General features: G+C 59.8%; 50 protein-coding genes (2 of these 50 cut by a window edge). 13 read left to right on the plus strand and 37 right to left on the minus strand.

Going from position 1 to position 57,671, the window contains the following annotated elements; translation table 11 throughout:
- The 3 genes in view from arnA to arnB are tightly spaced (each overlapping or abutting the next) and all read right to left on the minus strand, a layout consistent with a single transcriptional unit that may run on beyond the window.
- Positions 1-308: the beginning of a bifunctional UDP-4-amino-4-deoxy-L-arabinose formyltransferase/UDP-glucuronic acid oxidase ArnA gene (gene arnA / locus ACYZUD_RS06555; RefSeq protein WP_462023183.1), read on the minus strand. 1,684 nt of this gene lie to the left of the window's left edge; 308 of the gene's 1,992 nt are visible here — the first part of the coding sequence; the start codon lies at positions 306-308; its stop codon lies beyond the left edge, outside the window.
- Positions 305-1,324 (minus strand): undecaprenyl-phosphate 4-deoxy-4-formamido-L-arabinose transferase, encoded by a 1,020-nt coding sequence (gene arnC, locus ACYZUD_RS06560; protein ID WP_462023184.1) that lies wholly within the window; start codon positions 1,322-1,324, stop codon positions 305-307. The genes arnA and arnC overlap by 4 nt, the downstream gene beginning before the upstream one ends.
- Positions 1,321-2,469: a UDP-4-amino-4-deoxy-L-arabinose aminotransferase gene (gene arnB, locus ACYZUD_RS06565; protein WP_462023185.1), complete on the minus strand. Its 1,149-nt coding sequence runs from the start codon at positions 2,467-2,469 to the stop codon at positions 1,321-1,323. The genes arnC and arnB overlap by 4 nt, the downstream gene beginning before the upstream one ends.
- A gap of 355 nt (positions 2,470-2,824) precedes the next feature.
- On the opposite strand from arnB, the gene ACYZUD_RS06570 reads away from it, so the two are divergent.
- Complete coding sequence (locus tag ACYZUD_RS06570; RefSeq protein WP_462023186.1) at positions 2,825-3,763, plus strand: site-specific integrase; 939 nt, start codon at positions 2,825-2,827, stop codon at positions 3,761-3,763.
- A gap of 10 nt (positions 3,764-3,773) precedes the next feature.
- Here ACYZUD_RS06570 and ACYZUD_RS06575 read toward each other — a convergent pair whose 3' ends face one another.
- The 10 genes from ACYZUD_RS06575 to ACYZUD_RS06620 all read right to left on the minus strand — a co-directional run bounded on the left by ACYZUD_RS06575 (position 3,774) and on the right by ACYZUD_RS06620 (position 15,197).
- Positions 3,774-4,844, minus strand: coding sequence for an ABC transporter ATP-binding protein (locus tag ACYZUD_RS06575; protein ID WP_462023188.1), 1,071 nt, complete (start codon positions 4,842-4,844; stop codon positions 3,774-3,776).
- Entirely contained in the window at positions 4,841-6,439 is a 1,599-nt protein-coding gene (locus ACYZUD_RS06580) for an ABC transporter permease (protein WP_462023189.1), read from the minus strand. The genes ACYZUD_RS06575 and ACYZUD_RS06580 overlap by 4 nt, the downstream gene beginning before the upstream one ends.
- 3 nt (positions 6,440-6,442) lie before the next feature.
- The gene (locus tag ACYZUD_RS06585) at positions 6,443-7,456 is read right to left on the minus strand and encodes an iron ABC transporter substrate-binding protein (protein WP_462023190.1); all 1,014 of its coding nucleotides are present in this window, start codon (positions 7,454-7,456) and stop codon (positions 6,443-6,445) included.
- Positions 7,457-7,596: 140 nt separating this feature from the next.
- On the minus strand, positions 7,597-8,157 hold the full coding sequence (locus ACYZUD_RS06590; RefSeq protein WP_462023191.1) for a PqiC family protein: 561 nt from the start codon (positions 8,155-8,157) through the stop codon (positions 7,597-7,599).
- A gap of 17 nt (positions 8,158-8,174) precedes the next feature.
- Positions 8,175-9,830, minus strand: a complete 1,656-nt coding sequence (locus ACYZUD_RS06595) for a PqiB family protein (RefSeq protein ID WP_462023192.1) — start codon at positions 9,828-9,830, stop codon at positions 8,175-8,177.
- Positions 9,811-10,479 (minus strand): paraquat-inducible protein A, encoded by a 669-nt coding sequence (locus ACYZUD_RS06600; protein WP_462023193.1) that lies wholly within the window; start codon positions 10,477-10,479, stop codon positions 9,811-9,813. Before ACYZUD_RS06600 ends, ACYZUD_RS06595 begins: the two co-directional genes overlap by 20 nt.
- Positions 10,476-11,072: a paraquat-inducible protein A gene (locus ACYZUD_RS06605; protein WP_462023194.1), complete on the minus strand. Its 597-nt coding sequence runs from the start codon at positions 11,070-11,072 to the stop codon at positions 10,476-10,478. Before ACYZUD_RS06605 ends, ACYZUD_RS06600 begins: the two co-directional genes overlap by 4 nt.
- 229 nt (positions 11,073-11,301) lie before the next feature.
- Positions 11,302-12,603 carry an NAD(P)/FAD-dependent oxidoreductase gene (locus ACYZUD_RS06610; protein ID WP_462023195.1) on the minus strand — a complete coding sequence of 434 codons (1,302 nt, stop codon included), beginning with the start codon at positions 12,601-12,603 and terminating at the stop codon, positions 11,302-11,304.
- Entirely contained in the window at positions 12,600-13,688 is a 1,089-nt protein-coding gene (locus ACYZUD_RS06615; protein WP_462023196.1) for a polyamine ABC transporter substrate-binding protein, read from the minus strand. The genes ACYZUD_RS06610 and ACYZUD_RS06615 overlap by 4 nt, the downstream gene beginning before the upstream one ends.
- 150 nt (positions 13,689-13,838) lie before the next feature.
- Positions 13,839-15,197, minus strand: coding sequence for a glutamine synthetase family protein (locus ACYZUD_RS06620; RefSeq protein ID WP_462023197.1), 1,359 nt, complete (start codon positions 15,195-15,197; stop codon positions 13,839-13,841).
- A 162-nt stretch (positions 15,198-15,359) separates the two neighbouring features.
- On the opposite strand from ACYZUD_RS06620, the gene ACYZUD_RS06625 reads away from it, so the two are divergent.
- Positions 15,360-16,274, plus strand: coding sequence for a helix-turn-helix domain-containing protein (locus tag ACYZUD_RS06625; protein ID WP_462023198.1), 915 nt, complete (start codon positions 15,360-15,362; stop codon positions 16,272-16,274).
- 195 nt (positions 16,275-16,469) lie between these two features.
- Here the strand turns inward: ACYZUD_RS06625 and ACYZUD_RS06630 are convergent, their stop codons facing one another.
- Positions 16,470-18,857, minus strand: a complete 2,388-nt coding sequence (locus tag ACYZUD_RS06630; protein ID WP_462023199.1) for a DUF3772 domain-containing protein — start codon at positions 18,855-18,857, stop codon at positions 16,470-16,472.
- 169 nt (positions 18,858-19,026) lie between these two features.
- On the opposite strand from ACYZUD_RS06630, the gene ACYZUD_RS06635 reads away from it, so the two are divergent.
- A complete protein-coding gene (locus tag ACYZUD_RS06635) occupies positions 19,027-19,482 on the plus strand; it encodes a hypothetical protein (RefSeq protein ID WP_462023200.1) in 456 nt (151 codons plus the stop codon).
- On the opposite strand, the gene ACYZUD_RS06640 is transcribed toward ACYZUD_RS06635, so the two are convergent.
- The 3 genes from ACYZUD_RS06640 to ACYZUD_RS06650 are packed head-to-tail and all read right to left on the minus strand — an operon-like array spanning position 19,467 to position 23,125.
- On the minus strand, positions 19,467-20,495 hold the full coding sequence (locus ACYZUD_RS06640; RefSeq protein ID WP_462023201.1) for a DUF2955 domain-containing protein: 1,029 nt from the start codon (positions 20,493-20,495) through the stop codon (positions 19,467-19,469). The two genes, ACYZUD_RS06635 and ACYZUD_RS06640, sit on opposite strands and share 16 nt — an antisense overlap.
- Positions 20,485-21,609, minus strand: a complete 1,125-nt coding sequence (locus ACYZUD_RS06645) for an HlyD family secretion protein (protein WP_462023202.1) — start codon at positions 21,607-21,609, stop codon at positions 20,485-20,487. The genes ACYZUD_RS06640 and ACYZUD_RS06645 overlap by 11 nt, the downstream gene beginning before the upstream one ends.
- Positions 21,602-23,125: an efflux transporter outer membrane subunit gene (locus tag ACYZUD_RS06650; protein WP_462023203.1), complete on the minus strand. Its 1,524-nt coding sequence runs from the start codon at positions 23,123-23,125 to the stop codon at positions 21,602-21,604. The genes ACYZUD_RS06645 and ACYZUD_RS06650 overlap by 8 nt, the downstream gene beginning before the upstream one ends.
- A 122-nt stretch (positions 23,126-23,247) precedes the next feature.
- Between ACYZUD_RS06650 and ACYZUD_RS06655 the strand changes: the two genes are divergently transcribed.
- Both ACYZUD_RS06655 and ACYZUD_RS06660 read left to right on the plus strand, forming a co-directional pair.
- Positions 23,248-23,772, plus strand: a complete 525-nt coding sequence (locus tag ACYZUD_RS06655) for a transporter suffix domain-containing protein (RefSeq protein WP_462023204.1) — start codon at positions 23,248-23,250, stop codon at positions 23,770-23,772.
- A 149-nt stretch (positions 23,773-23,921) separates the two neighbouring features.
- Positions 23,922-24,434 (plus strand): cupin domain-containing protein, encoded by a 513-nt coding sequence (locus ACYZUD_RS06660; protein ID WP_462023205.1) that lies wholly within the window; start codon positions 23,922-23,924, stop codon positions 24,432-24,434.
- A gap of 203 nt (positions 24,435-24,637) precedes the next feature.
- Here the strand turns inward: ACYZUD_RS06660 and ACYZUD_RS06665 are convergent, their stop codons facing one another.
- Positions 24,638-25,315 carry a dTMP kinase gene (locus tag ACYZUD_RS06665; RefSeq protein WP_462023206.1) on the minus strand — a complete coding sequence of 226 codons (678 nt, stop codon included), beginning with the start codon at positions 25,313-25,315 and terminating at the stop codon, positions 24,638-24,640.
- Positions 25,316-25,696: 381 nt separating this feature from the next.
- Between ACYZUD_RS06665 and gfa the strand changes: the two genes are divergently transcribed.
- Positions 25,697-26,275 carry an S-(hydroxymethyl)glutathione synthase gene (gene gfa, locus ACYZUD_RS06670; protein WP_462023207.1) on the plus strand — a complete coding sequence of 193 codons (579 nt, stop codon included), beginning with the start codon at positions 25,697-25,699 and terminating at the stop codon, positions 26,273-26,275.
- 64 nt (positions 26,276-26,339) lie between these two features.
- Here gfa and ACYZUD_RS06675 read toward each other — a convergent pair whose 3' ends face one another.
- The 4 genes from ACYZUD_RS06675 to ACYZUD_RS06690 all read right to left on the minus strand — a co-directional run bounded on the left by ACYZUD_RS06675 (position 26,340) and on the right by ACYZUD_RS06690 (position 31,855).
- The gene (locus tag ACYZUD_RS06675) at positions 26,340-27,293 is read right to left on the minus strand and encodes a GGDEF domain-containing protein (RefSeq protein WP_462023208.1); all 954 of its coding nucleotides are present in this window, start codon (positions 27,291-27,293) and stop codon (positions 26,340-26,342) included.
- A gap of 3 nt (positions 27,294-27,296) precedes the next feature.
- Positions 27,297-28,289, minus strand: coding sequence for a response regulator (locus ACYZUD_RS06680; RefSeq protein ID WP_462023209.1), 993 nt, complete (start codon positions 28,287-28,289; stop codon positions 27,297-27,299).
- Between the two features lie 318 nt (positions 28,290-28,607).
- Complete coding sequence (locus tag ACYZUD_RS06685; protein WP_462023210.1) at positions 28,608-30,398, minus strand: diguanylate cyclase domain-containing protein; 1,791 nt, start codon at positions 30,396-30,398, stop codon at positions 28,608-28,610.
- Positions 30,399-30,676: 278 nt separating this feature from the next.
- Positions 30,677-31,855 (minus strand): XylR family transcriptional regulator, encoded by a 1,179-nt coding sequence (locus tag ACYZUD_RS06690; protein WP_462023211.1) that lies wholly within the window; start codon positions 31,853-31,855, stop codon positions 30,677-30,679.
- A gap of 170 nt (positions 31,856-32,025) precedes the next feature.
- Here ACYZUD_RS06690 and xylA point away from each other — a divergent pair, with 170 nt between their 5' ends.
- The 4 genes from xylA (at position 32,026) to ACYZUD_RS06710 (ending at position 37,313) form a co-directional block, all read left to right on the plus strand.
- A complete protein-coding gene (gene xylA, locus ACYZUD_RS06695) occupies positions 32,026-33,342 on the plus strand; it encodes a xylose isomerase (RefSeq protein WP_462023212.1) in 1,317 nt (438 codons plus the stop codon).
- Between the two features lie 149 nt (positions 33,343-33,491).
- Complete coding sequence (gene xylF, locus ACYZUD_RS06700; RefSeq protein WP_462023213.1) at positions 33,492-34,493, plus strand: D-xylose ABC transporter substrate-binding protein; 1,002 nt, start codon at positions 33,492-33,494, stop codon at positions 34,491-34,493.
- Positions 34,494-34,619: 126 nt separating this feature from the next.
- Positions 34,620-36,176, plus strand: a complete 1,557-nt coding sequence (xylG, locus tag ACYZUD_RS06705; protein WP_462023214.1) for a D-xylose ABC transporter ATP-binding protein — start codon at positions 34,620-34,622, stop codon at positions 36,174-36,176.
- Positions 36,177-37,313, plus strand: coding sequence for a sugar ABC transporter permease (locus tag ACYZUD_RS06710; RefSeq protein WP_462023215.1), 1,137 nt, complete (start codon positions 36,177-36,179; stop codon positions 37,311-37,313).
- Positions 37,314-37,343: 30 nt separating this feature from the next.
- Here ACYZUD_RS06710 and ACYZUD_RS06715 read toward each other — a convergent pair whose 3' ends face one another.
- The 9 genes from ACYZUD_RS06715 to urtA all read right to left on the minus strand — a co-directional run bounded on the left by ACYZUD_RS06715 (position 37,344) and on the right by urtA (position 46,211).
- Positions 37,344-38,396 carry an AAA family ATPase gene (locus ACYZUD_RS06715; protein ID WP_462023216.1) on the minus strand — a complete coding sequence of 351 codons (1,053 nt, stop codon included), beginning with the start codon at positions 38,394-38,396 and terminating at the stop codon, positions 37,344-37,346.
- Positions 38,397-38,399: 3 nt separating this feature from the next.
- Positions 38,400-39,443 (minus strand): aliphatic amidase, encoded by a 1,044-nt coding sequence (locus tag ACYZUD_RS06720; protein WP_462023217.1) that lies wholly within the window; start codon positions 39,441-39,443, stop codon positions 38,400-38,402.
- Positions 39,444-39,457: 14 nt separating this feature from the next.
- Positions 39,458-39,805, minus strand: a complete 348-nt coding sequence (locus ACYZUD_RS06725; protein ID WP_462023218.1) for an FmdB family zinc ribbon protein — start codon at positions 39,803-39,805, stop codon at positions 39,458-39,460.
- 36 nt (positions 39,806-39,841) lie between these two features.
- The gene (gene fmdA, locus ACYZUD_RS06730; protein WP_462023219.1) at positions 39,842-41,071 is read right to left on the minus strand and encodes a formamidase; all 1,230 of its coding nucleotides are present in this window, start codon (positions 41,069-41,071) and stop codon (positions 39,842-39,844) included.
- Between the two features lie 208 nt (positions 41,072-41,279).
- A complete protein-coding gene (urtE, locus tag ACYZUD_RS06735) occupies positions 41,280-41,969 on the minus strand; it encodes an urea ABC transporter ATP-binding subunit UrtE (protein ID WP_256228877.1) in 690 nt (229 codons plus the stop codon).
- A gap of 10 nt (positions 41,970-41,979) precedes the next feature.
- Complete coding sequence (gene urtD, locus ACYZUD_RS06740) at positions 41,980-42,738, minus strand: urea ABC transporter ATP-binding protein UrtD (protein ID WP_003203582.1); 759 nt, start codon at positions 42,736-42,738, stop codon at positions 41,980-41,982.
- On the minus strand, positions 42,735-43,922 hold the full coding sequence (gene urtC, locus ACYZUD_RS06745) for an urea ABC transporter permease subunit UrtC (RefSeq protein WP_462023220.1): 1,188 nt from the start codon (positions 43,920-43,922) through the stop codon (positions 42,735-42,737). Before urtC ends, urtD begins: the two co-directional genes overlap by 4 nt.
- 10 nt (positions 43,923-43,932) lie before the next feature.
- The gene (gene urtB / locus ACYZUD_RS06750) at positions 43,933-44,850 is read right to left on the minus strand and encodes an urea ABC transporter permease subunit UrtB (protein WP_057448796.1); all 918 of its coding nucleotides are present in this window, start codon (positions 44,848-44,850) and stop codon (positions 43,933-43,935) included.
- 116 nt (positions 44,851-44,966) lie between these two features.
- The gene (gene urtA, locus ACYZUD_RS06755) at positions 44,967-46,211 is read right to left on the minus strand and encodes an urea ABC transporter substrate-binding protein (protein WP_462023221.1); all 1,245 of its coding nucleotides are present in this window, start codon (positions 46,209-46,211) and stop codon (positions 44,967-44,969) included.
- Between the two features lie 324 nt (positions 46,212-46,535).
- Here urtA and ACYZUD_RS06760 point away from each other — a divergent pair, with 324 nt between their 5' ends.
- The 3 genes from ACYZUD_RS06760 (at position 46,536) to ACYZUD_RS06770 (ending at position 51,500) form a co-directional block, all read left to right on the plus strand.
- Positions 46,536-49,931 carry an ATP-binding protein gene (locus ACYZUD_RS06760; RefSeq protein ID WP_462025194.1) on the plus strand — a complete coding sequence of 1,132 codons (3,396 nt, stop codon included), beginning with the start codon at positions 46,536-46,538 and terminating at the stop codon, positions 49,929-49,931.
- Entirely contained in the window at positions 49,906-50,598 is a 693-nt protein-coding gene (locus ACYZUD_RS06765) for a response regulator (RefSeq protein WP_038858927.1), read from the plus strand. Before ACYZUD_RS06760 ends, ACYZUD_RS06765 begins: the two co-directional genes overlap by 26 nt.
- Before the next feature lie 251 nt (positions 50,599-50,849).
- Positions 50,850-51,500 carry an MliC family protein gene (locus tag ACYZUD_RS06770; protein WP_462023222.1) on the plus strand — a complete coding sequence of 217 codons (651 nt, stop codon included), beginning with the start codon at positions 50,850-50,852 and terminating at the stop codon, positions 51,498-51,500.
- 15 nt (positions 51,501-51,515) lie between these two features.
- Here ACYZUD_RS06770 and ACYZUD_RS06775 read toward each other — a convergent pair whose 3' ends face one another.
- The 6 genes from ACYZUD_RS06775 to ACYZUD_RS06800 form a co-directional block, all read right to left on the minus strand.
- Entirely contained in the window at positions 51,516-52,700 is a 1,185-nt protein-coding gene (locus tag ACYZUD_RS06775; RefSeq protein ID WP_462023223.1) for a patatin-like phospholipase family protein, read from the minus strand.
- Between the two features lie 69 nt (positions 52,701-52,769).
- Positions 52,770-53,234 carry a MaoC family dehydratase gene (locus ACYZUD_RS06780; protein WP_462023224.1) on the minus strand — a complete coding sequence of 155 codons (465 nt, stop codon included), beginning with the start codon at positions 53,232-53,234 and terminating at the stop codon, positions 52,770-52,772.
- A gap of 21 nt (positions 53,235-53,255) precedes the next feature.
- Positions 53,256-53,987 (minus strand): hypothetical protein, encoded by a 732-nt coding sequence (locus tag ACYZUD_RS06785; protein WP_462023225.1) that lies wholly within the window; start codon positions 53,985-53,987, stop codon positions 53,256-53,258.
- Entirely contained in the window at positions 53,984-55,078 is a 1,095-nt protein-coding gene (locus ACYZUD_RS06790) for an AI-2E family transporter (protein ID WP_462023226.1), read from the minus strand. Before ACYZUD_RS06790 ends, ACYZUD_RS06785 begins: the two co-directional genes overlap by 4 nt.
- Positions 55,079-55,156: 78 nt before the next feature.
- Positions 55,157-55,792 carry a response regulator transcription factor gene (locus tag ACYZUD_RS06795; protein ID WP_462023227.1) on the minus strand — a complete coding sequence of 212 codons (636 nt, stop codon included), beginning with the start codon at positions 55,790-55,792 and terminating at the stop codon, positions 55,157-55,159.
- 4 nt (positions 55,793-55,796) lie between these two features.
- A protein-coding gene (locus tag ACYZUD_RS06800) for a PAS domain-containing sensor histidine kinase (RefSeq protein ID WP_462023228.1) crosses the window boundary here: on the minus strand, positions 55,797-57,671 show its 3' portion. The gene runs 402 nt beyond the window's last position; 1,875 of the gene's 2,277 nt are visible here — the last part of the coding sequence; its start codon lies beyond the right edge, outside the window — the gene reads right to left on this strand; the stop codon is at positions 55,797-55,799.

Below are 57,671 nucleotides of genomic sequence, written 5' to 3' on the forward strand. Positions count from 1 at the left end.
AACGCGCCTTTACGGGCGGTAGCCAACAGCGGTTCGCTGAGCAGGTTGCGGTAGTAGAACGAGAACAGGTAATCCGGGTTGAGTTTGCTGATGCGCTCGACCCACAGCGGATGGTTGACGTCTTCCGGCGCATGCACCGGGACGCCCCTGCGAGCGCACAGTTGTGCGACGGAGGCGTAGAAGGCGTTTTCCTGCGGATCATTGGCGTGGGTGAACACGGCGGCAATCTCGTAACCGCTATTGAGCAGGGTTTCGATGCCGGCACAGCCAATATCGTGATAAGCGAAGACAACAGCTTTTGCGCTCATGAGAGAACCTGATCTGAAGAAGTGGAAGTGAGACCGTCAAAGGTGAGCGCGAGAACAGGGGAGGCCGGTTGGCTACGCAGGACCTTTTCGACAAAGAACCGCGGGCGGGCGCGAACGTCGCTGTACATCCGGCCCAGGTACTCGCCCAACAGGCCCATGCCGATGAATTGGCCGCCGGTGAAGACGAACAGCACCGCGAACAAGACGAACATCCCGTCACCGGCCCAACTGGCGCCGAAGACCAGACGCAGGACGATCAGCGCCATGGCGAACAGCACGCCGAGCGCCGCCATGCCGAAGCCGACGATGCTCAGCAGACGCAAGGGGGTGGTGGTCATGCAGGTGATCAAGTCGAACATCAGGTTGACCAGGCGCATCGGGCTGTACTTCGATTCCCCGTGTTCGCGCTCGGCGTGGGTCACCGGAATTTCCGTGGTGTGCCGGGCAAAACTGTTGGCCAGGATCGGGATGAACGTGCTGCGCTCGCGGCACGCGAGCATGGCGTCGACGATGGACCGCCGGTAAGCACGCAGCATGCAGCCGTAGTCGCTCATGGCCACGCCCGTGGAACGCTGCACCGCCAGGTTGATCAGCTTCGACGGCCAGCGCCGCAGGGCCGAGTCCTGACGGTTGTTGCGCACCGTGGCGACCACGTCATAGCCGAGTTCGGCCTGGGCCACCAGTCGCGGGATCTCTTCGGGAGGGTTTTGCAGGTCGGCGTCGAGGGTGATGACGACATCGCCCTTGCACTGTTCGAAACCGGCCATGATTGCCGCGTGCTGACCGTAATTGCGGTTGAGAATGACCGCCACCACCGGGCTGCACTCGCGACTGGCCGCTTCTTCGAGGATCTGCGCCGAGTTGTCGCGACTGCCGTCATCGACCAGCACGATTTCGTAGTCATGGCGCAACTGCCGGCATGCCGCTTCGGTGCGCCTGAGCAACTCGGGCAGGCTGTCTTGCTCGTTGTAGACCGGGATGACGATTGATACGCAACGAATCGGATAAGGTTTCACAGGCGAGTGTCCATAATGTTTTCAATGGCGCCGACGACACGATCGACGTCATCGGTGGTCATGTCGGGGAACAACGGGATCGAGCACAGCCGCGCGGAATTCCACTCGGTGTTGGGCAGGTGGAGGTTGGGGAAGCGCTGGCGGTAGTACGCGTGCAGGTGAGTGGCGATGAAGTGAATGCCAGTGCCGATGTTCTGCTCCTGCAAGGCCTTCATGAACGCTTCGCGGTCGAGGCCGCAGTGCTCGGCGTCGATACGCAGGATGAACAGGTGCCAGGCGTGCCGTTGCGGATAGGCCGGAATCGCCAGCGGTTGTACCTTGGAGCCTTCGAGGCGTTGCAGGTAAGTTCTGGCCAGCGCGGTACGCTTGGCATTGATCTCGTCCAGACGCTCCAGTTGCACCAGCGCGATGGCGGCGTTGATGTCGGCCAGGTTGTATTTGAAACCCGGCGCCATGACCTCGGCCTGGGGTTTGCGGCCGTGGGTCAGGCGGTCGTAGGCATCGACACCCAAACCGTGAAACTTGAGCATGCGCACCCGAACGGCCAGGGCTTCATCGTCAGTGACGAACATGGCGCCCTCGGCGCAGGTCATGTTCTTGATGGCGTGGAAGGAGAAAATCGCTGTGCCTCGGGCTCCGACGTGACGCCCTTTGTAGAAGGTGCCCGCCGCGTGGGCGGCGTCTTCGATAACGGCGATACCGTGCCGGTCGGCCAGTGCGTAGAGCGGATCGAGATCGAACGCCGCGCCGGCGTAATGCACGGGAATGATTGCCCTGGTGCGGGGCGTGATTGCCGCTTCGATGCTCGCGAGGTCACTCATCAGCGTGTCGCGGTCAACGTCGACGAACACCGGCGTCGCGCCCAGCAGGCAGATCATGTTGGCGGTCGACACCCAGGTCTGGGACGGGGTAATCACTTCGTCCCCCGGACCAATTCCCAATGCCAGCAATGTGATGTGCATCCCGCCGGTGGCCGAGGACAATGCCACGGCATGGCGGCAACCCACGTAGTTGGCGAAGTGCTCTTCGAGTTGCTGGTTTTTCGGCCCGGTAGTGATCCAGCCGGAGCGCAATACTTGCTCTACGGCGGCCATTTCTTCATCACCGATACTGGGGCGGGAGAAGGGGAGAAACGCCTCACTCATAGGAAACTCCGGGCGTACGGCATCCTTCAGCGAAATAACCGAAAGAAGCGTGTTTTCAAGGGTTTGACTGCCAGTACAGGAAGCCATCAATTGACTTTCCGGGCCACGACCGGCAGCGTGACGCCCCCATTGGGGCTCGTCGGGTTGATTGAAGGTTATGCCCGATTCGGTGAAAGGAACATCAAAAAACGGCCGGCGAATCGTTTATCTGAAAGTCATACAGCCGCTGTTCAGACTGGCGCCGTTCATCGTGTTTTCTAGAAGAAAAGTCCTGCAGAAGTATTCCGATTTATATGAAGAATGTTTCAATCCTTAGTTGTTTTAATGATCTGTTTCCACTCAAGGCCGTTTAGTTTTGATTGACTTACCTGTTGCTGATTCAAGTGTTTCAAGGACCAACCCACTGACCGTGTATCTGGCGCGACTGGCACCGTCCAGCCAACTGACCATGCGTTACGTGTTGCAGGACGCCGCCGACCGCCTTGGTTTCGAAGACATGAACATCGAGGAGATTCCCTGGCACGAACTTCAGCCAGAGGATGTGATTGCGCTGGTGGCGGCTTTGCGCGCGGACGGTTACGCGCCCAATACCTCTTCGTTGTACGTCAACGCCGTGCGCGGCGTCATGAACGAAGCCTGGCGCATGAGCCTGATCAGTCAGGAACATCTGCTGAAAATGCGCTCGGTCAAGGGCATCGCCGGCACGCGGCTGTCCCAGGGGCGCAATCTGCGGCGCACGCTGATCCAGGAGTTGATGGCGGTCTGTGCGGCCGATCCACGGCCACAAGGCCTGCGGGACGCGGCGATCATCGGGATTTTGTACGGCTCGGGAATGCGCAAGTCAGAGTCGGTGAACCTGGACCTCAATCAGGTCGACTTCACCGAGCGCAGCCTGCGGGTGACTGCCAAGGGCAACAAACAGTTGGTCAAGTACGCACCAGCCTGGGCGTTCGCCAAACTGGACGCGTGGCTGGAGCTGCGCCGTTCGCAGCTCAAGGACGGCGAAGTGGACGATCCGTTCCTGTTCAACCGCATCCGTCGCGGCAGCCACATCACCCGCGAGCGCATCACCAAACACGCGATCTATTACATCGCGCGGCAGCGTGGCGCGCAGGTGGGGGTGAAGATCATGCCGCACGATTTTCGACGTTCGTTCATTACCCGGGTGATCGAGGAGCATGACCTGTCGATCGCCCAGAAACTCGCCCACCACAGCAACATCCAGACGACGGCCAACTACGACGTGCGCGATGACAACGAGCGGCGGCGGGCGGTGGACCGTTTCGATCTTTGATGGACCGGGTTCAGGGTTCGCTCAGGACGTGGGCATGGCCGATCGTCGAGACGTGAACCGCACTGCCGGCGGGTGGCGCATACATGCCCGAGCTGCGCACCATCAATGATCGACCCGGCTGTTCTCCGCAGGCCACGGATTCCAGTTCCACCGTCAACGTGCAGGTATTGCCGCTGAAGTCCCGTTCGGTCACCACGGCGCGGCACCCGGCGGTCTCTACCGGGCTGGGCTGGATGCTGATCAGCTGCAATTGCTCGGGCCGCAGCATGATCTGCGCGCAGTTGTTGTTGCGATGGTTGTTGACCGGTATCCGCCCGAGATCGCAATGGGCCCAACCGGCCTCGATCCTGGCCGGCATGACCACGGCATCGCCGAGAAACAGGGCGGTTTGTTTGTCGTCGGGATAGCGGTAAAGGTCCAGCGGATGGCCTGACTGCACCAGTCGGCCCTGGCGCATCACCGCCAGTTGATCGGCAAACGACAACGCCTCGCTCTGGTCATGGGTGACCAGGATCGTGGTGACGCCCGCGTCGGCCAGCAACCGGGCGACCAGTTTGCGCATGGCGGCGCGCAAGCCTGTATCGAGCGCTGAAAATGGCTCATCCAGCAGCATCAAACGCGGCTGTTGCGCCAGCGCTCGCGCCAGGGCCACACGCTGTTGCTGACCGCCGGAGAGTTCGTGGGGCCAACGATTGGCCATGTTCGCCTCCAGGGCAACGCTGTCCATCAGTTGCGCGATTCGTTGTTCTTTTTCTAAGCCCTTGGTCGACAGCCCGAAACCGATGTTGGCGGCCACGGTCATGTGCGGAAACAGGGCGCCGTCCTGAGGGACATAACCAATCTGGCGCTGGTGCGCCGGTACTTCGTGAGTGTCGTCGACTAGCGTCTGGCCATTGAGCGTAAGGCGACCGGAGTCCGGGAATTCGAAACCGGCGATCATTCGCAGCAAGGTGCTCTTGCCCGAACCTGAAGGGCCGACGATGACCGTGCGGCTGCCCGTGGGCACCGACAGGCTGATATTTTCCAGGGCTCGTTGGGCGCCGTAGGATTTGCAGATCGAGTGCAGTTCAAGTGCGTTCATCGGCCCGCCGTACGTTTGGATTGGTGGTAAAGAAGCCCGGTCAACGGCAGCGACAGCAGAATCATCAGCAGGGCATACGGCGCTGCGGCGGCGTAATCGATTTCGCTGGTCAAGGCCCAGAAGCCGGTCGCCAGGGTACGCGTGCCGTTCGGGGCGAGCAGCAGGGTAGCGGTCAGCTCATTGGTGATCGCCAGAAACACCAGCGCCGCGCCAGCGGCAGCACCGGGCGCGGCCAGCCGCAGGGTAATCAGCCACAGCGCACGACCGGGCGAACGGCCGAGGCTGCGAGCCATGTTTTCCAGCTCCACCGGCGCCTGGGCGATGCCCGTTCGCAAACTCACCAGGGCCCGGGGCAAAAACATCAGCAGATAAGCCAGCAGCACGGTAATCGTGGTCTGGTAAATCGGCCGGGCGAAATGGACCGTGAGCGTCACCAAAGCCAACGCAACGACAATCCCCGGCAACGAGCTGGTGATGTAGTTACAGCTTTCCAGTACCCGCTGCAGCCGGCCCGGCGAGCGAATCGACAACCAGGCAATCGGGATGGCCGCGCAGGTGGTCAGAACTGCACCGGCCGCCCCGAGCAGCAATGTCTGCTCGAGTGCCGGCAGCAGCTCGGTCAGTTTCCAGACGTGCGTTCCCCCGGCAATCAGCCACTTGCCCAAGGTGATCAAGGGCACACCCAGCGCCAGTGCGCAGGTCACGATTTGCAAGGTCAGCGCGAGCACGGTTGACCCGGTATTCAGGCACACGACCCGCTGCTCGCGGGCACTTCCCGAGCCGATTCGGGCGTAGCGCGCATTGCCACGGGCGGCCGATTCGACGGTCAGCATTGCCAGGCAACATAGGGCGAGCACGCCGGCCAGCATGTTGGCGGCGGGCCCATTGAAGGTGGACTTGAACTGATCGAAGATCGCCGTGGTAAAGGTGTCGAAGCGGATCATCGCGTACAGGCCGTATTCGGCCAGCAGGTGCAGCCCCACCAATAAGGCACCGCCGCAGATGGCCAGCCGCAATTGCGGCAGCACCACCCGGAAGAATACCGCCCAGGGCTTGAGCCCCATCGATTCCGCGACATCTTCAATGGCCGGATCGAGCCGGCGCAGGGTGGCCGCAATCGGCAAGTACAGAAATGGGAAATAAGCGAGGACCGAGACCAGCACCCCGGCAGATAATCCATGAATCGGCGGCACCAGGCTGACCCACGCATAGCTGTGAACGAAGGCCGGTACCGCCAGCGGCGCGGTGGCGAGCAATGACCACCCGCGTCGTCCCGGCAAGTCGGTGCGCTCTGTCAGCCAGGCCAGCGCCACGCCGAGCGTGACACACAAGGGAATCGTGATCACCACCAGCAACACCGTGTTGATCAACAACTCGCCGACCCGTGGCCGGAACACCAGTGGCACCAGGGTTGCCCAGCCCGTCTGAAAGGACACGCCGATGACGAAGGCGATCGGCAGCAACGCCAGCAGCGACACCAACACCGACAAACCGATCACCCACGCGCCGCCGCGGCCCGCGAAGAGACCGCGGGATCGTCGGCGCAACGGTGGGGGGATCGCCGCAGCGACACCCGCCGGTAGCGTTTCAGGCATCAATTAGAGCAGTCCGGCCTGAGTCATCAGCTCCACGGCTTTTTTACTGTCGAGTTTCGAGGCGTCGACTTTCGGCGCGTCAAGCTGTTGCAGAGGCACCAGTTTCGGGTTGGATTCAGCGTTCTTGCCCACGGCGTATTCAAACGAGTTGCCGGTTTTAAGGATGGCCTGGCCGTCTTTGCCGGTGACCCACTTCAGGAACGCCTGGGCTTGTTCCTTGTGCTTGCTGGACGCCAGAACGCCGCCACCGGAGATGCTGACAAAGGCCCCCGGGTCCTTGTGCTTGAAGTAGTGCAACGCGGTGTTTTTGCTGTTTTCGCCGGTCTTGGCCTGATCGCCGAAGCGGTAATAGTGGTAAATCACACCGCTGTCGATCTGCCCGGCATTGACCGCTTTAAGCACGGAGCTGTTGCCCCGGTACGCGGTAAAGTTGCTTTTCATGCCCTTCAGCCACTCAAGGGTGGCAGCCTCGCCCTTGAGTTCCAGCACGGCGGCGACGATGGCCTGGAAGTCGGCGCCGGCCGGTGAGGCAGCCCAGCGGCCTTTCCATTTCGCGTCGGCGAGGTCCATCAGCGATTTGGGCAACTCGGCTTCCGGCAATTTACCCGGGTTGTAGACGAAGACCGTGGAGCGCGCAGCAATCCCCACCCATTTTCCATGGGCCGGACGATAAGCCGCGTCGACTTGTTCCAGGGTGGCCGGCGCCACCGGTGCGAACAGCCCGGCGTTGTCGACCAGCACCATGGCCGGCGAGTTTTCGGTCAGGAACACGTCCGCCGGGGAGGCGGCGCCTTCCTGCACGATCTGATTGCCCATCTCGGTGTCGTCGCCGTTGCGTACGGTGACCTTGATGCCGGTTTCCTTGGTAAAGCCCTCGATCCAGGCTTTGGTCAGGCTTTCGTGCTGGGCGTTGTAGACCACGATGCCGTCGGCATCGGCTGCGTATACGTGGCCAGTGCTCAATAGCGCGGTCACCAGCACTGCATGTTTAAGAAAAGAAGGGATACGCGGAATCATGCTGGGGCAGCTCCTGTATTTTTAGAATCGTGCGCGCAGACTCGACCGGGATGGTCGTCAATTATTGTAGGCCAATACGAATCATTTGCAGGTTTAAGGCGCGGTAAATGTAATGGGTCGAATGAGAAAAAAGCGTCAAGTCACTGGGCCGACGGACAAGTTCTTTGTGTTCCTCCCGCCGCCTGGCTGATCAACGCGGCCAGGCGTTTGACGTTGTTCTGCTGTGCCGCCACCAGATCATCGATGCTCGGCCCTGAAGGTGTCTGCAAGGTGCTGCGGCAAGTGACCAGCGCGTTATCGCTTTCGCCGAGGTTGCGCAGGCGCCATTTGACGTCAATCAGCCCGTACTGGCCGGGAATGGAATCAAAACGCTGCACGTCCAGGCGCAACGAGACTTTGCGCTGGGGATTGCTGTTGACCATCTGATCCACCAAGGCACTGCGCAATTCATCCACCAGGCTCGCGGCCCACCATTGGGTTTCCAGAATCGCCAGGCCACTGTTGCCCTGGCGGATGACGATCTGCGGGCGATCGACCTGAGGCGGCACGCTGATGGCCTCGATCTGGATGTCCGCAACCGCAGACCTTGAATTGCCGCCCGGTTGGGTCGGGACCAGCGTATGGAACTGAATAGGATCACTGCGGCAAGCCGCGAGCAGTAACGACGCCGTGACCAAGGTGATCTTCAGCGAAAAAGCCATGGGTGTTGCTCCTGTGGTCAGTTGCGCGGTGGCGCCTGCAGATCCATCGGCGCGGCGTTGTTGGGTCGGCCACGAATCAGCGATTCCGGATGTCGTCCCAGGTAATCCGAGAGTTCACGCAAGGAGCGCGACATGCGTCCAAGTTCGTCCAGGGTCTGGGTCAGTTGTTCCCGTTGCGGGGAGTCTTCGGCGAGGGTCGAACTGGCCGATTGCAGGGTCTTGCTGACATCCGCCAGGGTGGTCTGCACGCCAGGCAGGGTCTTGGCATTGAACTGTGCCAGGCCTTTGCGCAGTTCGACGAGGTTGCTGTCGAGGTTGCCGGCAATGCGCTCGATCGGCAGCTGATTGATTTTGTTGACCATGCCTTCGAGTTTTTCCTGCAATTGCTCGAGGCTGCCAGGAAGGGTGGGAATACTGACGGGACGGGCAGTCGGATCGAACACGACTTTCTCCGCTTTAGGGTAGAAGTCGAGCGCGATGTACAGCTGGCCGGTCAACAGATTGCCGCTCCGGGCCTGGGCCCGCAGACCGTTTTCGATGAAGGTGCCCATCAGCCGTATACCAGCGGCTTCGTCATTGGGATCATGCTTCAAGGCCACGAGCATTTTTTCGTGTGCCTGGCCGAGTCGTTGCGGATAAATCACGATGCCGACATTGACCGGGAAACTGCGTTTTTTCGCGTCGAAATCAAGATTGACCGAGACGACTCTGCCGAACTCGATGCCAAGGAATTCCACCGGCGCACCGACCTTGAGGCCGCGCAAGGCTTGATCGAAACGCAAACTCAGGTATTGCGCCTTGCCGTTAGGCGGGGCGAGGGCGGTTTGCTGGTCTTCGAACAAGTCGAAGGCTTTTTCCTCGCCGGCCGGTTTATCGTTGGGGCTGTATTCCGGCGCGCGGAAGGCGATACCGCCCACCAGGATGGAAGACAGCGACTCGGTCTTCACCGAAAAGCCGTTGGCGCCGACATTCACATCGACCCCGCTGGCGTTCCAGAACCGGGTGTTTTCGGTGACGTAGGCATCATTGGGCGCGTGGATGAACACTTCGATGTTCACCCCTTTGCCGTCGGCATCCAGGGCATAGGCCACCACTTGGCCGACCGGAATCTTGCGGTAATAAACGGGGGAGCCGATGTCCAGCGAACCCAGGTCCTGGGTATGCAGCGTGAAGCGCTTGCCCGGCTCGCCATACGTGATGGGCGGCGGGTTTTCCAGGCCAGTGAAATTCTTCGCCCGGGCATTGGCCTGGCCGATGTCGGCGCCGATGTAATCCCCGGACAGCAGGGTATCGATGCCCGACACGCCGCCGGCCCCGATACGGGGTCGCACCACCCAGAACTGCGAATCTTCGCGGGTGAAGGTTTCCGCCTGCTTGGCCAGTTTGATGGTGGCGTTGACGCTCTTCTGGTCATCGCTCAGCTCGACGTCGGTGACTTGCCCGATCACCACGTTGCGGTATTTGACCTCGGTTTTGTTGGCCGTCAGACCACTGCCGGTCTTGAACGTGACGGTGATGGTCGGCCCTTCCTGCAAGATGCTGTGCACCACCAGCGAGATCCCCACGAGCACAGCGACGATGGGCACGATCCATACCAGCGAAATGCTAAAACGACGGGTCTTGACTGGGGCCTGCCCGGGGGCTTGCGGCCCGTCAGTGGCTTGCGACTTCATCCGTGACCTCCTCGTTTGGTGGGTTATTGCGCTCTTCATCCCGCGTTCTATCCCAGATCAGGCGCGGGTCGAAACTCATCGCCGACAGCATGGTGAACACCACCACCAGGCCAAAGAACAGAATGCCAGGGCGCGGTTCGATATCGCCCAACGCCTGGAACTTGACCAGCGCGGCCACCAGGGCAACCACGATGACGTCGAGCATCGACCAATAGCCGATGAGCTCGACGAAGCGGTAGAGTTTCGAGCGCTCTTTACGCGCCCACAGGCTGTCGCGCTGCACGGTGACCAACAGCATCGTCAAGGCCACGAACTTGATCCCCGGCACCGCGATGCTGGCGATAAAGATGATCAGGGCGATGTCCCAGGCACCGTGCTGCCAGAACTCCAGCACACCGGCCATGATGGTGCTGTCGGAACCGGAGCCGAGCATCGTGGTGTTCATGACCGGCAGCAGATTGGCCGGCACATAAAACACCAGCGATGCCAGCAGATAGGCCCAGGTCCGGGCCAGCGAGTTGCTCTTGCGCCGATGCAACGGTGCGCCGCAGCGTTCGCATTCATGAGGTTCGTGGGTCATGTCACAGGCCAGGCCGCAGCTGTGACACAGGCACAGGTTGAGTTCGCTCGCGACCGGTGGCGTCTTCATAAGATGTCCCACAGGTCACGGACATCGCGCCCGGCAATGCGGATCATCATCAGGCTGAGAACAGCCAGGGCAAACAGGCCGATGCCGGGCAACACATCGAGCAACCCGGCAAGCTTGAACACCGCCACCATCGCCCCAAGCAGACAGACTTCCAGCATGCTCCAGGGCCTGAGGGTTTCCAGCCAGCGCATGCAGAACCTGAAGGCGGGTGAGCGCCGGTTCACCAGGGCGAAACTAAGCACCCAGATCAGCAGTAATAACTGGAACACCGGCGCGATGATCATCGAGATCGCCGCCACCATGGCAATGAACGTAATCGGCCCGTGACTCAGGGCCAGCACCGAATCCCAGAGTGTTGCGCTGTTTTTCAGACCTTTGAGGCTGATGCTCATGACCGGATAGAAATTGGCGAACGTCCACAACACCGCCGCTGTGAAACTCAATGCCAGCCGCTGTTCTACCGTCAGGCCGTTATAGCGCTGGAGCACGCCGCCGCAGCGGGTGCACAGGGTTTTTTGATGTTTGGCGAGCGTGACTTTTTCATACACGCAGTCGCAGTGCTCGCAGATGATCAGTTGGTCAGTCGTAGCCATAGGCCGCACTCGCCAGGACACAGGAAAGTCAGAGCACCCCCTCAATATAGAAGTGCCTCGCGATTGAGCAAATCGAAAGGCCCAATTGCCTGATTGACCGCATCATCGTTCTTCGCGAGCAGGCTCGCTCCCACATTTGATCTTCTGTGAACACAGCATTTGTGGACGACGCAGATCCCTGTGGGAGCGAGCCTGCTCGCGAAAGCGGTGGGTCAGCTACCGTCGTTCTTTAGCCGAGCAATTCACGCAGGCGATACCAGAACATGCCAAGCGCCAGCAGGGGAGAGCGCAGCATGGGGCCGCCGGGGAAGGTCATGTGCGGCACCGCGCTGAAAACGTCGAAGCCCTGACTGTGTCCGGCATGGATCGCTTCGGCCAACAGTTTGGCGCACCAGTGGGTCACGTTCAGGCCATGCCCGGAGTAACCCTGGGCGTAGAACACGTTCGGATGCTGGCTCAAGCGCCCGACCTGCGGGAAGCGATTGGCGGAGATGCCGATCTTGCCACCCCATTGGTAATCAATGCGCACATCGGCCAGTTGCGGGAACACCTTGAGCATTTGCGGCCGCATATAGGCGCCGATGTCCGCCGGATCGCGCCCGGAGTAATGGCAGGCCCCGCCGAACAACAAGCGCCGGTCCGCCGAGAGCCGGTAGTAATCCAGGCCGACTTTCTGGTCGCACAGCGCCAGGTTCTGCGGGATCAATTGCGCTGCAACCTCCGGCGCCAAAGGTTCGGTGGCGATAATGTAGCTGCCCGCCGGAAGGACCTTGCCGCTCAGGTTCGGTTCGAGTTCTTCCAGGTGCGCATTGCAGGCCAACACCAGACTGCCAGCGCGCACCGAGCCACCGGCACAACGTACCTGCACGGTGCTGCCATGGATCAGCTCCAGCACCGGGCTTTGCTCGAAGATCTGCACGCCAAGGGATTGCGCCAGTCGCGCTTCGCCAAGGACCAGATTGAGCGGGTGCAAGTGCCCCGAGCCCATGTCGACCAGGCCACCGGCATACACGCCGGAGTTCACCACTTGCTGACGAATCTGCTCCGGCCCGACGAGGCGGGTTTCATGGGCATAACCTGACTCGGCGAGGCCTTGTTGCTCAGCCTTGAACGCGGCGAACTGCGCCTTGGTATTGGCCAGTTCGCAGAAGCCCCAGCGAAGATCGCAATCGATACCGTGTTCGACGATGCGGTTGCCCACGAGCGCCACCGAGTCGATCCCCGCGCGCTCGAGATAGCGCACGCCTTCTGCGCCGACATAACGGGCGAAACCGCTGACGTCATGGCCGACGCCACGGATCAACTGACCACCGTTACGCCCGCTGGCCCCCCAACCGATTCGCCGCGCTTCCAGCACAATCACCGAAAGTCCGCGCTGAGCCAGTTCGATCGCCGTATTGACCCCGGTAAAACCGCCGCCGATCACGCAGACATCGGCCACCAGGTCCGAGGCCAGCGTGGGGTAGGGCGCCATGGTCTTCGCCGTCGCCGCGTAATAGGACCGCGCGTGTTCGTGGGTGTACTGATTCATTTGTTGGACTTCACTTTGCTCCAGGAACGGGTCATCAGACGCATGATCGCCTGGGGCGGGGTGGTCGAAATGTAGAGTTTGTCGAGCACTTCCTGAGGCGGGTAAACCTCTGGGTTGTTCACCAGTTCAGCGTCCATGTATTGCTTGGCGGCCGGGTTCGGGTTGGCGTAACCGACCGAGGCGCTGACGTTGGCGATCACTTGCGGGTCCAGCAGGTAATTGATGAAGGCGTGGGCTTCTTTCGGATTGCTGGCATCGGCGGGAATCGCCAGCAGGTCGAACCACAGGTTACTGCCTTCCTTGGGAATCGAGTAGGCGATGTTCACGCCGTTCTTCGCTTCCTTGGCCCGGTTCGCGGCCTGAAACACGTCGCCCGAATAACCGAAGGCCACGCAGATGTCGCCGTTGGCCAGGTCCGAGACGTATTTGGAAGAGTGGAAGTAGGTGATGTAAGGACGGAGGGTCAACAGCTTGGCTTCAGCCTTTTTGTAATCCTCAGGATTCTCGCTACGAGGGTCCATGCCCATGTAATTGAGGATCGCCGGGAACACTTCGTCCGCCGAATCCATCATCGACACGCCGCACTGGCTGAGTTTTTTCAGGTTTTCCGGCTCGAAAAACACGGCCCAGGAATCGATGCGGTCGATGCCCAACACTTGCTTGACCTTGTCGACGTTGTAGCCGATGCCGTTGGTGCCCCACAGATATGGTACGGAGTGCTCGTTGCCCGGGTCGTTTTTCTCCAGCAGCGCCAGCAGTTTCGGGTCCAGATTCTTGAAGTTGGGCAGCTGCGAACGATCCAGCTTGAGGAACGCCCCGGCCTTCACCTGGCGGGCGAGGAAGTGGTTGGACGGCACCACCACGTCATACCCGGTGCGGCCGGCGAGCAATTTGCCCTCCAGGGTTTCGTTGGAATCGAATACGTCGTAGATCACCTTGATCCCGGTTTTCGCCTGGAAGTCGGCGAGGGTGGTCTCGCCGATGTAATCGGTCCAGTTATAGACGCTGACGGTTGGCTGAGCTTGCGCAACGGCGCTGAACAGCATGGCCAGTGCGACCGGGACCACGGATTTCAATAGACGCATATCGACACCTCTTGAGTTATTGGATTTTTCAGGCGTTTCTTCGGTGTCCGTAAAGGCCCCTTCGCGAGCAGGCTCGCTCCCACATTTTGAATGCATATCCCTGTGGGAGCGAGTCTGCTCGCGAAGGGGCCTTTACGGACAGCACAGATCTCAGACGCTCAGCAACAGGAACTCTCGCTCCCAGGAGCTAATCACCCGTTTGAAGTTCTCGTGTTCGGCCCGCTTGACCGCGACATACCCCCGGACGAACTTGCTGCCCAGGTACCGCCCGATGGTTTCGCATTCCTCCATCTGCGTCAGGGCGTCCTCGATGGTGATCGGCAAGCGCAAGTTGCGGCGTTCGTAAGCACGGCCCTGTACCGCCGCGCTCGGTTCGATGCGTTCGACCATGCCGAGGTAGCCGCACAACAGGCTGGCGGCGATGGCCAGGTACGGGTTGGCGTCGGCCCCCGGTAAACGGTTTTCCACGCGAATCGCGTCCGGGCTGGAAGTCGGCACACGCAGGCCGACGGTGCGGTTTTCCTCGCCCCACTCGACGTTGACCGGCGCAGAGGTGTCCGGCAGGAAGCGGCGGAACGAGTTCACGTTGGGGGCGAACATCGGCAGCACTTTGGGGATGTACTTTTGCAGGCCGCCGATGTGATGCAGGAACAGCTCGCTCATCTGCCCGTCGGCATTGGCGAAGATCGGCTGGCCGGTGGCGATATCGACCACGCTTTGGTGGATGTGCATGGCGCTGCCTGGCTCATCGCCGATCGGCTTGGCCATGAACGTCGCCGCGACGTTGTGCTTGAGTGCCGCCTCACGCATCGTGCGTTTGAACACGGTGATCTGGTCAGCCAGGTCCAGCGCGTCGCCGTGGCGGAAGTTGATTTCCATCTGCGCCGGGCCGTCTTCGTGGATCAGCGTGTCGAGGTCCAGGCCTTGCAGCTCGCACCAGTCGTAGACGTCTTCGAACAACGGATCGAATTCGTTGGCGGCGTCGATGGAAAACGACTGCCGGCCACTTTCCGCCCGTCCCGAACGGCCCATCGGCGCCTTGAGCGGCAAGTCCGGGTCTTCGCAACGCTGGGTCAGGTAAAACTCCATTTCCGGCGCGACGATCGGCTTCCAGCCCTTGTCGGTGTAGAGCTGCAGGACTTTCTTCAGCACGTTGCGCGGCGACAGTTCGATCGGGTTACCGAACTTGTCGAAGGTATCGTGGATCACGATGGCGGTCGGCTCGATGGCCCATGGAATCACATAAACCGCATCGGAGACGGGCTTGCACACCATGTCGATGTCGGCCGGGTCGAGCAGGTCGTAGTAGATGTCGTCGTCGACAAAGTCCCCGGTTACCGTTTGCAACAACACACTTTCCGGCAGGCGCATGCCTCGCTCATGCAGGAACTTGTTGGTGGGTGCAATCTTGCCGCGTGCAATGCCGGTCAGGTCGCTGACGACACACTCGACTTCGGTAATCTTGTGATCTTTCAGCCACGTGAGCAGCTGATCGAAAGGGACATTCATAAAGACCTCATTATTGGTTTTATTAACGCCGGGGAGGGTGGTTTCATCCACCACACACTTCCCCTGTGGCGCGTTGACGACTATCTTGGGCGAGCCTTGCGGTTCCATCTATCCACTTTCAGCAGCACCAAAACGCACCAAACGAGTGCGCAAGGTCATCCCATGACAGCGTCCAATCCTCTACAAGTCCAAGCGTTCAACACCGCCGATGTGGCCGAGCAAATCCGCGCCACACCTGGCTGGGTGCAGCATTACCAGCAGATGTCGCCGGGGCATTTCGCCGGAAGGGTGCGCTATCTGGACCTGCAAGGCGTGGAGATTTACGAAGAACACATGAACACCCGCGTCGAACAGAATTTCAGCGCGCCCGAAGGCTCGCTGGCGTTCTGTTTCGATCGCAGCGACAACGCGCTGTACGTGTTGAACGAAGAAAGCCGCAACATCTGGATCACCCCGGAGAACTACCAGGAAATCGCCGTGGTGTTCGGTCCCGAGTTCGTTCAGCGTCACGGGTTGAATGTCGCGAGGCTTGAAGGGCTGTTCATGGCGCCGTTGAACTCGGGACAAAACGCGTTGTTCAGTCGCTGGTTGAGCGGCACGTTGACCCGTCTGGCGCAGACGCTCGATCCGCCGAGCAAGGAGGCGTTGACGCAGCAGTTGCTGGAGGACTGCCTGTACATCCTCGACAACGCCTGCGTCTGCCTGGATCGCGGAGGTTTGCAGCGCCGGGCCGAGGAGCGGGCGGTGATGAAACGCATCGGTGAATGGGCCGCCGACTCACCGGAAGAAACCCTGAACCTGCTGGAGCTTTCCCGTGTTGCCGGGGTATCACTGCGTCAGTTGCAGCATGCGTTCAAGGCCTACACCGGCATGACCCCGACCCATTGGCTACGCTTGCGCCGCCTCAACAGCGCCCACCGTGAACTGCTCAGCCGTTCGCCCATGGAAACAACGGTCGCCGAGGTGGCGATGCAGTGGTCATTCTGGCATTTGGGGCGGTTTTCGAGCAGCTATCGGGCGTTGTTCAAAGAGTTGCCGAGCGAAACGCTGAAGCGTTCCGGCCGCACAAACAGATAACCGTCAGTCGTCGAGATGCAACGCGAACTGTAGCAGCTGGCGAAGCCTGCGTTCGGCTGCGAAGCAGTCGTAAAATCGGTCAACGCGGTCATTCAGGAAAGCCGAGGTGGCAGGATTGATGAATGCTTCGCAGCCGAACGCAGGCTTCGCCAGCTGCTACATGGATGCGTTGCCATTGGCTGTTAAGCATATGTTTCATACGGCAGGCGCCGGTTTGGCCAGCTCAATGCCTGCCGCCCCCAAACGCTTCAGAATTTCAAACAGCAGGTCGCTTTTGGTCGTGCCGACGATTCTCGGGCTGCTGACGTATCCGGTGACGGTGAGCGTGATGCCTTCCGGGGTCAGTTTGCTGAATCGAACAAAAGGGGCGGGTTTCTCGAGGATGGTTTCGTGCTCGCGATAGGTGTCGTACAGCAGGTTCTGGACTTGCTCGGGGTCGATGTCCAGCGGGAACATCAGTTCGAGTGTCGCCACCCCTTGCGCACTACCGCCCAGGGTCACGTTGCGCAGGTTTTGCGAGATCAATTGAGAGTTCGGAACGATGACAATCGAGCGGTCACTGAGTTGTATTTCGGTGGCCCTGACGTTGATTCGCCGGATGTCACCTTCGACGCCGCTGATGCTGATCAGATCGCCGACCTTGACCGGGCGCTCGGTCAGCAGAATCAGGCCGGACACGAAGTTTTTGACGATTTCCTGCAAGCCAAAACCGATACCAACGGACAAGGCGCTGACGATCCAGGCCAGATTGGTCCAACGCACGCCCAGTGATGACAGCGTGAGCAGAATGACCAGGGCGTAGCCGATGTTGGCAAAGAGTGTGCTGAGCGAGGCACACATGCCGGGGTCCATGTCGGTTTTCGGCAGGAACTCGTCATCCAGCCATCTTCGCAGCGATCGAATCAGGTAGATCCCCACCAGCAAGGCCAGCACGGCATTGAGCAGGTTGCCGGGGATGATATTCAGTTTGCGCAGCCCGGCGCCCCCGAGTATCGCCATGGTGCTGGTGATCAGTTGCCCGAGGGTTGTTCCGACACCGCCGACAAACAGGGTAATCACTGCCAGCAGCAACAATCCGGCACGGCCGGCGCCCGATAGAATGATCGATATCTGTTCCAGGCGACTGTCGCCAATGCCCAGTAACTGTTTGAGCGCCTTGCCACTGGGGTGTCTGGGCGAGAACAGGTACTCGCAGCTGTCCTTCAGCAACTGCATCAGCAAGTAGAAACCGGAAAGGATAATGAATACCCAGACCAGTTCGTAGGTGACGAACCTTGCCAGGGACACGTACCCCGTCAGCAAGGCGATCAAAGAAACCAATACGGCGAAGCTGGCGACGGTATAAATCAGGCCGGCAAACGTGGTGCCCGCTTCAGGGGCTTCACCGGCCGCCGCGAGAGCTTTGCGGACTTTGCTGGCGCGCAATAACAAGGTCGCAATGATCAAGGTGACGATCAGCGCGACGACCCCCCGGCCGGCGGTGACGAATTGACTGCTCATGCCGGAGGCATTGGTAATCTGCGCCATCGTCACCAGAATCAGCAGGGCGCCGGCCAATATCCTGGGAAAAGGCGCCAGCACCAACGCTACCGGATCAGCAATCGTCGGTAGCCGCCATGAGGGATGTTGCGTGGACAACAGGGCGCGACTTAAACCGGTTATCAGGACGCAGGTATAAGCAACTTTCTCGAACTCCTGGGAAAAGGTGCTCAACATCGGTGTCAACGGCAGATGGCGGGTGCAGGCATAAAACAGCAATTGCAGCGCCAGACCGGTGGTCAGGACGGTAGCCAGCACCGAGGCCATGGCGAGTGAGCTTCGGCGCAGGCGTCCTTCTGGCATGCGATGAATACAGAACCAGGTTAACCCTCTCTCCGCGAGCCTTCGGCCCAGTGTCCAGATGATCAGTGCCAGCAGGAACAGTACGATGGTGTAGAAACGCTGGCCTGGCTGCCAAACGGCGTCGACGGTATCTGCAGCCTGATCGAAGAAAGACTTCAGTCGCTGCCGATCGTCCAGTGTCAGCTTGAACAAGGGTGACCAGAAACCCGGATTCAGGATGCTCCGCGTCCCCAGGGTCAATTCGCTTTCCAGCAGGCTGCGTCGAATGCCGGCAATCTGCGTGATGAGCTCGGCAGCACTTAGCTTCAGCGCTTCGAGGGTTTTCAATGTGGCATCGATTTTGTTTTTTTGCCCGGTGAGAAAAGACCGTTGCTCTGCAATTTCGGGTTTCTCCGACGCTACATTGTCGACCGGTGCAGGCCCCAGCACACCCAGTTGGGTGCGTAACTGAGCCTGTTCAGGAAGCAGCGACGTCGACAGGCGATCGACCTCAAGTATGAACGCCTGGACCAAATCCTGCGGACCCTCCAGCTGGTTGTAGTTGTTAACCCGCGAAACCTGCTGCTTGAGGCTGTCCAGTCGAAGTTGTAACGCCTGGAGATCGCTCTGGGAAACCGCAACGCTTGAGGTTCCTGCCCTGAATGTCGAAGCATCCGGCAAGTCGGCGGCCGCCAGCGTTCCGCCAATCGGTCCGAGCAGCGCTAAAGCGACGAAAATCAGAAACTTCAATGCAGTGTGCATAGGAGTATTCGACTCTGTTGTGGGTCACCCAGCCTATGAGGTTAGGTCATCACGCAGAAAAGGGACTGTGTCAGTCATCACCCGCAGGAGTGCGGGTTGGAGGGTGATCTACAATTCTTGTTGCTGATCCAGGTTCGGGATCGCGATCCGGACGCTGTCGGAGGTCATCATGAATACGTTTTCATCCATAAGCCTGTGCGTCGCATTGTCGGTTTCATGGACCCAGGGATGGGCCGAAACGGTTGTCCCGATGAAGGGGCAGAATTCACAACAAACCCAGCTGGATATCGATGACTGTCACAACGTGGCAGCCAGTCAGAGCGCTTCGGCAGCACCGCCTCCTTCTGGCGGAAGGCTGCGCGGTGCCGCCGTGGGCGCTGCCGCCGGGGCGACGGGGGCTCAGGTGCGTGGGCGTCAGCATGACGAATTTTATGATCGCGTCGATGACGACGTGAAGCAGGACTATCGCCAGAATCGCGCAAAAGAAACGGCGGCGGCGGGCGTGGTGGTGGGTGGTGCGCGTCAGCGTCAGGAACGCCGGGCGCAGCAGAAAACCAGTGCATCGACCAGTTCGACGGCCTATACCAGTTGCCTGCAGGGCAAGGGGTATCAGGTTAATCCCTGAGCGTCATTTGGCTGGTGCCGGTCAAGCAGATGAACCATCAGGCAGGCATAAAGCGTCACGACGATAAACAACCCCATCCGCACCGCGAAGGCCGTGTAGACATCCTTGCCGGCGAGGCTGTCCTGAACCGATTGGCCCAACAGAATAATCAGGGTGATAAAGCTGTTGAGCCAGAACCCCGGGCTCAATCGGGTCGGGCTCAGGGCATATAACTTGCGCGCCAGCACCAGGCCGAACAGCAGCATCCACAGAAAGAACATCCACAGATGCACAAACAGGCTCAGCGCGCACCAGAACAGGATGGCCAACAGACCGCCGAGCAGAGTCGAGCCGACCAGTTCGCGGCCGGCATTGCGGGCTGTCGTCGTGGAGCTTTGCTGACCCAGGCTCACGGCCTTCAGGATAATCGGCAAATAACTCGCCGGATCGATCAGTGCCAGCAGGAACGCCGGTAACACGATCAGGGTTGCACGCAGCGCCACCCGGCTGACTTCATCGGCCGGCAGGGCCGGGGCAGCGGGTGGCGATGGTGCGTTGGCCGGTTCGGGAAACAGCCAATGACTGACCGCCAGCACCATGACGGCGAGGATCAACCCCTTGACCAGCGCACCGATGACCATCGCCGCCAGATCGAAATCGGCGATGCCGGCCGAGGAAATCATCGTCAGGCCGATCACCAGAAAAGTGACGATCAAATTGTTGCCACCGCGCAGACCAAAACGAAAGGCCAGGAACATACTCACGCCGATCAACAGCACACCGCTGATGGGGTAGTAACGCAGGATCGGGATCAACAACAAGCCGACACCGGTGGTCAACATCGCGGCCAGGGCGAGCATCAATCCGGCCTTGAATGGCAACGGACGGTTGAGCGTGGCAAGCAGCAACAGGCAAAGCACTGGCGCGAGAAAGGGGATCGGCAGCCCCAGGCCGAAGCTGACGGCGAGGCACAGCGCGGTGCCGGTGGCCAGACGCAGTGAGCGCTGAGCCCGGGGCGTGCGCTCAGTAGGCATACGACAACCAGCTCATCAGCCCCAGGAACAATCGACCGAGCGGGTTCAGCGGATTACCCTGGGTGGGGAAGGCCATGACTTCAGCCTGGCCACCGGCACGGATGGCGCGACTGTCACGCAGCGTGCTCATTGAGTCCTCGGAAAACTCGATAATCACTGGAAAGCGCTGGGCCGGGCGCAACCAGTCACGGCTGTTTTGCACACTGGGCAGCGTACCGGGCGCTGGTGTCTGGCCGACGCTGATACCGTAGCCGACACTGCGCACACGTCCCGCGAACACCTCTCCCGGCAGCGCATCCAGTACGATCGCAACCGGGGTATCGGGCTTGACCAGACCAAGGTTGTTTTCGGTCATGTCCGCACTGATCCACACATCGTGGATGGCGATCAGGGTCATTACGGGGGTGCCGGCAGCGGCGAATTGTCCAACGTCGGTGCGCAAATCGGTGATCAGGCCCGCCGAGCGCGCGCGGATCTGCGTGTTGGTCTGGTCCAGCTCGGCTTTTGATAAAGCAGTGGCAGCGCTGCGCAGCAAGGCGTTGTCTTCCTCGCTACCGCCTTCTTGCTCACGCGCACGCTGCACTTCGGCGCGGGCGGCGGCGACCTGGCTGACAGCCTGTTCGCGATTGGCACGTGAGACTTCCAGCAGGCGCACGGAAATGGTTCCGGGGTCTTCCCGATACAAACCTTCAAGACGCTGATTGTCCTGCCGCGCCTTGAGTTCATTGGCCTGGGCCGCTCGCAAATTGGCTTGCGCCGAAGCAATGCCTGCGGTGCTGGCACCGATCTGCCGGCGTGTCGATTCAAGGTCTGCTCGGGCACGGTCGACGGCAATCTGATACGTCTGCGGATCAACTTCGAAGAGCACATCACCCGCCTTGACGTCCTGATTGTTACGCACGTTGACTCGGGTTACCCGACCCGCGACTTCCGAGGCCACCGGAATGACAAAGGCACCCACCCGGGCCTGTTGCGTATAGGGCGTGAAACGGTCAGCCAACAGGTACCAGGCGAGGCTCAGGACGATCAGCAGCAGCACCCACTTGATGCCTTTTCTGGCTGGATCGGCGGGCGGCTCAGAAGCCTTGGGGGAGGGCGGCGGCGCTTCACTCATGGTCATTTACCTTCTTGGGCTGCGCGGCGGACGGCTCCTCAAGGAGATCGCCCCAGTCAGTGCGTTTTTCCATCTGTTGGCGGGTGACACGGTCAATTTTTGGCTGGGCGCTGTACCAGCCGCCGCCCAGGGCTTTGTACAAGGCAATCGCATTGCTCACGGCATTGCTGCGGCTAACCAGGTAATTGTCTTGTTGTTCGAGCAGCGCGCGCTGCGCATCCAGTACCCGCTGAAAGTCCGAGTAACCTTCGCGGTATTGGGCGTTGGCCAGCACCAGCGAGCGTTTGGCGGCGACTTCAGCCTCACGCAGGATACGTTCGCGCGCCAGCGATTTGATCAGACCGCTGGCGGCATCATCAGCCTCACGCGCGGCCTGACGCACCTTGTCGCGGTAAGCCTCGATCAGCTGCTGCAGACGAGCGTCCTGCACGCGCACGTTGTTGCTGATCTGGCCATGGTCGAACAGATTCCAGCGCAGACTGGGGCCGCCGATCAGGTCCAGGCTGTTAGAGGTGCCATTCAGTGTATCGGCCGACCAGACGATGCTGCCCAGCAAGGTCAGCGACGGATAGAAATCGGTTACGGCCACGCCGATCAACGCCGACTGGGCCGCGACATTAAGCTCGGCGGCGCGCACATCGGGCCGCCGCAGCAACAGGTTGGCTGGTACATCTTGGAGAACGGCACGGTCGACCAGCGGGATAAGCCCCTCATTCTCGAGCAACTGCGGCAGGCCGCCGGGTGGCTGGCCGATCAATACGGCCAGCGCATTCCGGGTGCGCTGGACCTGGTCTTCGAAGTCGGGAATGGTGCTCAAAGTGCCCAGGTACTGGGTCTTGGCTTGTTGCAGGTCGAGCTCCGCATTCTGGCCGCTGTTGAACAGCTTCTCGGTGATTTCGAAGTTGCGCTTTTGCTGTTTGGCGTTTTTCCGGGCGACGCGCAAACGTGCTTCGGTTGTCCGTAGCGAAAAATAGGTATCGGCTACCTGAGCACGCAACAGTACGAGAACATCTTCATAGTTGGCCTGGGCGGCAAAATAGCTGGCGTCGGACGACTCGATAGCGCGACTGAAGCGCCCCCAGAAATCCAGCTCCCAGCCGACGTCGAACCCGGCGCTGTATTGCCAGAAATGGCTGTCCTGAGGATTGGTCCCGCCGTATTGCTTGCGGTTGAAGTAGAAGCTGTCGGCACTGGCTTGCTGCAGCTGCGGGTAGCGTCCGCTTTGGGCGATGCCCAGCTGGGCGCGGGCTTCCATCACACGCAGACCGGCGATTTTCAGGCTGGAGTTGTGAGCATCCGACTCGGCAATCAGGTGATCGAGGACCGGATCGGCGAAGACGAGCCACCACTGACGAATATCCGGGTTAAGCCCGCGCTGACTGGATTGTTCAAGGGCAGGGGAGTTCCACTGTTTGACCCACTCTTCACCCGGTGACTGGAAATCCGGACCCAGCCGTACGCAGCCACCGAGGGCTACGGCAAGCATGAGAAGTTGGCCGGATGTACGTGAATGCATTGAGCATTTCCCAGTTTAATAACAATCACTGGGAGCATAGACGCCCGAATGAACAACCGGCTGCTAAGCTTCTTACGCACCACTCAAATCGGTTATGACCAACTAATAAAGGTACGACAGTCATGAGCTCACCCCAGGCTAAAGTTGAACCTCATTCAGCCGGTTGGCGCTTTAAACTGGGAATAGCCATTATTTGTTTAATGTTGGGATCGTGGCTGCTGGTGCCAGTCGCTGCGGCGGCCGGGGTGGCAGGTTCGAAGATTGCAGCACTGACAGGCGTCTTGTTTATCAGTAACAAGATCCTGCTGATCCTAGTAATCGGCATCATGGGCAAGTCCGGGTTCCAGCAGTTGAAGCGCAGTATGTTCGGTTACGTGTCCGCACTGGCGCCAACTGCAGAGATGGAAGTGAGTCCGACTCGCCATCGAATCGGCATTGTCATGTTCTGTGTGCCGTTGATCTCGTCATTTATTGAACCCTACGTCGACAATATTTGGCCAGGGCTCAGACCCAACCTATGGCAACTTCAAGCGCTGGGCGACCTCATGCTGATCGGCAGCTTCTTCGTGCTCGGCGCAAACTTCTGGGAAAAGGTGCGCGCATTGTTCATTCGTACTGCACGGGTGGTGAATACCGATAGGGCGTGATCCAAAAAACGCTTTTTAATAGCTTAACTAAACGGCTATTTAGTGTAGTTATAATTATTAGCTATATAAAGCAATGCAATCAGGTAAGGGTGGCGGTCATTTCGAACACCGTTTATGGATAACAAGTGGCTATTAACATGAGGGCAAGCATGCGCGACAAACATACTCCCAGTGCTCAAGACCTGGTCAATGCGCTCAAACTGGAATCCCACCTGGAAGGTGGCTACTACCGCCGAACCTTTGAGTCGGATCAACATGCCATGGCCGAGACCGCTGGTGGTCCGCGTTTTCTGATGACCTCCATTTATTACCTGTTGACCCAGGATTCTCCCATTGGCCATTTTCATCTGAACCAGTCCGACATCGTGCATTACTACCATCTGGGAGACGCAATCGAGTACAGCCTCATCTTTCCTGACGGCACATTCAAAACTGTGGTGATGGGCAGTGACGTCATCGCCAGCGAATGTTTACAGCTGCACGTGCCTGGTGGCGTCTGGAAAGCTTCGCAGCTTATGGATGGACCGGCAGGATACGGGCTGATAAGTGAAGCGGTTTCACCAGGGTTTGATTATGCGGATATGGAGCTGGGCCGTCGGCGGCAGCTCAGTGAACAGTTTCCCGACCATGCGGCGTTGTTTGAGAAGCTGACGCGAGAATGAGTGCTGAAGGTGATGTGAGGGCTTCAAAATCTGCGTGCAACCGGGCTAATCTCGAAATACGTTGTTACGTGTAATGTATATTATGTTAAATCATGTATCAGGGCGGAACTTCTGCCAAAGGCTCTTTCGAGTACCCGGAAGTAAAAATCAATCGACGCTCCGTCTGATCATGTAAGCCCCCCTAATCGACCCCGTCGATCCTGCTAACGATCTATATCTACGGCTATCTCAACCGCATCAAGGCCGCCGCAGCGAACTTCGCCTACGGGGCATCGAAGGACTCTATAGATCTCAGAAATCACCTGCATCGTTGCGTCTTCGATCGTTCCTTCATTCCGGCATAAAACCCAGCCGTGATCTGCAATCGCTCGCTCGAACGCCTTGGTGCAAGCGACATGTTCTTCCAGCTTATGGATCACAGTACTGCTCAGCCCACGCCGTCGTGCCGCTGCCCTCGCCCATGAAATATCAGGGGCGGTGACAACCCCGACATGCAGGTCTGGCACTCGCACGTTTCGATCAATGTTCAACTGTAGAATCTCTGAAAACGGGATTATCCGGCGAAACGCGGCATCAGATGGGTACCAGCGATCGATCAAGATGATGCTGCCTGGTGGCTGTTTAGCCAGCACGTGCTGGGAAATCCAGGTACGGCTATCAGCAAAGCGCTCACAAACCCCCAACTCCAAATCCCGGGTGGGATTTCTGACGAGCTTGTTAACGAGGGCCATTGTTTCACCCCGATAGGGATCGCTTTTCTTCTCGCAAAGTCGGATCACCTTTTTGTTGTCTGCCCTCAGTACTTTCGTAACGGCCTCCAACAGTGTGGTTTTGCCGGTTCCCTTGGGCCCATCTAGAGAAACAAACAGCGGACGATTCATTCTTCACATAACGATTGATATACGGTTTTTTTTGCCCTGTTCGTTCGCTGGAACCGCTTGGCGCGACTACGCGAATCGAGTGGAGGGCCCTTATGAACAGACATTGTAGATTTGCCATCGACGCTTCAGAAATTAAGTTTTAGTTCTCACCGCTTGCTACTCGGTTTTCAGGGCGTCTTTGAACTACGATTTATCAGGTATACCTGGAGGCGACAGCCACCCTTTCTCCCCGTAGTCGCCTGGCCCTGGCCAGTACCCACTCGAGCGAATCAACGAAGCGTTCGACCTGATGCATGAAGGCAATCGATCTACATCGTCGCATGGCGCACGGCGCACGGCCCCAGGCACTTTCGTCTAACACCCCGAAACGGAGAAGCCAACGTGAGCACCTTGAAACTTCACCCTGCACTGGACAATGGCATCCAACCCGCCGCCGCGAATTTCACAGGTGGCACCCTGCAATGCCTGTGTGCGACCGACAAGGTCGAGATCAGGATCGACGCACAAACCCTGCATAACCACGCGTGCGGCTGCAGCAAATGCTGGAAACCGCAAAACGCGACATTCGCCGTTATTGCCGTAGTACCTCGGGATAAGGTCAGCGTCACGGCCCACGGTGAAAAACTGTCAGTCGTCGACGAAACCGCCACCATCCAGCGACACGCCTGCAAGCAGTGCCACGCCCATCTCTTCGGGCGCATCGAGAACAAGGACCATGCGTTTTATGGCCTGGACTTCGTCCACACCGAGCTCTCTCCCCAGCGCGGATGGGCTGCACCGAGCTTCGCAGCGTTCGTGTCCTCCATCATCGAAACCGGCACACCGCCAGCACAAATGAAGGCCATCCGTGAGCGCCTGCGCTCGATCGGCCTGGAGCCCTATGACTGCCTGTCCCCGGACTTGATGGACGCAATGGCGACTCATGTTGCCAAACAGAAAGGCCTGCTCCCCGCCGCCTGATTGATCGGCCGCCGCGGTTTCTTCGTCGGACCGCGGCCCCCGCTTCCCAAATAGAGGGTTCTACCTACTCATACACCGTCACCCGATTGCGCCCGGCGTTCTTCGATGCATACAGCGCCTGGTCCGCCCAGGCGATCAGGTCGGCGTGGTTGACCGAGGGTTTGCTCAGGTCGGCGACGCCCAGACTGATAGTGAAACGGATGCTTCGGCCATCGTGCAGCACTTCCAGCGCTGCGACCGACTCGCGCAGCCGCTCGGCAAAAAAACGTGCACCGACCTTGTCGGTGTCCGAAAGCACTACCGCAAACTCTTCCCCGCCGTAGCGCCCCGCCACGTCACTGTCGCGCACATGTTCGCGGACCAGCCTGGCAACTTGCTCGATGACCTGATCGCCAGCCTGATGACCATAGGTGTCGTTGACCTGTTTGAAGTGGTCAATATCGAACATCACCAGGCTGGTGGCATTGCCATGGCGCTGATGCCGGGCATAGGCGACTTTCAGGCTTTCCTCCCAATGGCCACGGTTGTACAGACCCGTCAGCCGATCGGTGCTGGAGAGTTGTTGCAATTGGGCATTAACGGTCTGGAGCTGGCGCCGGTTGGTGGCGACATCGGTGACGTCATAGATCACCAGGCAGATATGGTTAATGTTGCTGTCGATAGAGCGCAGCGGCAACAGCGTGGTGTTCTGGTACATGAAGTCTTCCTGGCCGGTGATCGGCTGGTAGTTCTTGAACCGCACCAGATAAGGACGCTGTTCCCAGATAGTGAACGCTGGCGTGCCCAGGGTGGCGACGCTTTCCACCTTGCGGGTGAACCATTCGCGGTTGACTTCGGGAAACAGGCTGAAGAAATACTGATTGTGAGCATCCTTGGGCTGCACGCCGGAACGGTTCTCCATAAAGGTGTTCCAGACCTGCACACAATAATCGCGGTCAAGCACCACCACCCCGACGTCGATGCTCTGGACGATGGCCAGCAACCAGTGAAATTCGTTCAGATCGATAGAGACGTTCATGGTTCAGTTCATCAGGTAGGCGAGTTTATGGGTCAACCGTTCGATCGAGTCTTCGGTGAACAGTAACAACAAGTCGAAACGAATATCGTGCCCTTCCAGGCTGTAGCTGATCTCCACCGCCAAGGTCTTTTTCCAGTGCTTGCGGTTGACCCGGATCAGCTCGTCGATGGCCGCGTGTTGGCCGAGGACCTGTGGGTGACCTTGAGAAAACACCACATCGATCTGTTCCGCAATACTGCTCAGGCAGGCGCCGATCAGAACGCTGGAGAGGTCCAGCAGCATTTCCAGGTCCGAATACTCGGCGCTCTGACGCTGCATCAGTTGGGCTATGTCAGCGATTTCCGAATCGTGGAATATCAGCAGCGCTTCGCCGGCGATACCACTGCCGATAAACCCCTGACAGATGGCCGTGAGCTGCTTGCAACTGCCGGCGTCGATCAACGCCATGTGCAATTCGCCGACTTCGAGGATGTTCACGTTCGGCACCGGCAACTGCACGAAGACCCCCAATACCTTGGCGATCAAGGCTGCCGCCCGGCCAATGGCGACGTTGACCGTTTCGCGGAATACATCGCGAAAACTGATGACCGTGTCCGCGGCCTGACGACTCCACGGCGCTGGCTGGCCGACTTCCGTCAGTAGGCCCAGCTGGTTAAGCGTCTGGCGCAGCTCGCTTTCGTTGAAGGGCTTTTTCAGGAACGCCAGGGCGCCCAATTCACGCACCCGCCGCACAGCTTCTTCCTGAACGTCACCGGAGATCACGATGACTTGCGCCTTCAGCCCTTCGGCCCGTAGCGCACTCAGCACCTGGTAACCGTCCATTTCCGGCATGGTCAGGTCAAGCAGCACCACCTGCCCCAGCCCCCGGCGGATGGCATCCATTCCCTGGCGACCATCACTGGCCTCGGTGACCGAAACCGGCCAGTCAGCCGGCAGCGCCCTTAACACCTGCTTACGGGCTATGTTGGAATCGTCACACACCAGTAGGGGAATCACTGAACCATCTCCGCGTTCATCGTCTTGGACGCCAGGGAAAACCCTGTGGCATCACGATATTTTTTATAAAAGACACACTAAGTTACGGGTTTTTCTTCAAAAAACACGCCAAGTTTGCATTTAAGGTGTCTCGCGATGGGCTCACAGGCGAAAAATTGGCGTTGATCTCTTCGATCACAGAGGACTGTTCTTCAGTGGCCGTTGCCACCTGTTGATTCAGGTCACTGATATGTTCTATTTGTCCGGCGATCACGCCCAATGACCGGTTGTTGGTACTCTGATCGTTCCTGCAGCCCGACCAAGGCGTGCATTGACCCGCTAGCTGGCCCCAATTTGTGCCCGATCCGGGCCGTGTCCCGAGCCCTCTTCAGCGCCGGCCCTCCCCTGTTTGTCGTGATACATGCGCTGGTCGGCGTACTTGAGCAAGCTCTCTGCGTCCTCGCCGTTTTCTGGATAAAGCGCCACGCCGATGGCGGCGCCGACGATGACCTCCCGGCTACCGGCAAGGTGTGCCAAGCGTGTGAGGGGGGCGCCCAGCAGTTGCTCCAGCTTGCCACGTATCTGTTCCACCACTTCGCGACTGGCGGTGCGCCAAAGGATGATGACGAACTCGTCCCCTCCCAATCGCGCCACCAGGTCGCCTTGGCGCACGGATTCGCGTAGACGTTCCGCCACCTCGATTAATGCCTGGTCGCCCGCTTCGTGACCATAGATGTCGTTGATTGCCTTGAACCGGTTCAGGTCGATAAACAGCAAGGTAAACCCCTGCCCCGGCCCCACTTCCGTGCCTTGCTGTCGCTGGAGAATGGCTAGCGTCATCCGACGCATCAACGAAGTCCGGTTGCTCAGACCGGTCAGGCGATCCGTACCCAGTTCGATCTGCATGTTCTCCAGGGCACGGGCTAGCTGGCCAATCTCGTCGCGCCGGTTAATGCGCACTTTGACATCGAGCTGCCCCCTGCCGATCTTGCTGGCGGCAATGGACAGACGGGTGATATCCCCCAGTATCCAGTTACCGATGTATAGCCCCACCAACACGGCGATGATCACTGCGAAGAGCGCGACAAGCACAGTGCGGATCACGTTGTCGGTGAGGTCGCCCATGAAGTCGTTACGCGGCACCGCGACCACGGTGAGCCAAGCCAGCCCGGCGTCATCCTTGATCCAGTTGAACGCAGCATGCACGGTTTCCCCAGTACTGCTCTCGAAGCGGAAGGTGCCGGCCTGCTGCACGGGGCCGCCAGCCAGCAAGCGTTTGCGCAATTGTTCATAGGTATCCCTGACTAAAGGCTCTGGATCATCCTTGGCATTCAGGCGCTGCGGGCCGATGTAACGATCGCTGATGACGTTCGTCCCTCTCGAAGAGGCAATCAACATGCCGTCCGGTTCAATGATGAAGGCCAGTCCGTTGGGGCTGATGTCCAGACGGCGGACAAAGGTATTGAGCATGCTGAGAAATACATCGGTGGCGACCACGCCCTCGCGTTCGCCACTCTGCGAAAGCACGCTATGCGCCCGGGTGAGCACCAGGTCACGGGTAACAAAGTCGATATAGACCGGCGTCCAGACATCTTTACTGGTGAGCATGGTTGCCCCGTACCAAGGCCTTTCGCGAGGGGCAAAGTTGGACTCTTCGACCTTACTCAGCTCCGGCTTGCCAAACATCCCACTGAGCCGATAGATGCGTCGATGTTCGCTTGGGCCCGGCTTGATGCGCAGTTCCACCTCCTCGGGAGTTAGCCGCAAGAGGCCGAAGGACAGGCCCTGGCGATTACCGTAATAGACGAAATGATTGAGATCCGACAATGAAGTGGCGACCCAGAAGCGCTCAATCAAAGGCTGTTGGTTTTCGCGAATATTAGCCGGTGCCGGCATGTTTTCAGGAAAGGCGGCATCCAGGACCACTGCGGCGCTGCTCAAATGCTGATGTACCGTAAGGCTGATACGTTCCCCTATTTCCTGGACAAGATGCTGGCTCACCACCTCCACGGTCTGACTGCCCGACTGGTAGGAAAAAAGGCCGATAACCAGCGACAGCACCAGTACAAGAAAAATGTAGGGTAGAAGGAGCACCCGCTGCAGCGAGGACGATAGGTGGAGTAAAGGCATGTGGACTTGTCCGGCGACTTTCTACGCGGTGAGTGCTGACCAAAGCCTGCTGACAACCCGATCCAGATAAACCGTATTGAGGCCAGCGATCCTGTGCTGAATAGAACGGAGCACCGTCACTCCAAAAGTCCAGGTTCACCCAACTGAGGCCATGCATCCGGCATGGTAAAGAGCCCCAATTGGATGAACAAAAAAATCATACGGAGATCAAAATCTTCCGTATGTAAGCGGTTTCCTGGTGCCCATAGGGAAATCTACTTACTTGGCTCACTGCATCGCTACGTTGGCGCCTTTTGCTGGTATTCACGGGGCGTACATCCGAACTCGCGACGGAACACGGTATGCAGATACTGCGCAGATTTGAAACCACAGTTTTGAGCAATGTCCGCAATCGCTAAATCAGTGTTTTCCAGCCCGCTGGTCGCGGCCGCCAGTTTGAAACGCAGGATCTCGTCATGCACGCTGCAACCTCGGACTTTGCGAAAGTGCGCCTCCAACGATGAACGCGACACACCCACATAAGCCGCCACCTGCGCCGTCTTGATGCCCTGGCAGGCATATTGGCGGATAAACAGCAGCGCCTGCATGACGTACGGGTTACCCAATGGTTGATGCAGACTCGATACCTGCACGTTGATCGCATCAGGGGGTATCAGAATGTGCGTGCCCGCGGACGGCATGCCGTGCAGCATCTGATGGAGCAGATGCGCGGCGGTCCGGCCCATGGTTTCGGTGCCTTGGATGACCGAGCTCAGTGGCACCCGGGTCAGGCTGCGTGTCAGCGGGTCGTTGTCGATGCCGATCAATGCCACTTGCTCCGGCACCGCGATCCCGGCGGTCAGGCAGGCTTGCAACAGTTGCCGGGCGCGGGCATCACTGACAGCGATGATGCCAATGGGTTTTGGCAGGCTTTGCAGCCAGGCGATCTGCTTTTCGACGGCGCTGTCCCAGAGCGGCGCGCTGGTACCCATCCCGCGATAGACCTCGGCGTGCAAGCCATCGCGTTGCATCAGTCGGCGAAACACCTTTTCCCGTTCTTGAGCCCAACGATTGGCTTGTGCTTCAGGCAGGCTGAAGCAGGCAAAACGCGTCAGTCCGGCCTCAATCAGGTGCTCGTACGCCAGCGTTATCAACGCCTCATTATCGGTGGCGACGTACGGGATACCTTTCGGATAGGCTCGTTCATCCTGATAGGAACCACCCACCGCCACCACGGGCAACTTGATTCCGGCCAGCGCCTCGCCAATCAGCGGATCGTCGAAGTCGGCGATGATCCCGTCCCCCTGCCAGCGCTCGATCCCTTTCAACCGACAGTGGAAGTCCTCCTCAAGAAACAAGTCCCAGGATGCGCGAGTGCTGCTCAGGTAGTTGCCGATGCCGCTGATGATGCCGCGATCGTAGATCTTGCTGCCGTTGAACAACAGTGCAATGCGGTGAACGAGCGGTACGGTTTTCATTGTTCTTGTCTTGGGCCGGTGAATACCGAGGGGGTCAGCACAGACTAGGCGTGCATACGACGAATCTCAATACTCAAAATCGAACCCTGTGTTGGTGACTTTCATAATCATCACCCGCAGGGCCGTTGCTAGTATCGGGACACCGTCAAGAACAACAAGGACATTGCCAAATGCCGTACTTCCCCGATGTCGACAAGATTCGCTATGAAGGCCCCGCCAGCGATTCTCCCCTAGCCTTCCGCCACTACGATGCCAACAAGCTTATCCTCGGCAAACCCATGCGCGAGCATCTGCGCATGGCGGCCTGCTATTGGCACACCTTCGTCTGGCCAGGCTCCGATGTGTTCGGTGCCGGTACGTTCAAGCGACCGTGGCTGCGCGCTGCAGATCCGATGGAACTGGCCATTGGCAAGGCGGAGGCTGCATTCGAGTTCTTCTCCAAGCTCGGAATCGACTACTACTGCTTCCACGACACGGATGTCGCCCCGGAAGGCAGTTCGCTCAAGGAGTACCGTAACCACTTCGCGCAGATGATCGACCACCTGGAGCGCCATCAGGAACAAAGCGGGGTCAAGTTGCTGTGGGGAACCGCCAATTGCTTCAGCAACCCGCGCTTTGCCGCAGGTGCCGCCAGCAATCCGGACCCGGAAGTGTTCGCTTTCGCCGCCGCTCAGGTGTTCAGCGCCATGAACGCCACCCAACGCCTCAAAGGGTCTAACTACGTGTTGTGGGGCGGCCGCGAGGGCTACGAAACCCTGCTCAACACCGACTTGAAACGCGAGCGCGAACAACTGGGCCGGTTCATGCGCATGGTGGTCGAACACAAGCACAAGATCGGTTTCAAAGGCGACCTGCTGATCGAGCCCAAGCCGCAGGAGCCAACCAAGCACCAATACGATTACGACAGCGCCACCGTCTTTGGTTTTCTGCATCAGTTCGGCCTGGAAAACGAAATCAAGGTCAACATCGAGGCCAACCACGCGACCCTCGCGGGTCATAGCTTCCATCACGAAATCGCAACGGCTGCTTCGTTGGGGATTTTCGGCAGCATCGACGCCAATCGCGGTGATCCACAGAACGGCTGGGATACCGATCAGTTTCCCAACAGCGTCGAAGAAATGACCCTCGCCACCTACGAAATTCTCAAAGCCGGTGGCTTCAAGAATGGCGGGTTCAACTTCGACTCCAAGGTTCGCCGGCAGAGCCTCGACGAGATCGATCTGTTTTATGGTCACGTCGCCGCGATGGACGTCCTCGCCCAGTCCCTGGAGCGCGCGGCGGCCATGGTGCAGAACGACCGACTCCAGCAATTCAAGGATCAACGCTATGCCGGCTGGCAGCAGCCGTTGGGACAGGCGGTGCTGGCGGGTGAGTTCAGCCTCCAATCATTGGCCGAACATGCCTTCGCCAACGAACTGAATCCGCAGGCCGTCAGCGGCCGGCAGGAGATGCTCGAAAACGTCGTCAACCGGTTTATCTATAGCTGACGGTCAACCCAGTCCGCTGGCGCAGCGATGCGGTTACATTCGCGCGACAAATCTGTGCCCGCGGCGCCTGGCGACTCTCTACAGTTCTACCGGCCCGATACTCATCGTCAGGCAGTGTCTTTCAAACAACAATAAAAGGACGCACCACCATGAAGAAAGTACAACGCACGTTACTCGCTGGCGCCCTGGCCCTGCTGTCACTCCCGGTCATGGCCGATGCCGCCCACCCGAAAATCGGTTTCTCCATTGATGACCTGCGGCTGGAGCGTTGGTCACGTGACCGGGATTATTTCGTCGCGGCAGCGGAAAAAATGGACGCCAAGGTCTTCGTACAATCGGCCGATGCCAATGAGCAGAAGCAGATTTCGCAAATCGAAAACCTTATCTCCCGTGGCGTCGATGTGATCGTCATCGTGCCGTTCAACGCCACCGTACTGACCAACGCAGTCGCCGAAGCCAAGAAGGCCGGAATCAAGGTCGTGTCCTATGACCGCCTGATTCTCAACGCCGATATCGATGCCTATATTTCCTTCGATAACGAAAAGGTCGGCGAGATGCAAGCCAGCGGCGTGCTGCAAGCAGCGCCCAAGGGCAATTACTTTTTGCTCGGTGGCGCGCCCACCGACAACAACGCAAAAGTCCTGCGCGAAGGCCAGATGAAAGTACTGCAACCGGCCATCGACAAGGGTGATATCAAGATAGTCGGCCAACAATGGGTGAAGGAATGGAACCCCACCGAAGCGCTGAGCATTGTCGAAAATGCCCTGACCCGCAACGACAATAAAATCGATGGCATCGTCGCCTCCAACGACGCCACTGCAGGCGGTGCCATCCAGGCACTGGCCGCGCAGAAACTGGCCGGCAAGGTGCCGATCTCGGGTCAGGACGCGGACCTGGCAGCGGTCAAGCGAGTGATCAATGGCACTCAGACCATGACCGTCTACAAGCCACTGAAACTCATCGCTTCCGAAGCCGCCAAGCTCTCGGTGCAACTGGCGCGTAACGAGAAACCCACCTACAGCTCGCAGTACGACAATGGCAGCAAAAAAGTCGACACCATCTTGCTCACCCCGACCCCGTTGACCAAGGACAACATCGACCTGCTGGAACAGGACGGGTTCTACACCAAGGCGCAGATTGCCGGACAGTGAACCATCGAGCGGTACGAACTCGATTGCAAGCCTGATGCGACCCTGCGGGACCGGGAAAGTCCGGTCCCGCGCGGTTGGCCTCCAGCCTGCTGCTTGTGTGTGAGCCCTTTTTTGTGAGCCCTCGCCATGTCCGACTATTTGCTGCAAATGAACGGCATCGTCAAAACCTTCGGCGGTGTCAAAGCCCTCAATGGCATCGATATCAAGGTCAAGTCCGGTGAATGCCTCGGACTCTGCGGTGAGAACGGCGCCGGTAAATCCACGCTGATGAAGATTCTGTCGGCGGTCTACCCCCACGGTACCTGGGAGGGTGAAATTCTCTGGGATGGCCAGCCGCTCAAGGCGCAATCAATCAGCGAAACCGAAGCCGCCGGCATTGTCATCATTCACCAGGAACTGACGCTGGTTCCCGACCTGTCGGTGGCCGAAAACATTTTCATGGGCCATGAGCTGACGCTGCCCGGCGGGCGCATGAATTACCCGGCAATGATCCACCGCGCCGAAGCCCTGATGCGTGAACTGAAAGTGCCGGACATGAACGTGTCGCTGCCGGTTTCGCAGTACGGCGGTGGCTACCAGCAACTGGTGGAAATCGCCAAGGCGTTGAACAAACAAGCGCGTCTGCTGATCCTCGACGAGCCTTCATCCGCCCTCACCCGCTCGGAAATCGAAGTGCTGCTGGACATCATCCGCGACCTCAAGGCCAAGGGCGTTGCCTGCGTCTACATCTCCCACAAGCTTGATGAAGTGGCCGCCGTGTGCGACACCATTTCGGTGATCCGTGACGGCAAACACATCGCCACGACCGCCATGGCGGACATGGACATTCCAAAGATCATCACCCAGATGGTCGGACGGGAAATGAGCAACCTCTACCCCACCGAGCCCCACGACATTGGCGACGTGATTTTCGAGGCGCGCCACGTCACCTGCTACGACGTCGACATGCCCAAACGCAAACGGGTCGACGACATTTCGTTTGTCCTCAAACGCGGCGAAATCCTCGGTATCGCCGGGCTCGTCGGCGCCGGTCGCACCGAACTGGTGACGGCGCTGTTTGGCGCTTACCCCGGTCACCACGAAGGCGAAGTCTGGCTGGACGGCCAACTGATCGACACACGCACGCCGCTCAAATCAATCCGCGCGGGCCTGTGCCTGGTGCCCGAAGACCGCAAGCGCCAGGGCATCATTCCGGACCTGGGAGTCGGCCAGAACATCACCCTGGCCGTTCTGGGCAATTACTCGAAATTGACCCGCATCGACGCCGAAGCCGAATTGGGCAGCATCGACAGGGAAATCTCGCGCATGCACCTCAAGACGGCGAGCCCGTTCCTGCCCATCACCAGCCTCTCTGGCGGCAATCAGCAAAAAGCCGTGTTGGCGAAGATGCTTTTGACAAAACCGCGGGTACTGATTCTCGATGAGCCGACCCGAGGGGTGGACGTCGGTGCCAAGTATGAAATCTACAAGTTGATGGGCGCGCTGGCGGCCGAAGGCGTGTCGATCATCATGGTGTCCTCGGAGCTGGCCGAAGTGCTCGGTGTTTCCGACCGCGTACTGGTGATCGGCGAAGGCCAGTTGCGCGGCGACTTCGTCAATCACGAACTCACCCAGGAACAGGTGCTCGCCGCCGCGCTCAGCCAACCCGCTGGCCATAACAATAATGATCGGAAGTCCGCGTAGATGAATCACGTCAAACAACTCTTCACCCGCTACAAGATGCTCGCGCTGGTGATCGCTGTAGCAATTATCTGGCTGTTCTTCAGTTGGCAGACTGAGGGCGGGTTTCTGACCCCGCGCAACCTCTCCAACCTGCTGCGGCAGATGTCCATCACCGGGATTCTCGCCTGCGGCATGGTGCTGGTCATCATCAGCGGCGAGATCGATTTGTCGGTCGGCGCACTGCTGGGCCTGCTGGGTGGACTGGCGGCGATCCTGGACGTGATCTACCACATACCGCTGTTGGCGAACCTGAGCCTTGTCGCCCTGTGCGGACTGATGATCGGCCTCGCCAACGGCTACATGACCGCCTACCTGCGCATCCCGTCTTTCATTGTGGGGCTGGGGGGCATGCTGGCTTTTCGAGGCATTTTGCTGGGGATTACCGGCGGCACGACCATCGCCCCGGTATCACCGGAGCTTGTCTACATTGGCCAGGGTTATTTGCCGCACACGGTCGGCACGGGCTTGGGCGTTCTGCTGTTCGCACTGACGCTTTTCCTGACATGGAAACAACGCCGCAATCGCGCCCTCCACGGTCTGGCGGCACATTCACTGGTGCGTGACGTATTGCGCGTGGTGTTGATCGGCGCGGTGCTGGCCGGCTTCGTCCAGACCCTCAACAGCTACGACGGTATCCCCGTGCCGGTGCTGCTTCTGCTGACGCTACTGGGGGTGTTCAGTTACGTGACCAGCCAGACGGTATTCGGACGACGTGTGTATTCAGTGGGGAGCAACATGGAGGCGACGCGCCTGTCCGGTATCAACGTACAGGCCGTAAAGCTGTGGATTTTCGGCATCATGGGCGTCATGTGCGCCCTCGCCGGCGTGGTCAACACCGCGCGCCTGGCCGCCGGCTCACCATCGGCCGGCAGCATGGGCGAACTCGACGCCATCGCCGCCTGCTTCATCGGCGGCACCTCGATGCGCGGCGGCTCCGGCACCGTCTACGGCGCCCTCCTCGGCGCGTTGGTCATCACCAGCCTGGACAATGGCATGTCCATGCTCGACGTAGACAGCTACTGGCAGATGATCGTCAAAGGCAGCATTCTGGTATTGGCCGTGTGGGTAGATGTGAGCACCCGGACCGGGCGGCGCTGATCGAGTCCAGCCTGGAGGCATTTCGCATGCTTAATGAGACGACGACAATGGAACAACCGTTAGCCTGTTTGATTCGACCGTCGCAGTCATCTGCATTGCCTGCGGATAAGCCAGCAAACACTCAGCGATGGCAGGCTCCAGCTCGACCCGCACTCGCCTTGTCAGGGCCCGTGCACCGAAGCGTGGGTCATGCTTGCGGCACAGCCAGGCGCTTGCCGCAGCGTCCAGGACCAGCGTACGGCGATGCTGATCGAGACGTTGGTTGAGCTTGATCAGTTCGATCTGCAACAACGCTTCCAGCCATTGGGTCTCGATACGTTGGAAAACCAGGATGCGATCGATACGGTTCAGGAATTCCGGTTCGAACCAGGCGTGCAACGCTTGCTCTAACACGGCCCGCTCACCTTGTGGGGCGATGCCGAGCCAGCGTCGCCAGCCGCGTGAAAACCGCTCCCGGTAGGTGGTCGCTTGCCGGGCCCCGATGTTGCTGGTCATGAAGACCAGGCTATTGCGAAAATCCAGCGTTCGGCTACCGCCCGCCAGGGTCAGTTGGCCGTTCTCAAGAATGCCCAGCAAGCTGCGCACCACTTCCTTGCCGGCCTTTTCCAGCTCATCGAACAGCACGATGCCCGGGCGACTGTAGGTGCCTTGAATCAATTCACTGTTGAACAGACTGACGCCTTCCTTGCTCCCCACATAACCAGGTGGCGCGCCGGTGAGCGCCGCCGAGTAATGCTCCTGGGCCAGGGTGTGCATGTCGATGCGACAAAAAGCATCGGCGCGACCGTGTATGGCCAGCGCCAGCAGGCGGACGATTTCGGTCTTGCCGACACCGGTCGGCCCCATGAACAGGTTCACCGTCAACGGCCTGTCCCGGTCACCAATATCGGCCTTGATCACCTTCAGCAACGCCTCGACGGCGCTCAAGGCTTGCTCCTGGCCGACAATTCGACTGCGCAACAACGCCATGACTTGAGCGGGATTGAAGACGAAGCGTGAGGTCAACAAGCCTGCTGCCGGTGATGCCCCCGGCAGGCTTGACTGCGGGTGGTTTTGGTCGATGCGATCATTGACGAAAGGCATGGTTCAGCCTGCGTGTTTTTCTTTACCGTCGTGGGGAAGTTCTCCCACCGGGCAACTAGCCACGCCGATGCTGCTACGGGTAAGTTTTTCGACGTTTTCCCGGGCTTTTTGCGCATCCAGTACCCATGTGCGGTAAAAGTCGAACGGACAGTCAGCCACACCCTTGTCGCCGTCCCCGGAGTTATAGACCCCGGTGTAACCACGATGCAGCAGCTTGAACAAATGATTCTGTGATTGGTCGTTGGCTCGCGCATCGCGGATTTGCGAAACGGACAATTGTGCGTACTGAATGCCCATTTCTTCTTCACCACACTCGCCCAGTGTGCGACCGTCGAAGCCAATAATCGCCGAGTGACCAAAGTAGGAGTAAACCCCATCGAAGCCGGCAGCGTTGGCCACTGCCACATAGCAATTATTGGCCCAGGCCATGCTTTTGGACATCATCACCTGCTGCTCTTTGGCCGGGTACATATAGCCTTGGCACCGGACGATCAACTCCGCACCTTTCATTGCACAGTCGCGCCAGATCTCCGGGTAGTTACCGTCATCACAAATGATCAAGCTGATCTGCAGGCCCTTCGGCCCCTCGCAGACATAGGTCCGATCGCCCGGATACCAGCCTTCTATCGGACACCAGGGAATGCACTTGCGGTACTTCTGGACGATTTCGCCCTGGTTATTGATCAACACCAACGTGTTGTAAGGCGCTTTGTGCGGATGTTCCTCATGGCGCTCACCGGTCAGTGAAAACACTCCCCAGGTGTCGGCGGCACGGCACGCGGCGGAAAAGATCGCGGTCTCTTCGCCTGGAATGCTGGCGGCAGTCGCCATCATCTCATCGTGGTCGTACATGATGCCCATGGTGCTGTATTCAGGGAACACCACCAGGTCCATGCCGGGGAGACCGCGTTTCATGCCGATGATGATGTCGGCAATCTTGCGGGCGTTTTCAATGACCTCGGCTTTTGTATGCAGCCGCGGCATTTTGTAATTGACGACCGCGACACCTACAGTGTCCGGGCTGCTGGAAATATCACCATGACGCATGAAATTTACCTCTGTTAATGGCTGATCATCCAAGGTCTGGAGCCGGTTTTACTCTTGAGTCCCTCTGGATTGGCTTTGGTCGGGGCCAGCGGTTTGCTCGGTGCGCAACAACTGCACCCGCTGGGGTGACGACGGTTCTGCTGGTACTCGCCAAGGGTCTGCGGCGCGTGAGCACTTCGCTCGTTGGTGGCGATGGCCTGGCGTTGACCGCTCGACAACGTCGTCAGTGCGGGCGCAGACAACAGCAATCGCCCTCCCGGGCCCGCGCATGACGGGCACTGACACGGCTCGTGCCGTTGGGCCATTGGCCGCAACATCGTGAAAGAGCCACAGGTTTGGCATTCGTACTCATAGGTCGGCATGGCGCTCTCCAGACATTGATCGGGCTCAGGCGTGTCTCAAAGGTCCGGGGCGATCGGTAGATCGATACTGCCGTCGAGGTGTTTGATGGGGCCGTTGGCGTTGGGGTTGATGTCGAACTCGAAGATTTCGGTGGGCAACCAGAGGGTGGCGCAGGCGTTAGGAATGTCGACCACGCCGCTGATATGCCCTTGCACCGGCGCAGAGCCCAGCAGTGCATAACCCTGGGCGGGCGAATAGCCAAACTTGGTCAGGTAGTTGATGGCATTCAGGCAGGCCTGGCGGTACGCGACATTGACGTCCAGATAGTGCTGCTTGCCGGCTTCATCCACCGAGATACCTTCAAAGATCAGGTAGTTTTGATAGGTCGGGATAATCGGGCTGGGTTTGAACACCGGGTTCTTGATTCCGTACTTGGCCATGCCGCCCTTGATCAGCTCGACTTTCATATGCACCCAGCCGGCCATCTCGATTGCGCCGCAAAAAGTGATCTCGCCGTCGCCCTGACTGAAGTGCAGGTCTCCCACCGACAACCCGGCGCCGTTGACGTAGACCGGGAAGAAAATCTTCGAGCCCCGGGACAAGTCCTTGATATCGCAGTTACCGCCATGTTCGCGCGGTGGCACGGTGCGTGCGCCGGTGGCCGCGGCATCATCCCGGGCCTGGCCTTTGAGCTTGCCCATGTGCGCGGTGGCGGCCAGCGGGGCGTTGGCCAGGGGCGGCACGCGGGTCGGGTTGGTGTCGATCAGCTCCTGCTCGCGGCGGTTCCAGTCGCCGAGCATTACCGGGTCGGGCAGGCAACCGATCAATCCGGGGTGGATCAGGCCGGCGAAGTTGACCCCTGGAATGTGCCGCGAGCTGGTGAACATGCCTTTGAAATCCCAGATGGCTTTCTGTGCGCTGGGAAAGTGGTCCGTGAGGAATCCGCCGCCGTTCTGCCGTGAGAAGAAACCGTTGAAGCCCCACATGGATTCGGCCTTGGCGCCGATGTCCAGCAGGTCGACCACCAGCAGATCCCCCGGCTCGGCGCCCTGCACGCCCACCGGGCCGGACAGGTAGTGCACGGTGGACAGGTCGACGTCTCGCACATCCGAGGCGTCGTCGTTGTTCTTGATCGCGCCGGCGGTCCAGTCATAGGTCTCGAGAATGAAGTCATCCCCCGGCTTGACCCAGCAGGCCATGGGAATGTCCGGATGCCAGCGGTTATGGATCTGTTCGTTCTCGGTGGCGGGCTGGTTGAGGTCGACTTTGATCAAGGTATCGGTCATGGCGAAGCTCCTGAACATTAGGGATGTACCGCGTTGGAACCAGTCTCGAATGGCGGCACGAATCGGCCAATACGTTGGATGACGTACCTCTCACAGCGCTGCTGACCGACCCCCAATCGACGCCACGCAACAACGGCTACTGTGGGGACCGGCACGCCAGCGCCAGCAAAGGGAGGTCAGACAAAACCATCGCGCCGCCCGGCCGCGCCTACACGGAGAGGTAGCGACTGATGGTGGCTTCGTCGACCTTGTCCCGGGTCTCTTCAATCACGAAGCGGCCCTTCTCGATCACCAGGAAGCGGTCAGCGATTTCCAGGGTGAATGACAGCACCTGCTCGGAGACCACAATGGTCAGGTCGCGCAGGTTGCGAATCTCTTTCAAAGTGCGGGCGATGTCCTTGATGATCGACGGCTGGATGCCCTCGGTGGGTTCATCGAGCAACAACACCTTGGGATTGGTCGCCAGCGCCCGGGCAATGGCCAGTTGCTGCTGTTGTCCGCCCGAGAGATTGCCGCCCTTGCGCGAGCGCATGTCGTGGAGCACCGGAAACAACGCATAAAGATCTTCGGGGACCTGGCCCCTGGCCGATGCCGGCAGGCCGGTCTGAATATTTTCCAACACCGTCATGCTGGGGAAAATCATCCGCCCCTGGGGCACATAGGCGATGCCGTGCTCCACCCGCTCGTGGGTTTCCAGGTTCGAGACGTCCTGGCCATCGACGCTGACCTGACCCCGCCACTGCGGAAGGATGCCCATCAGACTCTTGAACAGCGTGGTCTTGCCCATGCCGTTGCGTCCCATCACGGCGACGATTTCCCGCTTGGCCACGGCCAGGTCGAGGTCGTGGAGGATCTGGCTCTGGCCGTAACCACAGGACAGCTTGTCTACGTTGAACATGCCTGCTTCCTCAATGGCCTAAATAGACTTCGATGACTTTCGGGTTGTTCTGCACCGACTCCATGCTGCCCTCGGCCAGGACCTTGCCCTGGTGCAGCACCGTGACCTTATGGGCGATGCTCTTGACGAATTCCATGTCGTGTTCGATCACCAGCACCGAGCGTCCCTGGCTGATGCGCTTGAGCAGTTCCGCAGTCTGTACGCGCTCGTTGACGCTCATCCCTGCGACCGGTTCATCGAGCATCAACAGGTCGGGGTTCTGCATCAGCAGCATGCCGATCTCCAGCCACTGCTTTTGGCCGTGGGACAGCAGGTCGGCCTGTTGCTGCAGCAGCTCGCCGAGAAAGATCTCCCGTGCCACCTCTTCTACCCGGGCAATCACTGCGGCACTGCGTTTGAAGAACAACGCGCCAAACACCTTGCGTCCCGCCGGATAGGACATCTCCAGGTTCTCGAACACCGTGAGGTTTTCGTAGATCGACGGGTTCTGGAATTTGCGCCCGACGCCGGCACGGACGATGTTGTACTCGCGCATCTTGGTCAGTTCCTTTCCATCGAACTGGATGCTGCCGCTGGTGGCGCGGGTCTTGCCGCAGATCAGGTCGAGCACCGTGGTCTTGCCTGCACCGTTGGGCCCGATCACCACCCGCACTTCATTGCGGTCGATGTACAGGTTGAGGTTGTCGACGGCCTTGAAACCGTCGAAGGACACCGTCAGCCCCTCGATAACCAGCACCGGCTTGTTCATTTGAAAACCCACGGCGGTCATGGCTGCGTCTCCAGGGAAGGACGTTCAGGGGCCGAGGCTGGCGGCGCAGTGCGCGGCGCCTCCGGCAGGGGCTCGGCAACGGCAGCTTGCTGCGGGGGACGCCGCAATAATCGGCCAAGGGCCTGGCGGCCATGGCTGTCCCAGAGTCCGGCCAGGCCATTGGGAAAGTACATGACCACGGCAATGAACAGCCCGCCCATCAGGTACAGCCACAACTCGGGGAAGGACTCGGAGAAATAGGTCTTGCCGTAGTTCACCAGCAAGGCCCCATACACCGCGCCGAGCAGCGACATGCGCCCGCCGACGGCAGCAAAGATCACCATCTCGATGGACGGCACGATGCCGACGAACGAAGGCGACATGAAGCCCACCTGCAAGGCGAACATGGCGCCGCCAATGGCCGAGAAGGCAGCGGCGATGCAGAACACGAAAATCTTGAAACTGGCCACGTCATAACCGGAGAAGCGCACCCGCTCCTCTTTGTCGCGCATCGCCATCAGCAACCGCCCGAGCTTCGACGCGAGGACGAAGCGGCCGATGAAAATGCAGCCGAACAGCAAAGCCGCGTTAATGAAGTACAGCAGCAGCTTGGCGCTGTCGCTGCGCAGGTCCCAGCCGAGCAGGGTCTTGAGATCGGTGATGCCGTTGACCCCGCCGGTCAGGCCCTGCTGACCGACGATCAGCACCGTGAGAATCAGCGCGATGGCCTGGGTGACTATGGAGAAATACACATCCCCCACCCGCCGCTTGAACAGCGCTGTACCGATGATGAAGGCCAGCACCACCGGCACCAGGATCACCGCTAACAGGGTGAAGCTGAAACTGTGGAACGGCACCCAGAGCCACGGCAGTTCGGTGATCTGGTTCCAGTCCATGAAATCCGGAATGCCCGGCGTCGACTGGATTTTGGTGCTCTGCGGGTCGGAGGCTTCGAGCTTGAGAAACATCGCCATGCAGTAGCCGCCGACGCCGAAGAACACCCCTTGCCCGAGGCTGAGAATGCCGCCGTAGCCCCAACACAACACCAGGCCGACAGCGACGAAGGCATAAGTCAGGTACTTGCCCACCATGTTCAGGCGAAAGGCATCCAGGGTCAGCGGGAAGACCACGAAAATCAGCAGCGCCAACAGGGCCACGCCCAACAGGTTCTGCTTGCCCGCCAGCATCTTGTCTAAAAGCTTCATCGGCTTGCCTCTATTTGCGCACTTTGATGGAGAACAACCCTTGAGGGCGCAACATCAGGATCAGGATCACCCCGGACAGGGTCAGCACCTTGGCCATCGAACCACTGAGGAAAAACTCCGAGATCGATTGGGTCTGGGCAATGACGAACGCCGACGCAATGGTGCCGAACAGGCTTTGTGCGCCGCCGAAGACCACCACCAGGAACGTGTCGACGATGTACTGCGAGCCCGCGGTGGGTCCGGTGGAGCCGATGGTAGTAAAGGCCGCGCCGGCCACCCCCGCGACACCGCAACCGAGGGCAAAGGTCATGCGGTCGACCTTGCGCGTGTTGATGCCCACAGCACGGCTCATCAATCGGTTCTGCACCGTAGCCCGCACTTGCAGGCCCCAGCGTGAGCGGTAGAGCAAGAGAAAAATGGCCCCGGTGAGCAGCAGGGTCAGGGCCATCATGAACAGGCCGTTGCGCGGGATCTCGATGGACTCGGTGAAGTTGAACGAGCCCATCAGCCACTCCGGCGGCGTGGCGCTGACTTCACGGGCACCGAACACCGAACGGAAGGTCTGCTGCATCACCAGGGACAGCCCCCAAGTCGCCAGCAGCGTGTCCAGCGGACGCTTGTAGAGCCGACTGATCATCGCCCACTCCACCAGCCAGCCAATGGCCCCGGCCACCAGAAACGACAGGGCGATGGCAATGAAAAAATAATAGGGTTGAAACCACGGGGCGAAATGGCTGGTCAGGCTCGAACAGACATAGGTGGTGTAGGCGCCGATCGTGAGGAACTCGCCGTGGGCCATGTTGATGACCCCCATCTGGCCGAAAATGATCGCCAGCCCCAATGCCATCAACAGCAGCACACAGAACACGGACAAGCCGTTGAACCCCTGCATCGCCGCGATGGCACCAAATTCCGATAGCCATTCCATGATGATGGACTCCTGCTTGGAAGGAGGATGTGGAAAACCGTTGGGGCCCCATCGCCGGCAAGCCAGCTGCTACACAACACCTGTAGGAGCTGGCTTGCCAGGGATGGCGCCAGCCCTTACTGGTAGCCTTTAGGGAAAGGGTTCGGTTCGATCAGATCAGACTCGAACACCACCTTGAACTGGCCATCGGGCAGCACTTCACCGATGCGGGTCTTGCTCCACAGGTGATGGTTTTCATGCACTTTGACGTAACCTTCAGGCGCGGTTTTCAGTTCGATGCCCGGTGAGGCTGCAACCACTTTGTCGATATCGAAGCTGCCGGCTTTTTCCACCGCAGCCTTCCACAGCCATGGACCCAGATAGGCGGCCTGAGTCACGTCGCCGATCACCGAATCCTTGCCGTACTTGGCCTTGAAGGCTTCGACGAAGGCCTTGTTGTTGGGGTTGTCCAGGCTCTGGAAGTACTTCATCGAGGCATAGAAACCGGCCATGTTCTCGCCGCCGATGCCCAGCAATTCATCTTCGGTGACCGAGAGAGTGAGCAACGTCTGCTTGGCCGAATTGACGCCCGCCGCATTGAGTTGTTTGTAGAAGGCCACGTTGGAGCCACCCACCACGGCGGCGAACACCACGTCAGGTTTCTTCAGTTTGACTTTGTTGATCAGCGAGCCGAACTGGGTGTTGCCCAAGGGGTAATAGTCTTCGCCGACCACGGTACCGTGCAGCACGTTTTCAATGTGTTTGCGGGCGATCTTCATCGAGGTGCGTGGCCAGATGTAATCCGAACCCACCAGGTAGAAGGTCTTGGCGCCCTTGGTCTTGGCGATCCAGTCGAGGCTGGCGAGGATCTGCTGGGTAGCTTCCTGACCGGTGTAGATCACGTTCTTCGACTGCTCCAGCCCTTCATAGAAAGTCGGGTAGTAGAGCAGACCGTTTTCCTTCTCGAAGATCGGCAGCACGGCCTTGCGCGAGGCCGAGGTCCAGCAGCCGAACACTGTGGCCACCTTGTCGTTGACCAGGAGTTTCTTGGCCTTCTCCGCAAAGGTTGGCCAGTCGGAGGCGCCGTCTTCCTGAATGACCTTGATCTGCCGACCGAGGATGCCGCCCGAAGCGTTGATCTGCTCGATGGCCAAGCGCTCGGCCTGGATCGAGCCGGTCTCGGAAATCGCCATGGTGCCGGTGGCCGAGTGCAACTGGCCGACCGTGACTTCAGTGGCGGTCACCGCCAGGCCGGTGCTATTGGCCTCGTCCGCCCATACACCCTGGCTGAACACACTGGCAGCCAGTAACGACAGGGCCGCCGCCCCCAGCGCCAGGCGGCGCGGCAACAGGCCTTTAGTCCGGATCAATCGTGGTTCCATGCTGCTACTCCTCTGCGGTGACGCTGGCGGTACGCCCTGGGGCGGCCGGCAACGGTGGTGGCATCAGCATGGCGGTACGTATTGAGGACGGGTATACGCAGCCTGACGTAAGCGCATACGTCATTTGACGTAGGGAAAAATGCACCACGGCGGCGCAAGCTGTCGCCCCAGGCCCCACCCGGCCGGCACTGCGCAGACGCGCGCGCAGGCTACGGCTGCCGCGGTCATGGCGGCGTGGTGCGGGGCATGAAAATTGCTCTGTCATCCGCCACCGATACACCCGCCAGGCATGGAGCGCCTTGCCTTCTCAAGGAGTCTTTCTCCGTGCTACCACCCGGCACCCAGCGCATTGCCAAGATCCGTCGCGACTACAACAGTTGGGTCGCCGACGAAACCATGGAGGACTACGCCCTGCGCTACACGCCGAAGTCCTTTCGCAAGTGGTCGGAACTGCGCATTGCCAACACCGCCCTGGGCGCGGTGTCGTTCCTGGCCCTGGAGGCGATTGGCGGGGTGCTGGCCCTGAGCTACGGTTTCACCAATACCTTCTGGGCGATTCTCGCCGTGAGCCTGGTCATCTTCCTCACCGGCCTGCCCGTCAGCTATTACGCCGCCCGCTACGGCGTCGATATGGACCTGTTGACCCGCGGTGCCGGCTTCGGCTACATCGGCTCGACCATCACCTCGCTGATCTATGCCAGCTTCACCTTTCTGTTCTTCGCCCTGGAAGCGGCGATCATGGCCCTGGCGCTGGAACTGTACTTCCATATCCCACTGGCCTTCGCCTATGTGATCTGCTCCCTGCTGGTGATCCCCCTGGTGGCGTATGGGGTGACCCTGATCAGCCGCCTGCAACTCTGGACCCAGCCGTTGTGGCTGGTGCTGCTGGTGTTGCCTTACCTGTTTGTGCTGCTGAAAAACCCCGAGGCCTTCAGCGACTGGACCAGCTTCCAGGGCCGTGATGCCAGCGGTGGCGACTTCAATCTGCTGGCGTTTTGCGCGGCCTGTACCGTGGCCCTGTCCCTGGTGACGCAGATCGGCGAACAGGTCGACTACCTGCGCTTCTTGCCGGAAAAAACCGCGGCCAACCGCAAGCGCTGGTGGGCCGCCCTGCTCTTTGCCGGCCCCGGCTGGATTCTGCCCGGCGCCCTGAAAATGTTCGCTGGTGCCTTCCTGGCGTTTCTCGCCCTGCAACACGAGATCCCCATCGAGCGCGCTACGGAACCGACCCAGATGTACCTGGTGGCCTTCGGTTATGTGTTCACCTCGCCGGAATGGGCCCTGGCGGCTATGGTGCTGTTCGTCTTCGTCTCGCAGATGAAGATCAACCTGACCAACGCCTACGCCGGATCCCTGGCCTGGTCGAACTTTTTTGCCCGGGTCACCCACAGTCACCCCGGCCGTGTGGTGTGGCTGGTGTTCAATGTGGCCATTGCCCTGATGCTGATGGAACTGGGGGTATTCGATGTTATCGACCAGGTGCTCGGCCTCTACGCCAACATTGCCATCGCCTGGATCGGCTCGGTGGTCGCCGACCTGGTGATCAACAAACCCCTGGGGCTGTCGCCGAAACACATCGAGTTCAAGCGCGCTCACCTCTACGACATCAACCCGGTGGGCGTCGGCTCCATGCTGATTGCCTCGCTGCTGTCGGTCCTCGCCCACTTCGGTCTATTTGGTGCGCTGGCCCAGGCTGCGCCGCCCTTCGTCGCCCTCGGCACCTCGCTGGTCATGACCCCGCTGCTGGCCTGGGCCACCCGCAGCCGCTATTACATCGCCCGCACCAGCGATCCGTTGCGGCTGCAACCGGTGGCGCCGAGCACGCAGATCACCTGCGGCCTGTGCAGTAACCCGTTCGAAACCGCCGACATGGCTTTCTGTCCGGCCTATAGCACGCCCATCTGCTCACTGTGCTGTTCGCTGGACGCGCGTTGCGGCGATCGCTGCAAACCCCACGGGCGTCTGTCGGCGCAGTTCGAAGCGCTGTTGCACTGGTTGCTGCCCAATGCCACGGTGCCACGCCTGCACACCCGGTTAGTCCATTACCTGGGCCTGCTGCTCGCGCTGATCCTGATGCTCAGCGGTGCCCTGGCGCTGATCTATGGCCAGGCGTCCCAGGGGCTGCCCCACTCGCCGCAAGCCCAGGCGACGTTGTACCAGGCATTTTTCAAGGCCTTCCTGACGCTCTCGGTACTGGCGGCCATCCTCGCCTGGTGGGTGGTCCTGACGCGGGAAAGCCGCCGCGTGGCCCAGGAAGAATCGGACCGGCAGACCTTGCTGCTGATGCAGGAAATCGAAGCCCACCGCTTGACCGACCAGGCCCTGCAAGATGCCAAGGAGGCTTCCGAGGCGGCCAACGCGGCCAAGAGTCGCTACGTCACCGGACTGTCCCACGAACTGCGTACGCCGTTGAACAGCATCCTCGGTTTTACCCAGATCCTGCAGCGCGACGCGGCCATGCCGGAGCAGCATCAGGATGCCCTGGCGACCATCCTGCGTAGCGGCTCGCACCTGCTGTCGCTGATCGATGGCCTGCTCGACGTGGCCAAGATCGAGGCCGGCAAACTGCGCCTGGAATCGACAGAAATCCCCTTCCCGGAACTGATCCATGATCTGGAGCTGATGTTCACCCCACAAGCCCGGGACAAAGGGCTGCGCTTTCGCCTGGAGCTGATCGGCAAGATGCCGGCGGTGGTGCGCGGCGACGAAAAGCGCGTCCGGCAGATCCTCATCAACCTGTTGGGCAATGCGGTCAACTTCACCGACAGCGGCGAGGTCTGCCTGCGGGTCAGTTACATGCGCGAGACGGCCACCTTCGACATCATCGACACGGGTATCGGCATCGACCCCGAGCACATCGAGCGAATCTTCCAGCCTTTCGAGCGCGGTGATTTGATGCGTCAGGACAAGGGCGTTGGCCTGGGCCTGACCATTACCCGCATGCTCACCTCGTTGATGGGCGGCGAGTTGCAGGTCAAGAGTCAGCAGGACAAGGGCACCTGTTTCCAGGTGCGCCTGTTTCTCTCGCAAGTACGGGTGCCGCAAGCGGTGATCCATGTCGAACACGACATCATCGGCTACCAGGGGCCGCGGCGTCTGGTGCTGGTGGTGGACGACCATGTGGACCATCGCAAGGTCCTCAGCGGCATGCTCACGCCCCTGGGCTTTGAAGTGGTCCAGGCCAGCAACGGCCAGGAAGCGATTCGTCAGGTCGCCCTGCTGGGGCCGGACCTGATCCTCATGGACCTGTCGATGCCGACCATGGATGGCTGGGAAACCAGCCGGCTGATCCGCCGTAATGCGTTGTCCACGGCACCGATCATCGTGATCTCGGCTAATGCGTTCAACGACGAACGCGAGCGCAGCCTGGCCAGTGCCTGTAACGACTACCTGGCCAAGCCGGTACGCACCCCGGAGCTGCTGGAACGGATCCAGAAGCAACTTGACCTGCACTGGCTGCGCCGCGAAAAACCGGCCCCTGTGTCACTTCCCGATCCGGGGATATTGCCCTCACAGCCTGACCTCATCGCCCTCGGCGAACTCAGCGCCATCGGCTACGTACGCGGCCTGCACGAAAAACTCGACGCCATCCAGGCCGAGACGCCAGCCACCGCCCCTTTCATCCGTTCGCTACGCAAGCTGCTGAAAAACTTTCGCCTGGACGAAATCAACCGCGCCCTCAAGGAGGCAGAAGATGAATGCACTGACCACAGTCGCTGAACCCGGTGTCGTGCTGATTGTAGACGACACCCCGGACAACCTCGCCATGCTCTCCGACGCCCTCAACGATGCCGGCTACATGGTGCTGGTGGCCCTCGACGGGCTCAGCGCCCTGAACCGTATCGAACGCCGGCGTCCGGACCTGATCCTGCTGGATGCGATGATGCCGGGCCTGGACGGCTTCGAGACCTGTCGGCGGATCAAGGCGCAACCGGCCAACGCCGATATTCCGGTGCTGTTCATGACCGCGCTGACGGAAAGCAGGCATGTGGTCCAGGGCTTTGAAGTGGGTGGCAGCGACTACGTGACCAAGCCGATCCAGACCGACGAAGTGCTGGCCCGGGTCGCCGCGCACCTGCGCACCTCGCGCATCCTGCTGTCGGCCCGCGCGGCGTCACAGCCAGCCGCGCCGAGCCTGGACGACGAGCCGGCGCACAGGGTACTGTCGGCACGCTTTCAGCTCACCGGTCGGGAAGTCGAGGTTCTACGCTGGGTGGCCTGCGGCAAAACCAACCGCGACATCGGCACCATTCTTGATCTGAGCCCACGCACCGTGAACAAGCATCTGGAACATGTGTATGTGAAGTTAGGTGTAGAAACGCGTACGGCGGCAACCTCTGTGGCCTTGTCGGCCATGACCGACTCTCGCAACAGCGCTTCAAGGTAACCCACGAGAACCAGACGTACTGCTGGGGCCATATCGATGGCGAGTGCTGCGGCCCTATGGACTGAAGCAGGCCACGTCACTGGGCAGGCAAGCGAGAGGGCTCGACACCTCAGTCAGGAGGCTGGAAATCGTGGCAAGTTTCGAGCACTGACTTACACTGCGATACACCCACTGCAAACGAATGGCTGTTCAACGGATCGATAAATCCCACGGCAATCCGGGCATCACGTAATGATCTGGGTGAAGCCAACATGAAAACGGTCACGGCCCTTTTCACCTGTCTGCTCGCTGCCAGCGTGTGCGCGGCGACGAGCACCTGTGCAAATGCTGCGTCTCTGTTCAAGACCAGCTTCGACTGCGCCAACACAAAGGCATCCATCGAAAAGCTTATCTGTCGCGATCCGCAACTGGCGCAGATGGATCTTGAGCTGACGCGCCTTTATCGTCTGGCGCTGACGGATGAACGTTCCGTACCGCCGCCAGATAAAGTCATGATCGACCAGCAGTTCTGGATCGATGCCCGCAATCAGTGTGCCTCCGAGCCTGCGCCCAAGGCATGCACGATCCAACGTTATGCCGAACGCGCGCACCAGCTACGCCAGGGTTCGGCCATTGTGAGGACCAAGGATCCCGACAGACTCACCGAAGGCCCCCTGGCTTTTCGTTGTACTGGGCTCAACACGCTGATTGCCGCTACTTTCTTTACTACGCAGCCTAGTGTCGTATACCTGAAATGGGCGAACACTTCGATCACCCTGAGCCAGATCCAGAGTGATTCGGGAACCCACTACACGGGCAAGGATGACCAGGGGAACTACAGCTTCCGGCAAGACGGCGACATGGTCTTTTTCCAGAAACCCGGCTCAGGGGAAATGAGTTGTGCGGCTGAACCGGTCGGCTGAGTCCTCGGCCCGCTCTCACGTATTCGGCGATTTATGCCACGGATAGCCCTTCGCGCTGAGTTGAAAGGCGTAATCGAATAAGCGCTTCATGTACTCGCCATCGAATTTATGATTGCGAGAACTATCAAAGTCGGCGCCGATGTACGCCAGATTGAAGTCCGCCCCATCCTGCTGTGCAATTCGGTAAATTCGATCCAGATCGCTGATCCCCTGAGTCTGGATCAATGCGCTGATGGCTCGACCTCCGATGCTCAAGGTGCGGCGCTTCGTTCCGGACCATTGCGGCTCCAGTTTGCCGTTGCGAATGACATAGAAATGCCGTTCACCACGCAAACGCGCCCCGGTCACCCGGTTCAGCGCCACCACGGTGCCAGGCGGATAAAGGAACACCTGGGTGATGACGCCGCCGTCCACGTGCATTTCCTGAAACAGCAGGCCGTTAACCTCAACATCGATCATGACGGGTGAAACGGCGCCGGGAATGCTCATCGACGCGACCATGATGTTGCGAAACAGGTCGAGTGCTCCCGGTGCCTGGCTGGTGGCAATAGCGCCCATGTTCCAGGTGACGGGGCGCCCTGAATCAAGGTCGGTGGTGCCGATCATCAGGAGTCGTCCTTTGGCGTATTCCGATGCAATCGCCGCTAGCGTCTCGGCGGTGACGTACTTGGCAATGAGTCGCGACAGTGGCTTGCTGTCCGCAATACCGTCGCTGGCAAGGCGGGTCAGCATATTGCGCGAACGGAAAACGTCTTTTGGACCGATTGCGTGGCAGATTCGCAGAATGAAGCCGTCATACTCAGGCCCCAGGTAGGCGAACGGGGCAACCAGGGCGCCAGCGCTAATGCCCGTGACGACTTTGAACACCGGGCGAGTCCCATGCAGGGTCCATCCGGCAATGATTCCCGCCGCGAAGGTGCCTGCGTCGCCGCCCCCCGAAACGGCCAACATACTCGCCAGCGGCAGGATGTCGTTCGGTAGCCCAGCGCTGGCGAGTGCCTCGGCTTCTCGAAGGTTGGCCTGACTCACATCCCGAATGAACGGAGTCAGGTCCTGGTCCAGCCAGTAGCGAGCATCTGGAATGCCAGGGATAAGCGCTTGTTCCGTTAACGTTGGCGGCACCGCATCACGGCGTTGCAGGCACGCTTGACGCAACATATTCAGCGTGGCGGCACTAGGCCTGAGCAGGAATGGTTTCAAATCGCCTCCTCCGGCCCCTGCTATCGGCAGAGCCCATCACGCACGCTTCACACACCCGGGCCCCATCTCTCAATCAGGCGCCGGTGTCCTGAATACAAGCAACTTCCCGGTCGCACGCTGAACGACCTTGTCATTCTGATTGAACGTTTCCATGAGCATCGTCACCACGCCCCGGTCGGGTTTGGAAGCCGATGGTTCAATGGCCTGCACGGTGCACTTGAGGCGCAACTCGTCATCCGGATACGTCGGCGTCGGCCAGCTCAATTCGATGCCCAGGCCAATGATCCCGTCCGCCAACGGCACGCTGGAAACCAGCATTTTCATGGTCAGGGCCGCCGTGTTCCAGCCACTGGCCGCCAGGCCGCCGAACAGGCTCAGGCTGGCCGCTTCAGGATCGAGATGGAAGGGTTGCGGGTCGAACGCTTGAGCAAACGCCAACATCGCCTGTTCGTCGACGCGAACGGTGTCGCTTTCAAATTCCTGACCCAGGCTCAGGTCATCGAGGTAGAGTTTTTCCCAGGAATGCACGGTCATGATTCATGCCTCCGCTTGGTATTACGAGTAGCCGATTTCGCTGAGGTCGATTGCCACCAGCAACGCCTCCGTGTCGGCCTGGCCGTCGGCCTTGCGTCGATAGGCACGCCGCTTGCCGGGCATACGCAGTCCATTTGTTTCAGCATAGTCATGAACGTACTGGGCGGCCGGCAGGCCACCGCTCACGTCCACGTTGTAGTCGTGTCGACGAAGCAGGAAGTCGTCACCGAAGTAGAAATCCTGCACCGCGCAGTGCGTGGCAATGTTGTCGGGAAAGGTCACCCGTAATCGTCGCCAGCGGCGCGCTCCCTCCTGCCAGGGCTCAAGTTCCTCGGTTGTGACACCGGGCAAGGTGAACTGGAAAGGCATGGTCAGGTAATTCCACATCGCGTAACCGTTGAAGTACGCGCGGTGCAGTGGATCCCAAGGGCTATTTTCCCCGTGATCGCGGAAGGATTCCCTGGGCGCCGATCGCTCGGCGATCACCTTGCCGTCGGTTTTTTCGATGGCAATTCGATCCGGTGTGTAGGCGGTCAATTGATCAGGTGCACCGAAGGGCGTCACCGAGGTTCGCTGCTCATGCAGCCAAACGGTCATCTGGCGTGGTGCGCTGTCCTGCGTCAGCCCTTTCATGGCCCATAGCGAGCCGCCGGTCACGATCGTGGCGCGAACCTGGGTGAACCTGTTCCAGCATTCGAGACCACCATGGGCGATCAGCACCTGGTCCAGCAGTTCATGATTCTGCCCACTCACGGTTCCTGCCCTCCTCCTGCCTGCGGCCTGTCCTGCACCCACTGCCAGAATAATTGATACCCGACGGCCAGGACCACCGGACCGATGAACAGCCCGATGATACCGCTGGTGACCATGCCGCCCAGCGCGCCGATCAGCACCACCGGCATCGGCACGTCGACACCACGACCCAGCAGCAATGGCTTGAGTACGTTATCCACCAGCCCTGCAACGAAGACATAGATGGCGAAGACAATGGTCGCCGTGTTGGCACCTTCGGTGGCGATGACAAAGGCAATCACCGGAATGGTAATCAGCGTCGCCGGCAGTTGCATGATGCCGAGCAGCAGCACCACCAGGGCCAGCAACCCGGCGCCGGGAACCCCCTTGAACACAAAACCCAGGCCCACCAGCAGCATCTGGATGAAGGCGATGCCGACCACCCCCAGCGCGACCGCACGAATCGTCGCGGTGCACAGCCCGGCGATTTTCGCCCCCTTTTCCGGGCCGCTGATGCGCGAGGCGATCTGTACCGCGCTACGGCTGCCGCTTTCGCCATGGGCCATGATGATCCCGGCGATGATCAAGGCGAAAATGAACATCAGAAAACCCATGCCGACGCCGGCCAGTTTGCTCAACAGGGTCAGGCTGACACCTTTGATTTGCGGAATGTACTTCTCTGTCAGACCGGGAAGATCGGTGGAAGCCTGCAGCCAAAGCGCCGACAGAGGCTCGCCCACCAACGGCCAATCGGCAATTGAAGCGGCAGGCGGCGGAATATGAAAACCGCCATTCTTGACGACATTCATGGCGTGCTCGACCGAATCCGCAATCGAGGTGCCCAGCAGGTAGATCGGCACCATCAGGATGATGATGGCGATCAAAATGATCAGCGTCGCGAGGCGCCCTTCTTTTTGTCCCAGCGGCCCTTTGAGACGTTCTTGCAGCGGGTAAAGGGTGATCGCCAGGATCAGCGACCACAGCATCAGGTCGCGGAACGGGGCAAATATTTCGAAACAAAACAGCACCAGAACGGCGATCAATCCGGCACGAATCAGGACATCAAGCAACGTACGAGTGAGCGTCTTCTCGGAGAGGGACGTGGGCTCCATGGATGCCTCCTTGCAGATCACTGCAACGGTAGCGATTCGGTAAGCCCAGCATAGACGCTCAATGGAAAACGCGAGGCCTCAACGCAGCCTCAGTGGATCAACCAGTTCAGCCGCGATGGCCATGCCCACCAGGTCCGGCAAGGTATTGGCCTGCATGCGTTTCATCACCCGCGAACGGTACAGATCGACGGTTTTTGCACTCACGCCCAATTGCTCGGCGATTTCACGGGTGGTGTAACCCTGCACCAGCGGCAACAGCACATCGCGCTCCCGTGGGGTCAGCGTCAGCAAGCGTGCCTGCAACTCGTCATGGCCCTGATTGCCCGAGCGGTTGGCCGCACAGTTGCTGAGGGCCTGTTGCACGCTGTCGAGCAACAATTGCTCGTTGTAGGGTTTCTCGATGAAGTCATGGGCGCCGGCCTTGAAGGCGCGCACCACGATCGGCACATCTGCATGACCGCTGACGAAGATGATCGGCAGGTTCAGTTCACGTGTGCGCATTTCTTCCTGGACGTTCAACCCGCCCATGCCGGGCATGCGCACATCGAGCAGCACACAGGCATCGAGGCTGGCATCACAGGCATTGAGAAACTCGACGCCACTGGTAAACGGCAAGGCTTTCAAACCGACCGACTCCAACAGCCAGACCGTTGAATCGAGCATGCCTTGATCGTCGTCGACCACATACACCACGTGCTCTGTCGCACCTGCCATTGCATTATTCCTGTTGTTGTTTTATTGGACCGGCCAGCGGCAAACGGCAGCACATCAGCAGCCCGACCGGTTGGCGCCGGGCCTGCAATTCGCCGCCAAAACCTTCGATAATGCTGCGGCTCATGGACAGTCCGAGCCCCAGGCCATCGGCCTTGCTGGTGTAGAACGGGGTAAATATTTGCTCCAGTTCGGGCTCGCTGACGCCCGGTCCCTGGTCTTGCACACTGATTTCCACGCAGGCAGCACTGCCCTGCTCCGCCGCCATCACGATCAGCGAAGGCTGGCCCGGATGTTGTTCGCGGTTGGCATCGATGGCGTTGCGCAACAGATTGAGCAGGACTTGTTCCAGCAACACCCGATCGGCATAAACGGGCGGCAGATTATCCGGCAGGCGATCCTCGATTGTCACTTGGCAATTGCTCGCTTCCCAGGCGCACAAACGCACGGCTTCGCGGGCGACGTCGGTGAAATTCAGTGCCTGCATGCGCCGCTGCCCCTTGCGCAGAAACGCCCGTAACCGCCTGATCACTTCCGAGGCATGCGTCGCGTGATGGGTAATGCGTTCGAGTCCTTGCGCCACTCTGGCGGCGGCCTGGGGGTTGGAATCAAGAGTCTGCAGATAGCGCTGGCTGGCATTGGCGTAATTGACCACGGCGGCCAACGGCTGGTTGATTTCGTGGGCGATGCCGGAGGCCAGTTCGCCCAGGGTCACCAACCGCGCGGTGTGCGCCAGTTCGTCCTGATGACGGCGCTGCTGCACTTCGCGCAGTTCGCGTTCGGTCATGTCCCGCGCCACCAGTGAGTAATAGCGCTCGCCACCGGCCGAACGGTGCGCCAGCAGCACCAAGGACACTGGCACCGAAGTGCCGCCCCCCGGCGGTTGCAAGCGCGCATCGGTGCTCCACACGCCGTTGCGCTCGGCGCCGCTCCAGCCGTCGCGTTGCAGGCGGGCCAGGTCCGTGCTGGCGAACAACTGAGCCAGGGTCGGCATGGATTGTTGCTCGTCGATCCCGAGAATGCGCCGCGCCGCCGGATTGAGGTAGGTGACCTGCCCGTCAGGGTCGATGAACAACACCGGATCGGTGTTGGCCTCGACCACTTCGGCCAGGCGTCGTTTGTTCTCTTCGGCCTGCACCCGAGCGGTGATATCCCGGGACACGCTGACCACTTCGACCACCGCGCCGGTGTAGGTTTCACGAATCGCCCGGCTGGCGGTTTCGAACCACAGGTAATGTCCGTCCCTGTGGCGAATGCGATAGGTCATGGTCAGATAACCGTCCTGCTCCAGCGAGTCCCGCGCATGCTGCACCAGGCTGGCCAGGTCCTGGCCATGGAACAGGCTCTGGGCCATTTGCCCGCGTAATTCTTCCGGCCAGTAGCCGAGCAATGTCCAGGAGGCCGGCGACGCATCGAGAAAACGCCCGTCCGGTGTGTGTCGGGAAATCAGGTCCGTGGTGTTCTCGATGATCAGCCGGTACAGCCTGCGGGCCTTGGCTGCTTCGCGCTCGGCCAACACTTGCGCCGTCGCGTCGCGGCAGCGCGCCAGCACGCGGTTGTCCTGGGGGTCGGGGATAAACGTCCAGATCAGGATCTGCGCTTCGAACTGCGCCTCGACCCCTTCAATGGCGCGTTGCTGGTCAAGGCAGGCGCGTACCAGCACCCGATGATTGACCGGCAAAAAACCCAGTACATCGGTCAGCGGTTTCTCAGCCAGCAAGGCCAACAATGCGGCGTTGAATTCCAGCGGCCGCCCCTGTGCATCGAGCAGCAGACTCGGTTGCGGGTCGTGGCCCAACAGCGGCGAGCCACGCAGCATGCCGTTGACGCTGCTCAGCAAGGTCGTCAACAAGTCCTGCACCCAACCCAGCCAATCGAGGCT

Source organism: Pseudomonas sp. XS1P51 (assembly GCF_054897845.1).

Excerpts from the sequence above, each read along its gene's own strand:
- arnB (WP_462023185.1), bottom strand. The coding sequence starts at position 2,469 with ATGAGTGAGGCGTTTCTCCCCTTCTCCCGCCCCAGTATCGGTGATGAA.
- ACYZUD_RS06575 (WP_462023188.1), bottom strand. The coding sequence starts at position 4,844 with ATGAACGCACTTGAACTGCACTCGATCTGCAAATCCTACGGCGCCCAA.
- ACYZUD_RS06580 (WP_462023189.1), bottom strand. The coding sequence starts at position 6,439 with ATGCCTGAAACGCTACCGGCGGGTGTCGCTGCGGCGATCCCCCCACCG.
- ACYZUD_RS06585 (WP_462023190.1), bottom strand. The coding sequence starts at position 7,456 with ATGATTCCGCGTATCCCTTCTTTTCTTAAACATGCAGTGCTGGTGACC.
- ACYZUD_RS06590 (WP_462023191.1), bottom strand. The coding sequence starts at position 8,157 with ATGGCTTTTTCGCTGAAGATCACCTTGGTCACGGCGTCGTTACTGCTC.
- ACYZUD_RS06595 (WP_462023192.1), bottom strand. The coding sequence starts at position 9,830 with ATGAAGTCGCAAGCCACTGACGGGCCGCAAGCCCCCGGGCAGGCCCCA.
- ACYZUD_RS06600 (WP_462023193.1), bottom strand. The coding sequence starts at position 10,479 with ATGAAGACGCCACCGGTCGCGAGCGAACTCAACCTGTGCCTGTGTCAC.
- ACYZUD_RS06605 (WP_462023194.1), bottom strand. The coding sequence starts at position 11,072 with ATGGCTACGACTGACCAACTGATCATCTGCGAGCACTGCGACTGCGTG.
- ACYZUD_RS06610 (WP_462023195.1), bottom strand. The coding sequence starts at position 12,603 with ATGAATCAGTACACCCACGAACACGCGCGGTCCTATTACGCGGCGACG.
- ACYZUD_RS06615 (WP_462023196.1), bottom strand. The coding sequence starts at position 13,688 with ATGCGTCTATTGAAATCCGTGGTCCCGGTCGCACTGGCCATGCTGTTC.
- ACYZUD_RS06620 (WP_462023197.1), bottom strand. The coding sequence starts at position 15,197 with ATGAATGTCCCTTTCGATCAGCTGCTCACGTGGCTGAAAGATCACAAG.
- ACYZUD_RS06625 (WP_462023198.1), top strand. The coding sequence starts at position 15,360 with ATGACAGCGTCCAATCCTCTACAAGTCCAAGCGTTCAACACCGCCGAT.
- ACYZUD_RS06630 (WP_462023199.1), bottom strand. The coding sequence starts at position 18,857 with ATGCACACTGCATTGAAGTTTCTGATTTTCGTCGCTTTAGCGCTGCTC.
- ACYZUD_RS06635 (WP_462023200.1), top strand. The coding sequence starts at position 19,027 with ATGAATACGTTTTCATCCATAAGCCTGTGCGTCGCATTGTCGGTTTCA.
- ACYZUD_RS06640 (WP_462023201.1), bottom strand. The coding sequence starts at position 20,495 with ATGCCTACTGAGCGCACGCCCCGGGCTCAGCGCTCACTGCGTCTGGCC.
- ACYZUD_RS06645 (WP_462023202.1), bottom strand. The coding sequence starts at position 21,609 with ATGAGTGAAGCGCCGCCGCCCTCCCCCAAGGCTTCTGAGCCGCCCGCC.
- ACYZUD_RS06650 (WP_462023203.1), bottom strand. The coding sequence starts at position 23,125 with ATGCATTCACGTACATCCGGCCAACTTCTCATGCTTGCCGTAGCCCTC.
- ACYZUD_RS06655 (WP_462023204.1), top strand. The coding sequence starts at position 23,248 with ATGAGCTCACCCCAGGCTAAAGTTGAACCTCATTCAGCCGGTTGGCGC.
- ACYZUD_RS06660 (WP_462023205.1), top strand. The coding sequence starts at position 23,922 with ATGCGCGACAAACATACTCCCAGTGCTCAAGACCTGGTCAATGCGCTC.
- ACYZUD_RS06665 (WP_462023206.1), bottom strand. The coding sequence starts at position 25,315 with ATGAATCGTCCGCTGTTTGTTTCTCTAGATGGGCCCAAGGGAACCGGC.
- ACYZUD_RS06675 (WP_462023208.1), bottom strand. The coding sequence starts at position 27,293 with ATGAACGTCTCTATCGATCTGAACGAATTTCACTGGTTGCTGGCCATC.
- ACYZUD_RS06685 (WP_462023210.1), bottom strand. The coding sequence starts at position 30,398 with ATGCCTTTACTCCACCTATCGTCCTCGCTGCAGCGGGTGCTCCTTCTA.
- ACYZUD_RS06690 (WP_462023211.1), bottom strand. The coding sequence starts at position 31,855 with ATGAAAACCGTACCGCTCGTTCACCGCATTGCACTGTTGTTCAACGGC.
- xylA (WP_462023212.1), top strand. The coding sequence starts at position 32,026 with ATGCCGTACTTCCCCGATGTCGACAAGATTCGCTATGAAGGCCCCGCC.
- xylF (WP_462023213.1), top strand. The coding sequence starts at position 33,492 with ATGAAGAAAGTACAACGCACGTTACTCGCTGGCGCCCTGGCCCTGCTG.
- xylG (WP_462023214.1), top strand. The coding sequence starts at position 34,620 with ATGTCCGACTATTTGCTGCAAATGAACGGCATCGTCAAAACCTTCGGC.
- ACYZUD_RS06710 (WP_462023215.1), top strand. The coding sequence starts at position 36,177 with ATGAATCACGTCAAACAACTCTTCACCCGCTACAAGATGCTCGCGCTG.
- ACYZUD_RS06715 (WP_462023216.1), bottom strand. The coding sequence starts at position 38,396 with ATGCCTTTCGTCAATGATCGCATCGACCAAAACCACCCGCAGTCAAGC.
- ACYZUD_RS06720 (WP_462023217.1), bottom strand. The coding sequence starts at position 39,443 with ATGCGTCATGGTGATATTTCCAGCAGCCCGGACACTGTAGGTGTCGCG.
- ACYZUD_RS06725 (WP_462023218.1), bottom strand. The coding sequence starts at position 39,805 with ATGCCGACCTATGAGTACGAATGCCAAACCTGTGGCTCTTTCACGATG.
- fmdA (WP_462023219.1), bottom strand. The coding sequence starts at position 41,071 with ATGACCGATACCTTGATCAAAGTCGACCTCAACCAGCCCGCCACCGAG.
- urtE (WP_256228877.1), bottom strand. The coding sequence starts at position 41,969 with ATGTTCAACGTAGACAAGCTGTCCTGTGGTTACGGCCAGAGCCAGATC.
- urtD (WP_003203582.1), bottom strand. The coding sequence starts at position 42,738 with ATGACCGCCGTGGGTTTTCAAATGAACAAGCCGGTGCTGGTTATCGAG.
- urtC (WP_462023220.1), bottom strand. The coding sequence starts at position 43,922 with ATGAAGCTTTTAGACAAGATGCTGGCGGGCAAGCAGAACCTGTTGGGC.
- urtB (WP_057448796.1), bottom strand. The coding sequence starts at position 44,850 with ATGGAATGGCTATCGGAATTTGGTGCCATCGCGGCGATGCAGGGGTTC.
- urtA (WP_462023221.1), bottom strand. The coding sequence starts at position 46,211 with ATGGAACCACGATTGATCCGGACTAAAGGCCTGTTGCCGCGCCGCCTG.
- ACYZUD_RS06765 (WP_038858927.1), top strand. The coding sequence starts at position 49,906 with ATGAATGCACTGACCACAGTCGCTGAACCCGGTGTCGTGCTGATTGTA.
- ACYZUD_RS06770 (WP_462023222.1), top strand. The coding sequence starts at position 50,850 with ATGAAAACGGTCACGGCCCTTTTCACCTGTCTGCTCGCTGCCAGCGTG.
- ACYZUD_RS06780 (WP_462023224.1), bottom strand. The coding sequence starts at position 53,234 with ATGACCGTGCATTCCTGGGAAAAACTCTACCTCGATGACCTGAGCCTG.
- ACYZUD_RS06790 (WP_462023226.1), bottom strand. The coding sequence starts at position 55,078 with ATGGAGCCCACGTCCCTCTCCGAGAAGACGCTCACTCGTACGTTGCTT.
- ACYZUD_RS06795 (WP_462023227.1), bottom strand. The coding sequence starts at position 55,792 with ATGGCAGGTGCGACAGAGCACGTGGTGTATGTGGTCGACGACGATCAA.